We start from the raw sequence: 57,153 nt of genomic DNA, 5'->3' as shown, positions 1-57,153 counted from the left end.
ACATTCCCAACACGGTGGCAGCGGCGATGCAGTCGATCCACGTGCTGCAGCCGGCGATCGTTACCATCCACGCCTCGGGCGGGCGCGCGATGATGGAAGACGCCAAGGCGGCCGCCGGTGAAGGCTGCAAGGTGGTGGCGGTAACCGTGCTGACCAGCCTGGACGATGCCGATCTGGCGCGCGGCGGGGTCAGCGGTTCGTCGCACGACCAGGTCCTGCGCCTGGCAGATCTGGCGCAGGAAGCCGGCCTTGATGGCATCGTCTGTTCCGGGCACGAGGTGGGCGAAGTGCACCGCCGCTGGAAGAACGGCTATTTCGTGGTGCCGGGCCTGCGCCCTGCCGAAGGCCGGGGTTCGGCGCTCGGTGACCAGAAGCGTGCGGTGACCCCGCGCGCGGCGCGCGATGCCGGCGCTTCGTGCCTGGTCATCGGCCGCCCGATCAGCCGCGCCGAAGACCCCCTGGCCGCCGCCCGCGCCATCGAAGCCACGCTCTGATCCATCATGCCCGGCGTTGCACCCGCGCTCACGTTCAGGCTGGCCACGCCGACCGATCTGCCGGCGCTGCGCCGCCTGGTCGAACGCGCCTATCGCGGCGACACAGCACGCCAGGGCTGGACGCACGAGGCTGACCTGCTGGATGACGAGCGCACGTCTGACGCAGAACTCGCCGCTGCCATCACCGCGCCGGACCGCTGCGTAATCGTGGCGCAGTCCGCCGATGGCGCGCTGATCGGCACCGTTACCCTGACGGCGCTGCCGCAGGGCAAGGCCTACCTCGGCATGTTGTGCGTCGATCCCGATGTGCAGGCCGGTGGCCTGGGCCGCGCGCTGCTGGCGCAATGCGATGCGATGGCCCAAAGCGAGCTGGGCGCCCGCGCAATCGAAATGACGGTGATCGATCGCCGCCCCGAACTGATCGCCTGGTACGAGCGGCGCGGCTATGTTCGCACCGGCGAAACCCGGCCTTTCCCTGGCGCCACGCCGGTCGACTTCGCCATGGTCGTACTGGAACGGATGGTTTCCTGAACGGTTACCCCGGCAACGGTTCAGCGCGCTGCAAGCTCGCTTCGGCCATTCCCCAGCCGTCACATACGGAGACCGTCCCGATGAAGCGCCTTATCCTCGCCGCCAGTCTTTCCGCCCTGCCCTTGGCCGCGCTGGTCACCCCCGCCATGGCCCAGCAGGCCGTGCAGACCGCCCCGGTCGTCAGCCCGGGCGCCACGGTGCTGACCGTGCAGGCCGAAGGCCGCAGCACCCGCGTGCCCGATCTGGCAGTCTTCACCGCCGGCGTTACCACCCAGGGCCAGACGGCGAGCGAGGCGCTGGCCGCCAACGCCCGCGCGATGAACGCCACGATGGCGGCCCTCAAGTCCAGCGGCGTGGCTGCCCGCGACATGCAGACCAGCAACCTGTCGGTCAGCCCGGTCTATGGCGAGCAGAAGCGCCTGGCCGATGGTAGCACGCAAGGTGATCCGGTGATCGTGGGCTATCGCGCCACCAACCAGGTGCAGGTCAAGCAGCGTGACCTTGCGCGCTATGGCCAGGTGATCGATACGCTGGTCAAGGCCGGCGCCAACGAAGTCAACGGCCCCAGCTTCCAGATCGACAAACCCGAGGCGGCAATGGACGAGGCGCGCATCGATGCCGTGGCCAAGGCCCGCGCCCGCGCCGATCTCTATGCCCGCGCCGCCGGCCTCAAGGTGGTGCGCATGTTGACCATCAGCGAAACCGGTGGCTGGTCGCCGCAGCCGCCGATGCTCTATGCCCGCGCCGACAAGATGATGATGGCCGCGCCCAGCCCGGTTGCGGCCGGCGAACTGGACGTCAACGCCAACGTCACCATCACGTTCGAGCTTGCACCGCAGTAAGCAAGACGCCACATGGGCTGGCCATGCCAGCCCCAGCCATCAAGATCTGCGGAATCAACACGAGTGCCGCGCTCGACGCCACGCTTGCCGCGCGCGCCGATTATGCCGGCCTCGTGTTCTTTCCCCCTTCCCCCCGCCATGTCACCATCCGCGACGCCGCGCTGCTTGGCGCGCGCAACGCCGGGCGCAGCCGCCTGGTCGGCCTGTTCGTGGATGCCGATGATGCCACGATCGGCGAGGCGATTGCCGCGGCCCACCTCGATGTGCTGCAGCTTCACGGCCACGAAACCCCCGAACGCGCCGCGCAGTTGAAAGCCCAGTTTGGCCTGCCGGTGTGGAAGGCGCTGTCGGTGGCCGCACCTGCCGATGTCGCTGCCGCCACCCGCTATGCCGGGGCGGCCGATCTCTTGCTGTTCGACGCCAAGGCACCCAAGGGCGCGGCCATTCCCGGCGGCCTGGGGCTGGTGTTCGATTGGGCGCTGCTCAACGCCTATCGCGGCCCCACGCCATGGGGCCTGGCCGGCGGCCTGGGCCCCGACAATGTTGCCGATGCCGTGCGCCAGACCGGCGCCGAACTCGTCGACGTATCATCCGGCGTGGAAAGCGCGCCTGGCGTCAAGGACGAAAGCCGCATCCAGACGTTCTGCCGCGCGGCCCGATCGGCCCGATCGGCCTGAACGCCAACGCCGGCCACAGCCGCGCAACCCGCAGCCCCGCAAACGACAACGGGCGACGCTTTCGCGCCGCCCGCTGCTTTTCCTGGGTCGGAAATTGTCCTGTCGAAACAGGGTCCGATCAGAACTTCAGGCCAACGCCAGCGGTCACCGCATCGCGGTTGCCCAGGCCTTCGTCGGCGATGTAGTGGCGGTATTCCACCTTGCCGTAGAACTTCTGCATGAACGACTTCTGCACGCCGGCGCCAAAGTTCCACGCGCCGCCGCAATCGGTGCAGGGCGTGGTGGCATAGCCGCCCACGGCATAAAGCTTGGTGCCGGCCAGGTTCGCACCCAGGCGGCCGCTCACGCCAACCGACACGCGCTTGGCATAGCTGTTAAGTATCTTGTCAGCCGAGACTTCGACGCCGCCGAAGGCTGCCGGGCCAAGATCGTAGTCATAGCCTGCCGCAACGCCAGCCGTGGCATCGGTGGCATCGTGATTCCAGAGCACACCGCTGTGCGCTTCGACGCGGACCTCGTTGGCCATGGCCGGGGCGGCTGCAGCCAGGGTACCGGCGAGCGCGAGAAGAACGAGACGCATAATAAACCTCCTTGCATTCAATCCGCCGTTTGGTGCGGCGGTCGATCGGGCAAGTAGGCCGCACGCCAATCGTCAACAAGTCATAACTGTAAGATTTCTGACTCTAACATAGTATGCATGGCATTTTTGCCACAGTTTCTGTCAATTTTGAAAGGTTTATCCCTATCTGAACAAATAGACAGAAAGTATCGTTGCAGTAATGTAAAACACAAAAAGGCGGCCCCATTACGGGACCGCCTTCACGACGTTGCAAGACGCCATCTAGCGCCCAGACATTACGCCAGGATGAACGCGCAATCGTGCAAATTGCTGAAATGCGATTGCAAAAATGCAAACTACGGTAAAATGCCTTGACCATGCCCGGCGCCGGGCGGGCGCCACTGACCCGCCGCCCCTTTGGCCATGAATCTGGACAACCGCCCCGCCCTCTGCCAAGCGGCTGGACCATGACTGCCCAGAACCCGAACAGCTTCCGCAACCAGCCCGACGATCGTGGCCACTTCGGCCAGTTCGGCGGTCGCTATGTCGCCGAAACGCTGATGCCGCTGATCCTCGATCTCGAAACGGAATACCGCAAGGCCAAGGCCGATGCCGCGTTCCAGGCCGAATTCGACGACCTGCTCGAACACTATGTCGGCCGGCCCAGCCCGCTCTATTTCGCGCCGCGGCTGACCGAGGAGCTGGCCAAGAATGCGCCGGCAGGCAAGGGCGCGCAGGTCTGGTTCAAGCGCGACGAGCTCAACCATACTGGCGCACACAAGATCAACAACTGCATCGGCCAGATCCTGCTGGCGATGCGCATGGGCAAGACCCGGATCATCGCCGAAACCGGCGCGGGCCAGCATGGCGTGGCCACCGCCACTGTCTGTGCGCGCTTTGGCCTGCCCTGCGTGGTCTATATGGGCGCCACCGACGTCGCCCGCCAGGCGCCCAACGTGTTCCGCATGAAGCTGCTCGGCGCCGAAGTGGTGCCGGTGACCGCTGGCGCCGGCACGCTCAAGGACGCGATGAACGAAGCGCTGCGCGACTGGGTGGCGAACGTGCATGACACGTTCTACATCATCGGCACCGCCGCCGGCCCGCACCCCTATCCCGAGCTGGTGCGCGATTTCCAAAGCGTGATCGGCAAGGAAGCCCGCGCCCAGATGCTCGCCCGCACCGGGCGCCTGCCCGATGTGCTGGTCGCCGCGATCGGTGGCGGGTCCAACGCCATCGGCCTGTTTCACCCGTTCCTCGATGATCCCGACGTCAAGATGCTGGGTGTCGAGGCGGCTGGCCATGGCCTTGACAAGGAACACGCCGCTTCGCTCGCCGGTGGGCGCCCTGGCGTTCTCCACGGCAACAAGACCTACCTGTTGCAGGACGAGGACGGCCAGATCACCGAAGGCCACTCGATCAGTGCCGGCCTGGATTACCCCGGCATCGGGCCAGAGCATGCCTGGCTCAGGGATGTCGGCCGCGTCGACTATACCTCGGTCACCGATACCGAGGCACTCGAAGGCTTCCAGCTGCTCTGCCGCACCGAAGGGATCATCCCCGCGCTCGAGCCGGCCCATGCCATCGCTGCTGTCACCAAGCTGGCGCCGACCATGGACAAGGACCAGATCATCCTCGCTAACCTGTGTGGCCGGGGCGACAAGGACATCTTCTCGGTGGCCGAGCACCTGGGGGTGAAGCTGTAAAATCAATCGGCAAGCAGGCCTTTCCACTCCCCACGCGTCACCCCGGACGTGATCCGGGGTCCAGCTGAATGCGTGCAGCCAAGGGAGAGGCCGCAAGCTGGACCCCGGATCACGTCCGGGGTGACGATGAGGGCAAAAGGCAGGGCTCTTTGCATCTCGGCGCAAATCACGTAGTGCGCAGCCCGGAACCTGAAAGATCATGGAAGGTGTGTTGGAAATGATGTCCTTGCCGCTGGCGATCGCGAGCGTGACATGCAGTGGAGTTGTCGGCTGATGACCCGCCTTTCCAATGCCTTTGCCAAGGGCCATGCTGCCCTCGTGTGCTTCGTCACCGGCGGTGATCCCACGCCCGAGGCGACGCCCGCGATCCTTGACGCACTGGTGGCCGGTGGCGCCGACGTGATCGAGCTGGGCATGCCGTTCACCGATCCCATGGCCGATGGCCCGGCGATCCAGAACGCCAACCTGCGCGCGCTCGCCGCCGGCACCAAGACCGCGCATATCCTGGCCATCGCCAAGGGCTTCCGCGCGCGCCATCCCGATGTGCCGCTGGTGCTGATGGGCTATGCCAATCCGATGATCACCCGCGGCGCGGAATGGTTTGCCGATGCCTGCGCCGATGCCGGCATCGATGGCGTGATCTGCGTCGATATTCCCAGCGAGGAAGACCCCGAACTGGGCCCGGCGCTGCGCGCACACGGCATTTCGCCCATTCGCCTCGCCACCCCCACCACCGATGCCGCGCGCCTGCCCGCCGTGCTCGATGGTTCGGGCGGGTTCCTCTATTATGTTTCGGTTGCCGGCATCACCGGCAAGCAATCGGCCGCGCTCGCCTCGATCCAAGAGGCAGTGGCGCGGATCAAGCAGACCGCCACGATCCCCGTTGCCGTGGGCTTTGGCGTGCGCACGCCCGAACAGGCCGGTGGGATTGCCGCCGTGGCCGATGGCGTCGTCGTCGGCTCGGCTCTGGTGGATCTCGTGGCCCAACACGGCGCTGATGCCGCCGGCCCGGTACGCGATCTTGTCGCGTCGCTGAGCGCGGCCGTGCATGCGGCGCGAAAGGATATCGCATGAGCTGGATCAACCGCGTTCGCAACGCGCTGCCCTTCACCCCCAAGCGCGACACGCCCGACAACCTGTGGATCAAGTGCCCCGGGTGCAGCGAAATGCTGTTCACCAAGGAATATGAGGACAACCAGTCGGTCTGCCCGCGCTGCGATCATCATGGCCGCATCGGCGCCGATGCGCGCTTGGCGCAGCTGATGGACCCGGGCTTTACCCTGCTCCCTGCGCCCAAGGTCAAGGAAGACCCGCTCAAGTTCCGCGACACCAAGAAATATGGCGATCGCATCAAGGCCGCTCGTGCTGCCAACCCGCACCCCGATGCGCTGACCAACGCGGTGGGCCGCATCGAAGGCAAGAAGGCCGTCGTCGGCGTGCAGGAATTCGCTTTCATGGGCGGATCGATGGGCATGGCCGTGGGCAATGCCTTCATCGCCGGCACCGAACGCGCGATCCGTGAAAAGTGCCCCTATATCGCCGTCACCGCAGCCGGTGGCGCGCGCATGCAGGAAGGCATCCTCAGCCTCATGCAGATGCCGCGCTCGACCGTGGCGATCAGCCGCCTGCACGCCGCCGGCCTGCCCTATATCGTGGTCTTGACCGATCCCACCACCGGCGGCGTCACCGCCAGCTATGCCATGCTTGGCGATGTCCAGATTGCCGAGCCGGGCGCGCTCATCGGTTTTGCCGGCCAGCGCGTGATCCAGGACACCATCCGCGAAAAGCTGCCCGAGGGTTTCCAGCGGGCCGAATACCTGCACGCCCATGGCATGATCGACATGGTGGTGCACCGCCACAACCTGCGCGCCACGCTGGCCGAAACCATCGATTACCTGATGGCCGCCAAGGCCGCCTGACGCGAATGCGCCCTGCCCCCGCCTGCGCGCGGGGGCCAGATGGGGAGAGGGGTTTTCGTGAAGGACTTCGCGATTTCCGAGGATCCGGCCGTGCAGGCCCAGCTCGATCGGCTGGGCGCACTGTCGCTGCCGCAGGGGCGGCTGGGCCTCGACACCGTGCGCGAACTCTGCGCCCGGCTGGGCAACCCGCAGGACCGCCTGCCCCCGGTGTTCCACGTTGCGGGCACCAACGGCAAGGGCTCTACCTGCACCTATCTGCGCTATATGCTCGAAGCACAGGGCTTGCGCGTCCACACCGCCACCAAGCCGCACCTGGTGCGCTATAACGAGCGCATCCGCCTTGCCGGGCAGTTGATCGACGATGCCACGCTGGCCGCCCTGCTCAAGCAGGCGCTCGATGCGGCGCAGCCCGATCTCACGCCGAGCTTTTTCGAAGTGACCACCGCCGCGCTGTTCCTGGCCTTTGCCAGCGTGCCGGCGGACGCTTGCGTGATCGAGACCGGGCTGGGCGGCCGGCTTGACGCCACCAACATCCTGCCCACGGCCGCCGTTACCGGCCTGGCCACGCTGGGCTTGGATCACGAGGCGTTCCTGCTGTCACCCGATACCACCATCCCCGACGCCGCCGTGCACGATCCGCTGGTGCGCATCGCATTTGAAAAGGCCAGCATCGCCAAGGCGGGCGTGCCGCTGGTCACGCTGCGCTATCCCGCCCGCGCCGCGCAGATGGTGGCGGAAACGGCCACAGCGCACGGCGCCCCCGTGCTGGCGCGCGGCACCGCGTGGGACGCCACGATCGGCCAAGACATCGCCTATCGCGATGCCATGGGCACGCTCACCCTGCCGCTGCCCGCCCTTGCCGGGCTGCACCAGGCGGAAAACGCTGCACTCGCCGTGGCGATGCTGCGCCACCAGACCGTGGTGACGATTGATGAAGCGGCCATGGCTGCGGGCATCCGTGCCGCGCGTTGGCCCGCCCGTCTGCAGCGGCTGGGCCATGGCCCGCTGACCGCGCAAGTGCCGGGACGCACAGTGTGGCTCGATGGCGGGCACAATCCCGACGCCGGGCTGGCGATCGCCCGCCACCTGGCCGCGCAGCCGCCCGTGCACGTGATCATCGGCATGCTGGCCAACAAGGACCCTGGCGCCATCCTGGCCCCGCTGGGCGGCCATGCCCTGTCGATCTCGGTCGTGCCCGCACCGGGCCACGATGCCCACCGGCCCGAGGATTTCGCCGCGCACAGCGCCTTGCCCGTGCGCAGCTTCGCCGACGTGGCGCAGGCGCTGGCCGCGCTGCCACCGGGTGGCGACGTGCTGATCGTGGGCTCGCTCTATCTCGCTGGCGACGTGCTGCGGCGGAATGGGGAAGTGCCGGATTGAGCCGTTCGGGCAAGGCCTCTCACCACCCCCAACCCCCTCCTCTGAAGAGGAGGGGGCTTCATTTTTAGCGCTTTACCTCCCCCTCCTCTTCAGAGGAGGGGGTCGGGGGGTGGTGAGAGGCCAAACGCGACACGCGCACCCATTCCAGCAGCACGAACACCACCGCCAGTCCACCGGCGGCCGCCGCATAGCGGAATACCGTGGCATAGCCGTAAAGGTCGAACGCCTCGCCGGCGATGCCTCGCCCCAGCGAGCCGATCAGGAACGTGAGCGAAGAGAGCAGCGCATATTGCACGGCGGTGTAGCTGCGGCTGACGATCGTGGAAATATAGGCCACGAACGCTGCCCCGGCGATGCCGGTAGATATGTTTTCAAAGCCGATCGTCAGCAGCAGGCGCACCATGCGATCATCGAACCCGAAGGCGCCCAGCAGGGCCTGTAGGCCCACTCCATGGGCCACGCGATCGATCATCGCCCCGCCTTCGGCAAGATCAGCATAGACGAAGTTGCCCAGGATGGGCAGCGCCACACCGAGCAGGATCGTGGGCATGCGCCCCACCCGCACGAACAGGAAGCCACCCAGGCCAACCCCCGCCATGCTCATGAAAATGCCGAACAGCTTGGAGGCAAAAGCAACCTCGTCCTTGGAATAATGCAGGAAATCCAGATAGAACGGAAAGGCGAAGCTGGCCCACATATTATAGCACAACGGATAGGTCAGGATCATGCCGATCACGATCAGCACGCCCCAGCGCAGCCGCCCGACCAGTTCCGACAACGGAGAAACAAGCGCCACATAAAGATGGTTGAGCGCAGTGCGCCCCGGGCCATGTGCATCATCAGGCGCCACCAGAACCGCCTGCCCGCGCACCTTGAGCGCATTGACCACTGCCGATACCAGCAAGGGTACACCGACGGTGGCGAGCACGATCCAGGGGCCAGTCTCGCGCGTGAAAGCAGCCACCGACGGATGCTTTGCACCCGGCGCCAGGGGGCGAAGCATCTGGACCATGAAGACCACGATCGTGACGATCGCCCAGGTCCAGCTTAACCCCACGACCAGCAGAGCCAGTCCTCGTGCCTTAGGCACCAACTCGCCAGGCTGGCTGAGCGCGGCATGCAGCGCACCCTGCCCTACGCGCGGCGTATCCGGCGCGCGCAGCGTTACCACGATGATCAGCGCGATCAGCCCGGCCATCAGCAGATAGACCAGCGGCCAACTCATCCGCCCGGCCATGACCAGCGCCAGCGCGCCCCCCACGATCGAGGCGATGCGATAGGAAAACTGCCCGATCGAGGTGAGCAGTTCCACGCTGGTTTGCTCGTCGGCCACATCGATACGCCAGGCATCGATCGCCACGTCCTGCGTGGCAGAGGCCAGTGCGCCCAGGAAGGCGAACAGCGCGAACGTGCCGATGGCATGAGCCGGATCGGTAGCGGCGAGGCCCATGAAACTGGCGACCAGCACGCCCTGGCACAGCGCGATCCAGCTCTTGCGCCGCCCCAGCCGCTCAAGCCCGGGCAATGCCAACCGGTCCACTAGCGGTGACCACAGGAACTTGAACGAATAGGTCAGCCCGATCCACGACAGCACGCCGATCGTCGCCAGATCGATCTTCACCTCACCCAGCCAGGCGTTGAGCGTGCCGATCAGCAGCGCAAAAGGCAGGCCCGAGGAAAACCCGAAACCCAGCATCGTGGCCGACTTGCGCGTTTGCAATGCCAGCTTGAACAGCTGCCAGCCCTTTGGTTTTTGTGGCGCTGGGGCCGATGCCATTGTGGTCTCCTGGTTGCTCGATCGGCACCCTAGGCGCGGGGAATGCCCTTCGACAAGCTCAGGGCGTACGGAATTCCTTGCCCGCCCGTTCGGGCTGAGCCTGTCGAAGCCCCATGCCTGAACTTCAAAGCCCCCCGCTTTGACGCAAAGCCGGCGATGGTCTATGGGCCGGCGATGACACTTCCCCCAAAAGGCAGGAGCGGCCGCCCGGGACGGCCCGCCGCTTCCAACAAGGCCGCAAGTACACGCCGTCCCGATGGCAAGCCCGCGCCGCGCGCAGACCGCGCCGCGCCCCGTGACGGCGCCAAGCCGGCCGGCAAGCCAGCCGCCCGGCCGGGCACCAAGATCGAAGGCAAGCTGAGCCCCAAGCCGGCCTCCCCCAAGCCCGCCGCGCGCCGCGACGATCACCCCAGCGGCATGGCCCAGGCCCGCTCGCTCACCCAGCCCCGCGTCGGCGAGCGTCCCAAGGGGGACCGTCCGTTCAAGATCGCCAATCGCACCCCCACTGGCAAGCCGGCGGCGCGCCCCGCGCCCACTCCCGCCCAGCCGCGCGAAGATGGCCGCGAGGGCGAACGCATTGCCAAGCTGCTCGCGCGCGCCGGCGTTGCCTCGCGCCGCGAAGTGGAGCGCCTGATCACCGAAGGTCGCGTGCGCCTGAACGATGAACTGGTCACCACGCCCGCCACGATTCTCAAGAACCTCAAGGGCGTGAGTGTCGATGGCCGGCTGATCGCAGCCGCCGCCCCCACCCGCGTTTTCCGCTTTCACAAGCCGGCGGGCCTGATCACGGCCGAGCGCGATCCGTCCGGGCGGCCCACGATCTACAACGCGCTGCGCAACGCGCTGCCCCCCGAAACCCCGCGCGTGATGCCGGTGGGCCGGCTCGACCTCAACACCGAAGGCCTGCTGCTGCTGACCAACGATGGCGAATTGAAGCGCGCGCTGGAACTGCCTGCGACCGGCATCCCGCGCACCTACCGCGCCCGCACCTTTGGCGACATCTCGCAAGACCGCCTGGAAGAGCTGATCGAGGGCATCGAGATCGAAGGTGTGCGCTATGGCCAGATCGATGCCAACATGGAGCGGCGCACCGGCCGCAACCAGTGGATCGAAATGACCCTGACCGAAGGCAAGAACCGCGAAGTGCGCCGCGTGCTCGAGCACCTGGGCCTTCAGGTCTCGCGCCTGCTGCGCATCGCCTATGGCCCGTTCGAGCTGGCCGATCTGCCGCGCGGCGGGGCCGAGGAAGTGCCGCAGGTTCTGGTCGAGCGCTTCCGCAAGACGCTCAAGACCAGCCCTGCCCCGACCAACTTCGCCCAGCCCAAATCGGAAAATTGAACGAATGCGTATCATTGCTGGGCAATGGCGCGGGCGCAAGCTGAGCGCTCCGGCCGGAGACACCACCCGCCCCACGTCTGACCGCACGCGCGAAACGCTGTTTTCGATGCTGGCCAGCCGGCTGGGCGATTTCGAAGGCCTCAAAGTGGCCGATCTGTTTGCCGGATCGGGCGCCCTGGGGCTGGAAGCGCTGTCACGCGGAGCGGCGCACTGCCTGTTCGTGGAACAGGACGCCGCGGCGATCCGCGCGATCCGGGCCAACCTCGCCGCCTTTCGCGTGCAGGGCCAGGCCGACGTGCGCGCCTCGTCCGTGCTCTCGCTCGGCCCGGTCAAGGAGCCGCTCGACCTGATCCTGCTCGATCCGCCCTATGGCACCGGTGCAGGCGCGGTGGCGGTGGACAAGCTGGTGCGGCTGGGCTGGATCGGCGAAGGCACCTGGGTTTCCCTCGAAACCCACGCCGACGAAGTGCCGCAGATCAAGGCCTGCGAAGTGGAAAGCGAACGCAAGGTGGGCAAGGCCCGCCTGACGCTGCTGCGCCTGAAAACCAAGGACTGACGGGCCGCGCTTTGCGCCCTTCGACAGGCTTAGGGCGAACGGGTCACGTTGTTGAAATCCGTTAGGACTGAGCCTGTCGAAGCCCTCTATCGCGCCGGCTTGGGTGCGAACACCACGCCCGCCAACGTCACCGCCCCCGCGACCGTCAGGAACAGGCCGACGCTCGCGGTGCCGCCGCGCAGGGCCAAGGCCTGGGCGGCGAAGGGCGCCAGTGCCCCGCCGATGATCCCGCCAACGTTGAACGCGATCGAAATCCCGGTGTAGCGGACCGGCACGGCATAGAGCGTCGGCAGCCAGGCGCCGAGCGGGCCATAGACCAGCCCCATCACGAACAGCGCCAGGGCCAGCGTGGCAAAGACCAGCGGCAGATGGCCCGAGCCCAGCCCCACCCCGAAGACCAGGCCGACCAGCGCGGTCAACCCGGCGCCCGCGCGCAGCACGGCTGCCGGCCCGCGCTTGTCCGCCCACCAGCCGGCGAGCGCGATGCCCGCCGCCAGGAAGAAATTGGCTGCCAGCTGCACCGCCAGAAATTCCTGCTTGGCATAGCCCAGCTTGGTCGTGGCGAACGACAGGGCAAAGGTGGTGGCCAGGTAGAAGATGGCAAAGCAGGCGACCACGCCGGCAATCCCGGCCAGCACCGCACCAGGATGATCGGCCATCAGGCGCCCAACCGGCACTTTGGGCGGCGGCGCGGCTTCCTGCGCGGCGCGAAACGCGGCGGTTTCCCCGATCTTGAGCCGCACCCACAGGCCCAGCAGCACCAGCACCGCGCTGGCCAGGAACGGCACGCGCCAGCCCCAGCTGGCAAAGGCGGCTTCGGGCAAGGTCATGCCCAGGATCAGGAACAGCCCGTTGGCAAAGAGGAAGCCCAGCGGCGCCCCCAATTGCGGCGCGGCACCAAAGCGTGCCTCCCATCCCTTTGGCGCGTTTTCCACCGCCAGCAGCGAAGCGCCGCCCCATTCCCCGCCCAGGCCAAAGCCCTGGCCAAAGCGCAGCAGGCACAGCAGCGCCGGGGCCACTGGCCCGGCCATGGCATAGGTAGGCAGGAACGCGATGAGCATGGTCGAGCCGCCCATCAGCATGAGGCTGGCCACCAGCGTGGACTTGCGCCCGACCCGATCGCCGAAATGGCCGAACGCGATGGCCCCGACCGGCCGGGCAAAAAATGCCAGGCCAAAGGTCATGAACGAGAGCAGCACTTGCGCTTCGGGCGCCTGAGCCGGAAAGAACAAGGGCCCGATGACCAGGGCCGCCGCCGTCGCGTAGATATAGAAATCATAGAATTCCACCGCCGTGCCCACCAGGCTGGCGGCAAGGATGCGGGCGTTCTGGCGAAGCGGATGGGAAGGCGCGGTCATGATCTGCGCGACGTTCCCGCCGGCCCCTTCCTTGTCAAGCGCGCAATCGATTTGGCGGCCTGATACGCGGCGCTGACGCAAAAAGGGGCGCCGGTTTCCCGGCGCCCCCTCCCCGTTGCCAAGGCAACAGATGTGCGACCCTTCAGGGCTTGTTTGGATCAGACACCGCCACGGTTGCGGCAGCTATCCGTCACCGTGCGCGAGCACACGGGATACTTCTTGGGCGTGGCGTCAGCGTTGGACGCATACTGGCTGCTGCTGCTGGCCGTCGCTGCGCTGTCCATGCCGGTATCGCCGCTCGGGGCCGGGGCGGGCGCTGCGGCGGTGTTGGCCGCCATGCCGCCTGACATGCCACTGCTGTTCGAGTCAGCGGTGGGGGCCGGCGGGGTGCTGCCCGCTGCCGAAGCGGATGCCGAAGCCGAAGCCCGGCCCTGGACCTGGGCCACGATCGACGGCCAGATCTGGGCGCGCTGGTCAGGCGTCATGGCATAGACCTGGCCGCGCTGGGTGTCATTCATCGCCCACCAGCCCTTCTGCTGGTCCGCATTCAGCGACCAGAAGTATTCCTGCTGGGCCGACGGCCATGCATCATACTTGGCCTTGAGATCGGCCGGCCAGCCATCGTACTGGCCCTTCTGTTCCGTCGTCATCGAGAACGGACCGGCCGGAGTTGCGGCAGCCGGCGGGGTGGCTGCTGCCTGAGCATGGAGAGCAACGGGCAGCGAAGCGGTCGAGAGCGCCAGAGCGCTGATGAAAATCATCTTTCGCATGGAGATCTTCTCCTGTTCCAAAGATCCGAATTGCCCAAGTTACGCCCGATCCTGTCATTTCGTTTCCGCGCATTCGGCCAGACGTGATATTGTGTCGATCAGCCGCTCGACTTGCCCCGTGTGTGCGGCAAGCGGTGATTTTGTTGATGTATGACAGATGAATGGGCTGCTTTGGCCGGGGCATCGGGCGGTAGCGAATGGGCAAATCCGCCTTGCGCCTGCGCACCCGGTTCCCTACTTGTTCCACCGTGACGAGCTTTTCCCCCCCTTCTCCCCACTCTCCCTCCGGCCCCCTTGCAGGCAACGAGCCCGATTGGCTGTCGGGCCTGAACCCGCCGCAGCGCGAGGCGGTGTTGACCACCGATGGCCCTGTGCTGATGCTGGCGGGTGCCGGCACCGGCAAGACCGCCGCGCTGACCGCGCGCCTGGCCAATCTGCTGCGCCAACGCCTGGCTTATCCGTCGCAGATCCTGTGCGTGACATTCACCAACAAGGCCGCGCGCGAAATGCGCGAGCGCGTGGGGCACCTGATCGGCCCCGCCGTGGAAGGTATGCCCTGGCTCGGCACGTTCCATTCGATCGCGGCCAAGATGCTGCGCCGCCATGCCGAGCTGGTCGGGCTGACCAGCTCGTTCACGATCATCGATACCGATGACCAGTTGCGCCTGCTCAAGCAGCTGATCCAGGCCGAAGGCGTGGATGACAAGCGCTGGCCGGCCAAGCAGCTCGCCGGGCTGATCGATCGCTGGAAGAACCGTGGGCTTGGCCCGGCCGATCTCGATGCCGGGGAAAACGAAGCCTATGCCAATGGCCGTGGCGCGCATTTCTACCGGCTCTATCAAGACCGCCTGCGCACCATCAATGCCTGCGATTTCGGCGATCTGCTGCTGCATATCCTGGTGATCTTCCGCCAGCACCGCGATGTGCTGGAAAGCTGGCAGGATCGCTTCCGCTATATCATGGTGGACGAATACCAGGACACCAACGCGGTGCAGTACCTATGGCTGCGGCTCTTGGCACAAGTGCGCAAGAACATCTGCGTGGTGGGTGATGATGACCAGTCGATCTATTCCTGGCGCGGCGCGGAAGTGGCGAACATCCTGCGCTTTGAAAAGGATTTTCCCGGCGCCAAGGTGATCCGGCTGGAGCAGAACTATCGCTCCACCCCGCATATCCTGGGCGCGGCATCGGGCCTGATCGCCGAAAATGCGCAGCGACTAGGCAAGCAGCTGTGGACCGAGCGCGACGGCGGCGACAAGCTGCGCGTGATCGGCGTGTGGGACGCGCCCGAGGAAGCGCGCCGCGTGGGCGAGGAGATCGAGCGGCTGGAGCGCGAAGGCTGCCCGCTCGACCGCGTGGCGATCCTGGTGCGCGCGCAGTTCCAGACGCGCGAGTTCGAAGACCGCTTCATCCAGATCGGCCTCGCCTATCGCATTGTCGGCGGCTTCCGCTTTTACGAGCGCGCCGAAATCCGCGATGCGCTGGCCTACCTGCGCCTGGTGGGCCAACCGTCAGACGATCTGGCGTTCGAGCGGATCTACAATACGCCCAAGCGCGGCCTGGGCGACAAGACGCTGGAAAAGCTGTTCCGCTTTGCCCGTGCCAACCAGGTGCCGCTGCTGCGCGCCGGCTATGACATTACCGATACCGACGAATTGCCCGCCCGCGCGCGCAACACGCTGGCCGCGCTGGTGCGCGATTTTCTGCGCTGGCGCGAACAGGTCGCCACGCTCTCGCCGGCCGAACTGGCGCGCACGATCCTCGATGAAAGCGGCTATACCGCCGCACTTCAGGCCGAAAAGACCGCCGAGGCCAATGGCCGCCTGGAAAACCTCTCGGAACTCGTCCGCGCGATGGAAGAGTATGAGACGCTGGGCGATTTCCTGGAACACGTAAGCCTGGTGATGGACAACGAGGCCCAGGCCAACGAGGACAAGGTCACGATCATGACCATCCACGCCGCCAAGGGCCTAGAGTTTGACCAGGTGTTCCTGCCGGGCTGGGAAGAAGGGGTGTTCCCCTCGCAGCGCGCGCTCGACGAAGGCGGCCTTGCCAGCCTGGAGGAAGAGCGCCGCCTGGCCTATGTGGCGATCACCCGCGCGCGGCGGCGCTGCACCATCCTCAATGCCGCCAACCGCCGCATCTATGGCCAGTGGACCAGCGCCATCCCCTCGCGCTTTATCGAGGAACTGCCCGAGGACCACATCGAGCAGGAAACCACCCTGTCGGGCGGGGCATCGATGTGGCGCGCCAACTGGAGCGAGGCGAGCGATCCCTTTGCCGATGTGGCGCGCAATCACCCCGCCAAGGCCAGCACGCGCGGCCCCGGCTGGCAGCGCGCCGCGGCGCAGATGTTCGATCCCAAGCCGCGCAAGATTGCAGAAAACACACGCAGCGCAGCCAGCTTTGCCAGCAAGCCACGCGCCGATCTGGCGGTGGGCGCGCGGGTGTTTCACGACAAATTCGGGTATGGCACCATTTCCAGCCAGGAAGGCAACAAGCTGGAAATCCAGTTCGACAGCGCCGGTGAAAAGCGCGTGCTCGACAGCTTCGTGAAACCGGCCTGAGATCGGGCCACAGGGGGATAGAGATGCGGGCATGGCAGCGTGGCGCGGCATGGGTGGCGGCCTTGGCCGGGGCGAGCGGCCTTGCGGCAACGGTTGCCTGGGCCTGCGCGGATAGCTCGTGCTCGCCGGTCTGGCGGCTCGATTCGCCAGACTATGCCTGCGAAGGCCGCGCGATGCTCAATCCCGGCAACGATACGCGGATCAACCTGCTGCTGCTGATCCGCAGCCTGGCCCCGGCGAGCGAGGCGGGTCTGGCCTATGCCAAGCCGGAATGGGACGATCAGCAGCTTGGCCACGTGTTTTTCAGCTGGCGGGGCCTGCGCGAAACACTGTGGCCGCAAGCGCCCGAGCCGGAGCCGGCCACCAGCGACACCACCGCCGCCCAATGCGCCCCGCCCAAGGCGGCTCAGGACGCCTTTGCGGCGGCGATGGCGGCCGACGAGATACCGCAGGGCTATCGTGATACCTTGATGGCAATGCGCGCCAAGGTCGGCTGCCCCGACCCCTTGCCCGCAACGGCGTTTCCCGATGTTCTGGCCGGCAAGTACCTGGAGTATCTGGCTGCCGCCGACGATTTCTATCGCGGGAATTATCCAAGCGCGCGCAGCCGCTTTGCTGCCCTGGAAACCAGCGCCTCCCCTTGGCTGCGTGAAACCGCCAGCTACATGAAGATCCGTGTCGCGCTGCGCAGCGCGGTGGCCGGCGCGATCGACAAGTACGGCGATTTTGCCGGTCTGGATAAGATCGACAAGGCGCAGGCACAGGCGGCGGGCGTCGCGATCGACGCCTATCTCAAGGCCTATCCGCAAGGGCGCTATGCCGCCTCTGCGCAAGGGCTGCGGCGGCGGGTGCTGTGGCTGACCGGGCAGGACGCGGCACTGGCCCAGCGCTATGAAGCGATGCTGCGGGCAACGCCGGGTAGCAGCGAGGCGGCCGCCGATCTTGCCGAAGAAATCGACAACGCCCTGTTGCAGCGTGACGAGGGCGTCCAGGCGATCATGGCCGCGAACAAGACGCCGCTGCTTATGGCGATCGCCGATCTGAAAGCGATGCGCCCCAGCGATTCGGCTAAGCCGATGCCGCTTGCTGCCGCCACGCTGGCGGCACAGGCACCAGCCTTTGCCGGGGATGGCGATCTCTATGGCCTGCTCGATGCCACGCGCAGCTATTATGCCGGCGAGGCGCCGCGCACGATCCTGACGCGGCTGCCCGATGCGGCGCGCGCGCCATCCTACACCCCGCTGGCGTTCAGCCGCCAGGTCTTGCGCGGCATGGCCCTGGCCAAGGCGCACGACGCCAACGAGGCCGGCTTTTGGCAGGAGTTGCTGGGCGGCGCCAAGGGGCTGTGGCAGGGCCAGCTGGCGCAGCTCGGCCTGGCGCTACGCTGGCAGCGCGACGGGCGGATCGACCAGGCCCTGGCCAGCGCCTCTCCGGTATCGGACACCACGCTGCGCCAGTTGATGCTGCAAACCATGGCGGCGCCGGCCATGCTGCGCGCCACGGCCACCGATGCCACGCGGCCCGATGAAGAGCGCAACGTTGCCCGCTTCACCCTGCTCTACAAGGGCTTGACGCGCGGCGCCTATGGCGATGTGGGCCACGATCTGGCGCTGGTGCCATCGGCGCCCAAGGCAGACCTGACCTCGTGGTATGGCAGCGGCCTGGGCACGCCGCCGGCGCAGCGGTTCACGCTGGGGCAATGGAGCAATGGCTGGCCCTGCCCGCCGCTGGCGCAGACCGTCGCCACGCTGGCGCGCGCGCCGGCGAACGCAGCGGCGCGGGTGTGCCTGGGCGAATTCTACCGCCTCAATGGCTTTGACGGCTTTGCGCTCTATGCCCCATCCGATCAGGTGGACCAGCTTGGCCGTGGCCGCGATCTGTTCCCCGGCACGCCGCTGTGGCGCGATGCGATCTACAGCGCGATCATTGCCGACAAGGCCGCCGCGCCAGACCTGCGCGCCTATGCGCTCTATCGCGCGGTGATGTGCTATTCGCCATCGGGCTATAACGGCTGCGCCGGCCCGGCCACCAGTTATGACGCAATGCAGGCGCAAGAAGTGCCCAAGGCGCAGCGCAAGGCCTGGTACGATGAACTCAAGGCCCGCTATCCGCAAAGCCGCTGGGCCAAGTCCTTGCGCTATTACTGGTGAGGCACCGGGCCATCATCCTGGCCGCGCTGGCCCTGCTATCGGCTTGCAACCGGCAGCAGCCCGCCCCTGCGCCCACCAAACCGGCCAAAGCCGCCAAGGCACGGGGCCCCGCAGTCGATCCCCATGGCTTTGACGCGTTCTATGTCTGGCCAGGCGTGCGCCCGGCCGCAGACCTGACCGCGCATACGCTCTACCTGCTCGATGGCGAGGTGCGCCGCCGCCCCGGCCCGGCGCGGTTCACCCGGCTGCGCGCCGGGTTGCCACGCCTGCCCGATGCCCAGCTGTGGCTGGTGGTGCGGATCGATCGGCTCGACCTGTCGCCGCGCACTTGGGCGGTGATCGTGGCCGACATGGAGCGCTGGCAGGCCGCTGGCAATCATCTCGCCGGCCTTCAGATCGATTTCGATGCCGCCACGCAAGGGCTCGATCGCTATGGCGCGTTTCTGGCCGATGCGCGCAGCCACCTGCCCCGCCCGTGGCGCCTGTCGATCACCGGGCTGATGGATTGGAGTGCCAACGGCGACCCTGCCGCGCTGGCACGGCTCAAGCCGGTGATCGATGAAGTGGTGGTGCAAACCTATCAGGGACGCACCACGATCCCTGGCTATGATGCTTATTTCCGCAAGATGGCGCATTTCCCGCTGCCGTTCCGCGTGGCCCTGGCCGAGGGCGGCGCCTGGACGCCGCCCCCTGACCTGGCCCGAGAGCCGCAGTTCAAGGGCTATGTCGTGTTTCTGATGCCCAAGCAGATCAGGCGGTGATCACGCGTCCATCGCGTGGCGGCCCGGCCGCACGGTGGCGCGATGGCCCACCCGGCCGGCCGCGTTGCGCTGGTCGATCGTGTCCATCATCACCCATTCGTTGGTTACTGCCTGCGGCGTGACAGTCAGCGCCATGTAGCCGCGCTGCGCCGTATCGCACCACGCCAGTTCGGGATTGGCGGCCACCAGGCCCGCCGCCACGGTTTGCGGCGCCACGCCGACATCGTGTTCGAAGCCCGGCGAGGTTACCGAATGCCCGGCAAATTCCACTGCCGTCGCCTTGCCATCCTGGCGCAGGTTATAGGCCCAGGCGTTGTGGCTATCGCCCGAGATCACCACGGTATTGCCGCCCATCGCCTGCACGCTGCGCAGGAAGCGGGCGCGCGCCGCCGGATAGCCGCCCCAGTTGTCGTAATTGAACGGCAGGCCGAGCTTGGCCGCCATGATCCCGCTGCCGACATAGCGCGCGGCCTGTTCCGACTGGCCGCGCACCCAGTCCTGCGCCGTGGCCGGCATTACCGTTTCGCCCATGATCGTGCCAAAGCCCACGATCTGCCAGGGCCGCCCGCTCTTGACCGAGGCCTGCATCGCGCTGGCCAGCCAGGCTTCCTGCTCGCTGCCCATCATCGTGGCGGCCGGATCTTGCCAGGCGCCATCGCGGAATGCCTTGAGCGCGGCCATGGGATCGGCCGCCTGGAACAGGGGCGCCACATCGGGCTGCTGGGTGCGGCCAAGCAGGCGGGTTTCGGTGCGGAACAGCGTGGCCAGGCCGCCAATGTCATAGGCTTTCCACGGCGCCTCGCTCACCGGCATCCATTCGCGATAGACCTGCATCGCGGCGTCCTTGCGCACGCTCCAATCGCCTTCGGTGGCCGGATCGTGATGCTGCGCGCCGCCGGCCCAGCTGTCATTGGCGCTTTCGTGATCGTCCCACTGCGCGATCATCGGAAAGCGGGCGTGCAGCGCCTGAAGATCGGGATCGGCGCGATAGCTGGCATAGCGCAGGCGATAATCGGCCACGTGCACCGTGTTGGCATCGGGCAGCACGGTGCGGCCGGCAAGGCTGTCCTTGGGCAGCGGATAATGGCCGGGCGCATATTCATAGAAATAGTCGCCCAGGTGAATGGTGCAATCTAACGCATCGTTGCGCGCGGCATGGGCATAGGCGTTGAACCAGCCGAACGGCATGTTGGAACAGGAAAACACCGCCGCGCGCCACGGCTGCTGGCCATCGGCCGGCAGAGTACGGGTGCGGCCGACCGGCGATTTGCTGCCATCGGGCGCGATGAAGCGGTAGTAATAGGTCCGCGCCGGTGCGAGGCCAGTGGCCACGATCTTGACGGTGTGATCCCGCCACGGGCCGGTCTGCATCGTGCCGGCGGCCATCGCGCGGGCAAATTCGGGAGTCTCGGAAAGCTCTACCGCCACATCCGCCACGCCGCCGGCTGTGGGCACATAGCGTGTCCACAGCAGGATCTCGTGCGCGCCGGGCTCGCCACTGGCGACGCCATGGGTAAACCCGCGGGCGCCCAACAGGTCGGCGGCGCGCACCCAATCGGGCAGGAGCAAGGCGCCCGTGCCGAACATGGCGGTCTTGATGATCTGGCGGCGATGAAACTGCATGGCGTTGGTCCTGGCAGGAAGGGGTTGTGCCCCTTCATCCCGGATTACGTGACAGCTTGATGAAATGCCGCGATATTTCGCTTCTTTGCCCCAAAGGCCCAGGCCGCTGGGGCCAGTACGCGCCGGATCAGGCCGGCGCGACCTGGCTCAAAGCGCGGAAACGTGCAGGAAGTTGGGGATCGGACCGTTCCATTCGCCCGGCGGGCTGGGCGGCTCGCTGCGGTATTCGCGGCGACGATCGCCCTGGCGGCCGGAATCGCTACGGCCAGCGTCAGCTCGGTAATCGTCGCGGCGATAGTCGTCGCGGCGATTATCATCACGACGGGGGGCATCACGACGGGGCTCTTCCCGGGTGCTTTCGGTGTGCGCCGGCGTGTCCTCTGCCGTCGGGGCAGCATCCTTCTTGCGGCGGGCGGGCTTTTCGGAAGCGGCCTTTTCCGCCTTGGGCGCGCGCTGCGGCTTTTCGGCCTTGTCGCGGCTCTTGCGCGCCGGGCGCTCGTCCGGTTCTGCGGCGGCACCGATATCCAGCGTCATCACCGGAATCGCGCCACCGGTCAGCTTTTCGACATTGTCGATCGCTTCGGCGTCTTCCGGGCTGACCAGCGTGAACGCACGGCCGGTGGCGCCGCCGCGGCCGGTGCGGCCGATGCGGTGCACGTAATCGTCCGGGTGCCACGGCGTGTCGAAGTTGAACACATGGCTCACCCCCTTCACGTCAAGCCCGCGCGCGGCGACGTCGGACGCCACGAGGATGTTGATCACGCCGTCCTTGAACTTCTGCAGTTCGGCGTTGCGCGCCGACTGATCCATGTCCCCATGGATTTCGCCCGCAGAAAAGCCATGGCTCTTCAGGCTCTTGGCCAGTTCGCGCACGGTCGTCTTGCGGTTGCAGAACACGATCGCGGTGCTCACGTTGTCGGTGCGCAGCAGGTGGCGCAGCGCCTCGCGCTTAGCGCGGCTGGCCACCTTCACCTTGTGCTGCACGATATTGATGTTCGTGCTGGCCGGGCGCGCCACTTCGATCGACTTGGGATTCGACAGGAAGCGATCCGCCAGCTTCTTGATCGGCGGCGGCATCGTGGCCGAAAACAGCAGCGTCTGGCGCTGCGACGGCAGCTTGGAGCAGATCGATTCGATATCGGGGATGAAGCCCATGTCGAGCATGCGATCGGCTTCGTCGATCACCAGCAGTTCGCAGCCGGTGAGCAGGATCTTGCCGCGCTCGAACAGGTCCATCAGGCGGCCAGGCGTGGCGATCAGCACGTCCACACCGTCTTGCAGGGCCTTGACCTGATCACCCATCTGCACCCCGCCGATCAGCAGGGCCATCTTGAGATCGTGGTTCTTGCCATACTTTTCAAAGTTTTCGGCAACCTGCGCAGCCAGTTCGCGCGTCGGCTCGAGAATCAGCGAGCGCGGCATCAGCGCGCGCCGCCGGCCGTGGGCCAGGATGTCGATCATCGGCAGCACGAAGCCGGCCGTCTTGCCGGTGCCGGTCTGGGCGATGCCGATGATGTCGCGCATCATCAAGACCGAGGGGATGGCCTGGGCCTGGATCGGAGTCGGCTCGTCATAGCCGGCGTCGATGACCGACTTAAGCAATTCATCAGAGAGGCCGAGATCGGCGAACTTCATGCAGGTTATGTTCCGAAAGCAGGATGGCCCGCCAGCCTGGCAACGAGACACCGTGCGTGTGCCGCCACCCTGGATGCAAGGCCACCGGTACGGGCCACTTGCGACCCGACACTCAATGCGGGCCCGCTATGCCGAAACCTGCCGGAAAGTCAAGGAAAGCCGCATGTGCCTGCGCACTCAGCGGCCCACCTCGCGCAGGTGGGTGATCATGCAGCTGGCCCCGGCACGCGAATGGATCACGTCACGCCCGGTGCAGAGCATCCCATCACTGCTTCTTTCGGCATAGAAACCGACATAGAAATCACGGGCATTGCAGGTTTTTTCCAGGCTGGCGACAACCTGGCGACGGTCTCTGAGCAGCAGGATGATCTGGCTGTCCGACGAAGACGGCGCGATCGCCGCGATCCCGCCCAGCGCCACGCACCCCCCGCCATGGCGCCCGCGCAGCACCATCATGGGCTGGGGCATGGGCGGTGGCGGCGGCATGTCGCGGCCCATGATGCCGGGGGTGATACGGATGATCAGGCGCTGTTCGATGCGCACCTGGCGCCAGGTTTCATCGGCAAGGCCATCGGCCAGCGCGCCAGGATCATCCAGCAGGTCGGGCGCAGCCGGGCTCATCGGGCCCGATGCGGCATCGCGCAGCGGCTGGGGCAGGCTGGCGGCGGGCATGGCGTGGCTGACCGGCGCAGAAGCGACTGCACCAGCCGGCGCCGTGCTCACGGCGTCAGGCCCGATGGCAACGCTCGCAAGCGCCGCCATGGCCAACAAGGGATGGACCAGACCAGGCATCAGCAAATCGGCAAAAACCAACGATCCCTCATGTCCGTGACCTTAGCGCCCCCCTTGGCACCTGGCCCTAACCGACAAGCCTCCAAGAGGCAGGCACTGTGCCTTGCAGCCAGCGCTTGAACAACGCCTTAACCCGGCCACGATGAAAAAGGAATTGCTGCGCGGCGCGCAGCGGCGTAGCCGGAGGCCATGGTCGAAACGCTTGCACCCCGCGCGGAAACCGCGCCTTTCCTGGAAGCCGCCGCTGCCCTGTTGGGCGCGAAGGGCTTTACCACTGATCCCGATGCGATCTCTCCCTGGCTGACCGACTGGCGCCAGCGCTTCACCGGTCGTGCCCTGGGCATGGCCTCGCCCGCCACGACCGAGGAAGTAGCCGGCCTGGTGCGCCTGTGCGCGGCGCACAATGTGCCGATCGTGCCGCAGGGCGGCAACAGCGGCATGTCTGGCGGCGCCACGCCCGACGAGACTGGCCACGCCGTGGTGCTCTCGCTGCGCCGCATGAATGCGATCCGCAGCGTCGATACCGCCACGCGCAGCGCCACGTGCGAGGCCGGCGTCATCCTGCAAGTGCTGCACGAGGCGGCCGAAGCCAAGGGCCTGCGCTTCCCGCTGTCGCTGGGCGGCAAGGGTTCGGCCACGGTCGGCGGGTTGATCTCCACCAACGCCGGCGGCACGCAGGTGCTGCGCCATGGCTCGATGCGCGCGCTGGTGCTGGGGCTCGAGGCGGTGATGCCCGATGGCACCGTGTTCAACCAGCTGGTGCCGCTCAAGAAGGACAACCGCGGTTTCGATCTCAAGCAGTTGCTGATCGGATCGGAAGGCACGCTGGGCGTGGTCACCGCCGCCACGCTCAAGCTGGAGCCGGCCGTGGCCGCGCGCGAAGTGCTGTGGGCCGGCACGCAAAGCCTGCCCCAGGCGCGCGAGTTGCTGCTCTTGGCCGAGCGCTTGGCCGGCCAGGCGCTGGAAGGCTTCGAAGTGATGCCCCAGCACAGCCTTGACGCGGTGCGCGATTATCTGCCCGGCGCGCGCCAGCCGTTGGCCGAAGACCACGCCTGGCACGTGCTGATCGAAATGGTCGCCGATGCCGATGGCGCCGAACGCCTGCCCGACCTGGCCCAGCGCGTGCTGGAAGAAGCGTTCGAGGCCGGGCTGATCGACGATGCCACCATGGCTGCCAACGAAACCCAGGCCGAGGCATTCTGGAACCTGCGCGAATCCATTGCGCCGGCCGAACGCGCGCTGGGCCCGGCGGTCCAGCACGATATCAGCGTGCCGGTGGAAAAGATGCCCGCCTTCGTCGAGGAAGCGGTGCCCCAGTTCGAGGCGCAATGGCCCGGCACCCGCGCCGTCGGGTTTGGCCACCTGGGCGATGGCAATATCCATTTCCACGTGATCGCCCCGCAAGGGGTTGACCGCGCCAGCTGGGAAGCGGGCGACGGCAAGGCGATCAGCCGCCAGGTCCACGACATGGTCACGGCCTGGGGTGGCTCGATCTCGGCCGAGCACGGCATTGGCCAGTTGAAGCGCGATGAACTGGCGCGGCTGGGCGATCCGGTGGCGCTGTCCATCCTGCGCCATATAAAGCAGGCGCTCGATCCCCAGCGGCTGATGAACCCCGGCAAGCTGATCTGACACCCGCGCCGGGGGCGGCCGATTCCAGCCCGATACCGAATCGGGAACGTTTTGGCCGATAAACCCCCAGTCCGGCGCGGCCTTGCGCTTGTCACTGCCGGGTTGAGGCCTTATGCCCGGCGCGCGCCCGTGCTGGCCACGGGCCCGTTATTGTTTTCGGAGAGAGTTCATGGCCAGCGCGCCGCAAGCCAACCTGCCCCTGTTCTACCAGGACCTCATGCCCCTCAACACGCGCGACCACGCCACGTGGCGCGCGCGCGGCGCCCAGTCGGCCCCCTGGCTGATCGGCCAGCACGCCATCCCGTTGACCGTGGAAGAGTTCCCGCAGGCGGCCCGTCACTTCCCCATCATCTTCGCCTCGGGTGACAATCCCGTGCCGCTGGCGCTGATGGGCCTGAACGAAGGCGTCAACGTCTTCGTCAACGAAGAAGGCAAGATCGACCAGCCGGTCTATCTGCCGGCCTATGCCCGCCGCTATCCCTTCATGCTGGCCAAGCTGATGCCCGACAGCGACGACCTGTCGCTGTGCTTCGATCCGTCGAGCGGCCTGGTCGGCGAATTCGAAGATGGCGAACCGCTGTTCGACGGTGACCAGCCGAGCGAAGCCACCAAGCAGGCCCTGCAGTTCTGCGAGCAGTTCGAACAGGCCGGCCAGCGCACCCAGGCGTTCATCGATGAGCTCAAGAAGCACAACCTGCTGATGGAAGGCGAAGTCGCCATTCAGCAGACCGGTGTGGACCAGCCGTTCATCTATCGCGGCTTCCAGATGGTGAATCAGGAAAAGCTGCGCGAGATCCGTGGCGACGTGCTGCGCGGCTGGGCCCAGAGCGGCCTGCTGCCGCTGCTCTATGCGCACATCTTCTCGCTCGACCTGATGAGCACGATCTTCGGCATCCAGGCCGAGCAGGGCAAGGCCCCCGCTCCGGTGGCAGTGCCCGCACTCTGATCCAGCAGGGCGGTCGGTACGCCGGCCGCCCTGCTCCGGGTTAAAGCGCCGAATCAGACAAGCCCCTGCCGGCAACGGCGGGGGCTTTTTCGTGGATTGCCCGCAAGTCTGTCTTCATCCTGACGCGCGCCGGTGTCACAAATTGTGAGGAATCACCCGAGCTTGGCCGCATGCTTAACGCCAAGTGTATTTGCCGTTCAGGAAAGGGCTGCGCAGCAAACAAAGATTCACGGTAAATGCAATAAATTTCTGCATCACCCCCTTGCATGGCCGGAAAGTGTTGCCTATCTTCATCACATCAGGTCGGCGCTCCCCTCATGGCCCGATCTGATTGGTGCACTTGGTGCACCTCCTCCCTGAACCTTGGCCACCTGGAGCTTGTCTCCAGGTGGTTTTTTCTTGGGGAGTTTGGGCGGGTCGCTACTCCGCCGCGCGGGGCCAGCGTTGCGCCGCCTGGCCCATGGCCGCAACATCGGCCGCCAACGCCCGCACCATGCCGGTCATCGTTTCCACCACGTCGGCCAGCCCCTCGCCCGGCTCTGCCAATGCGGCATCGAGATAGGCGCTGCGATCGATTTCCACCTGCATGGCATGAATGCCCGCCTCGCGCCGGGCCTGGCGCTCCAGGCCATAGCCGCCGGCATAGGGCCGGTTGTGCGCGGCGCGCGCACCGCAGCTGGCCAGATGGGCAAAGGCGGTGCCCATCACCCCGCCTGCACAGGCCGCGCCAAAGCGATCGCCCAGCACATAGGTGGGTGGCGCCTCCGCCGAATCGCGACGCGGCAGCGGCGGCATCGAGTGCAGGTCGATCAACAGCGCCGCCCCCCAGCGCGCAGCCAGATCAGCCAGCGCGTCGGCCAGGGCCTGGTGATAGGGCAGATGGATTTGCGCGATGCGCGCCTGGATTTCGGCCGCCGGGGTGCGCTGACGCCAGATTTCGCCCAACCCGACCAGCCGGCGGGGGACCAGCCCCAGCCCGCTATGCGCCCGGCGCGCCGCCATCGGCCCGCGCGGCAGCGGCGGAAAATCCGCCATGGCCGGATCGGGCACGATCATCTCGCGATCAAGATCATCCGGTGCGCGGTTGAGATCGATCATCGCGCGCGGAGCCCGCGCCACCAGCAGCGCCGCCCCGGTGTGCCGCGCCACGGCCTGTGCCACCAGATCGACCAGGCGATCCTCCAGCCGCCGCGCCGCCTGCGCCGGCTGGCGCATCGCCGCCAATACCCCGGCGGGATAGGACCGCCCGGCATGGGGCACGGCCAGGATCACCGGAATCGGCGCAGGGTTGGCCCGTTGCAGCACGAAGGCCGGGCCATCCTCTCCCGGAATCGTGCCGCCTTCGCTGTGGATTACCGGGGAAACCGGGTCGGTGCCGCCTGGCCTTGCCCCAAGGTGGCACGAATCGGTTGCGGGACGATCGTTTGCATCCATCATCATTGGCTGCAATGCTTTGCCAGTTCTGTCAAAAGCGCATCTGGGCAAAACTGCTGCCACAGCCAGCATCGATCACGCCGATGATGCTGGCCGAAGATTGTTAACCCGCCGGGCGCTATAGCAGCCCCCCGGCCGGATGCCCGCGCCGGTCACGGCGTGGCACACGGGCCGGGTGCATCTGGAAAACGACATGGAAAATCAGAAGGGTAACATGATCCGCATTCTGCTGGCAGAAGACGAAGAGGCCATGCGCACCTACCTTGCCCGCGCCTTGGAAAACGCCGGCTACAGCGTGGTCGCCGTGGATCGCGGCACCGCCGCGGTTCCCCTGCTCGAAAGCCAGACATTCGACCTGCTGCTCTCGGACATCGTCATGCCCGAAATGGACGGGATCGAACTCGCCCAGCGCTGCAGTGAAATCAGCCCGGGCACCAAGGTGATGTTCATCACCGGCTTTGCCGCCGTTACCCTCAAGGCCAACCGCGAGGCACCGCAGGCGCGCGTGCTGTCCAAGCCTTTCCACCTGCGCGACCTGGTGATGGAAGTGGACCGCATCTTTGCCGACGCGGCATAAAAAATCCGGATTTGCCCCCTTGCCAAGCCCCGGCGGCGCGGTTAGTGGGGCGCTCCCGACGCCGAGAGGCTGACGGACATTCGATGGTGCGGGCGTATAGCTCAGTGGTAGAGCACTATGTTGACATCGTAGGGGTCGCAAGTTCAATCCTTGCTACGCCCACCATCGGAAACCCTTGAAAAGCCCCGCTTCGGCGGGGTTTTTTCATGCCTGCCGCCGCCATCTTTTGCGCGCCTCATCCAGAAAATCTCACCATCGGGAAACACGCTGCAAGCCGATGCACGCTAGCTCTTCCGCAAGGGGCCTGGCGCCCCATGTGAAATGGGAGAGCGAGAATGATCGATCGGCTCGGGATCATGGCACTGGCCGCCACCACGGCGCAGCCGCTGCCGGCAAGTACGCAGGTGGTCCATCGCGGCAACAGCTATGATGTGACCTATCACGCGCAGACCCAGGCGCGGCACAAGTCCGTAGGCATGAGCGCCCCCACCCGCCAAGGCAGCGAGCGATGCGAGCGGACGGTCACCGTGGTGGCAGAGCGGCGGATCGCCCTGCCTGGTGCCGACGCCGCTCTCACCCACCGCCTGCCCGGCGCGCGCACTTGGCGCGATTCGACCCCGGGCCATTGCCGCAAGGATGCAAACGCGCAGGCGGCGGTGGCGCAACGGTCCGCCCAGATTGCGCAGTTCCTGGCCGAAGCGATGGAGCGCGATCGCCCCGATGCCCTCGCCGCGATCGAGGCCGCCCACGCCCTTGCCGCGCGGTGAGGTGGGCCATCGCGGCCCTGGCCACCTGCCTTGGCAATGTACCCTTTGCCATGGCCCAGGATGGCGAGACGCCAATCGATGTTGAAGTGGAGGCCGCCAGCGACTGGATGGCGCGCGGCCTAAGCCAGAGTGGCGGCCGGGCCGCACTGCATCTGGCAGGCAACTGGGCTCCGGCCGAGCGGGTTGCCATCGCCGCGGCGGTCACCACCCTGCGCGGCAGCGCGCGCCATGGTGGCAGCACGCTGGGCTTTGTCGTCGCCCCGCGCCTTGCCGGTACGGTGGCGGGCTGGCAGTGGAGTGCGGGCCTGGCTGGCCATGGTTTCAATGGCCGGGGGCGGCTGGCCTATGGCGAAGTGCGCGGCGCCCTGGCCGGCACGCTGGGCCCGGTGCAACTCGCGATCGGCGCAGATTATGCCCCGCCGCAAACAGCGATCGGCGGCGACAATCTCTATCTCCACGCCATGCTCCAGGGCGCGGTGCCCGGCTCGGCCCTGACGCTGCATGCCGGCGGCGGCCATTCCCTTGGCCGGGCCCGGCCGGGGGAAAGCGCCTGGCGCCTGCGCCCGCAGGGCGACTATGCCGACCTGCAGGCCGGCATTGCCCATGTTTCGCGCCGGCTCACGCTGGGGCTGCGCGCCAGTGGCACGATCGGCCAGCGGGTCGCGCCGCTGCCCCAGATGGCAAGTGGACTGCCGGCAAGGCGCGAGGGAACACGCCTTGTTGCCTATCTGCGGCTCAACGCCCTGCCCTAGGCCTAGCGGGCTGGCTCAATCCGTGGCGATGAAGTGATCGGCCAGGGTCTTGGCCGTAAACCCATGGCTGTAGCTTTGCGGATCGAGCGGCAGCATCGTGGCGTTCCAGCGGTTCCAGTCCTGCGTCAGCGCGGCAAAGACATCGGGATGGCGCGCTTTCAGGTTGGCGCGTTCCATGGGATCGGCCTCGACATCGAACAGGAACGTGTTGTCGCCGATTTTCAGGTACTTCCATTGGCCACGCCGGGCCGCCTGCTGATCGTGCAGCTTGTACCGCCAATAGAGCGTGCGTGCCGGCAGGCTGCCACCGGCAATCGCGCTGCGGATGTCGATGCCATCGGGGGCAAAGGCAGGATCGGGCGCGCCGCCGGCGGCGGCCACGAACGTGGGCAGCCAGTCCATCGAGATGATCTGTGCCGTGCTGGTGCTGCCGGGCTGGCTCAGCCCCGGCCAGCGCACGATCGCGGGGATGCGCAAGCCCCCTTCGAGCAATTCGGTCTTGCGCCCGGTGAACGGCCAGGTATCGGCAAAGCGTTCGCCGCCATTGTCGCTGGTGAACACCACCACGGTGTTGTCGGCCTGGCCCGAATCCGCCAAGGCCTTGAGAATGCGCCCGACCTGAAGATCCAGGCGCTGCACCATCGCGGCATAGGTTTTCTGGCTGCCGCCATCGAAGTGCATCAGCGCCTCGGGGTCTTTGGACTGGGCCAGCCGCTTTGATTCGCTGTCGTCGTCCGGGGTTTCCCAAGGCCAGTGCGGCGCGGTGAAATGCAGGCTGAGCAGCCAGGGCTTGCCGATGCCGGCATTGCGCCGCACCGCCGCCACGGCATGATCACCCAAGAGATCGGTCAGGTATCCGGCCTGCTGCACCGGCGTTGCCCCGTCCCACAAATCCGGCCGCCCGCCCGAAGTGGCGTGGGTGTAATAGTCCACCGCGCCGCTGCGGATGCCCCAGAATTCGTCATAGCCGCTCAATCGCGGATCGTAGTCGGGCAGGCTGCCCAGATGCCACTTTCCGATCAGCCCGGTGGCATAGCCGGCCTTGCGCAGCAGCGAAGGCAGCGTGGGTTGGCTGGGTGGCAGGCCGATCGCGCGCTGTGCCAGCGGCTCTTCCAGACCTACCGGCAGGCGATATTGATAGCGCCCGGTAATCAGCGCCACGCGCGTGGCGGTGCACACCGCGCTGTTGGCATAGGCCTGGGTAAAGCGAACGCCCTGCTGCGCCAGTGCATCGATCGCGGGCGTGGCATAATCGCGCCGGCCATAGCACGAGACATCAGCATAGCCCATGTCGTCGGCCATGATATAAAGGAAATTCAGCTTCTTGCCTGTATCGGGCACGGCCAGCGCTGGCGATGCCAGTGCCGCGCCTCCGGCAGCAAGGCCGGCCAGGGCTGCGCGGCGGGAAAGGCGGGATGCGGGCATGACAGGCTCCTTGCAGCACGACGGAAATGACACGGCAGAGGTCAGCCGGACGCCAGCCATTGTCTACAAATTTAATTGAACACCCCCTATAGCCATGCTTGGCTCTGCAATTGCGCCACATGCGAGCCAACTGCGCTTGATCGCGGAGTGCCGCACAGGCCACGTGCCCTGCATGAATGATGTTTCCACCGATGCGACCCTGGCGTGCCGGCGTCTGTACTGGTCCGCACTGCAGGATCGGTGGGACCGCCGCACCCGGCAGGCCGCGGCGTGGCTGGCGGACGAGGCCGGCGTGGTGGATATCGGTTGCGGGCTGATGCCGCTGCGCGACCATCTGCCGGCCGGCACTCGCTATGTACCGGTGGACATTGTCGATCGCGGGCCCGGCACGGTCCTGACCGATCTCAACGCCGATCCGCTGCCCCGTTTTGCCGAACGCGCCGCCGCCATGCTGGGCGTGGTCGAATACGTCACCGATCTACCGCGCCTGTTTGCCCAGTTGCGCCAGTTCGACCGCGTCGTTCTGTCCTACAACCACGCGTCGGTGCAGGATGTGCTGTGGGCCATGCGCCTGCGCCGCAAGGAGGTGATCTGGCTGCATCGCCATGGGCCGGCGCGCTTTGCCCGCCTGCTGGAAGATGCCGGCTGGCACATCGCGCGCCGCCACCGCGTGCGCGTGGGCGAGGCGATGTACGATCTGCGCAGCTGCCCTTGAATGGCAGCCACGTTGCCGCACTGCGGCGCAAAACATAAGCTCGGTTCAAGAATCGCCGGAGCCGCGCTTGCGCCGCGTTCCGCACCTGCTAAGGGGGCGGTAAGTTCAACTCCCCAGGCAAGGCAACAGGACGGCTATGGCGAAGATCAAGGTGAAGAACCCGATCGTCGAGATCGACGGCGACGAGATGACCCGCATCATCTGGGAATGGATCCGCGAACGCCTGATCCTTCCCTACCTCGACCTGGACCTCAAGTATTTCGATCTTTCGGTCGAAAAGCGTGACGAAACCGGCGATCAGATCACGATCGATTCGGCCAACGCCATCAAGCAGTACGGCGTGGGCGTGAAGTGCGCCACGATCACCCCGGACGAAGCCCGCGTCGAAGAATTCGGCCTCAAGAAGATGTGGAAGTCGCCCAACGGCACGATCCGCAACATCCTGGGCGGCGTGGTGTTCCGCGAGCCCATCGTGATCCAGAACGTGCCCCGCCTCGTGCCGGGCTGGACCGACCCGATCGTGGTTGGCCGTCACGCCTTTGGTGACCAGTACAAGGCGACCGACACCCTGATCCCCGGCCCGGGCAAGCTGCGCCTGGTGTTCGACGGCGTGAACGGCGAATCGATCGATCTCGAAGTGTTCGATTTCCCGTCGGCCGGCGTCGCCATGGCGATGTACAACCTTGACGATTCGATCCGCGACTTTGCCCGCGCCAGCTTCAACTATGGTTTGAACCTGGGCTGGCCGGTCTATCTGTCGACCAAGAACACCATCCTCAAGGCCTATGACGGCCGCTTCAAGGACCTGTTCCAGGAAGTGTTCGACAGCGAAGGCTTCAAGGAAAAGTTCGCTGCCGCCGGCATCGAATACCAGCACCGCCTGATCGACGACATGGTCGCTTCCGCGCTCAAGTGGTCGGGCAAGTTCGTGTGGGCCTGCAAGAACTATGACGGTGACGTGCAGTCCGACACCGTCGCGCAGGGCTTCGGCTCGCTCGGCCTGATGACCTCGGTGCTGATGACGCCCGACGGCAAGACCGTGGAAGCCGAAGCGGCCCACGGCACCGTGACGCGCCACTATCGCCAGCACCAGCAGGGCAAGGCGACCAGCACCAACCCGATCGCCTCGATCTTCGCGTGGACGCGCGGCCTGATGTATCGTGGCAAGTTCGACGAAACCCCCGATGTGGTGCGTTTTGCCGAAACGCTGGAGCGCGTGTGCATCGAAACCGTGGAAAGCGGCAAGATGACCAAGGACCTCGCGATCCTCATCGGCCCCGACCAGCCCTGGATGACCACGGAAAAGTTCTTCGAAGCGATCGTGGAAAACCTGGAAAAGGAAATGGCTGCCTGGGCCTGAACCCGCGCCATTTCGCATGAAAAAGAAAGGCTCCGGCGTCTGCCGGGGCCTTTTCTTTTGGGGTGGGAACGTCCTAACAGGAATAAACGCGGTCTTGCGGGGCACAACAGGCGCAAGCAGCCGTGGGCAAGGGGGCCTTGGGCAAAGTGAGTAGCATGACGCAATTGGCACCCGTGGTGGGGATCGCGCTGGCCGTGGTGGCCGTGCTCGCCACGCTTGTGGTGCTGCTGATCGTGCGCCGCCGCCGCGCCGCCGCCCTGGCCGCGCAAGAGGCCGAACTTGTCGAAGAAGCACCGCCCCCACCGCAGCGCCGCCGCAACTTTGGCCCCGGCGCCGGCACCGCCGCCGATCAGGCCGATATGCCAGACGATGGCCCCAGCCTGCCCGCGTTCGTCACCGCTGCCCAGGCAGCCAGTGCCGACTCGCAACCGACCGCGCCATTCGTGGCCGAACCACCCGCCCCGCGCCAGTCGCGTGGGTTGCCCGCCGCCATCGCCGGCGCCTTGGCCCAGGCCGTGGTGTTTCGCCAATCCTTCCCGCCCGCGCCCACCGGGGCGCACAGCTTCTATGGCGGCGTGCCGTTCACCCCGGGGCCTCTGGAGTGGCCGCGCGCTGCCCACACCGACCTGCCGCTGCATTTCCTGTTGCAGGTGGATTGTGCGCAAGTGCCACCCCGCGCACGCCTGGGCGTATTGCCCGGCAGCGGCGCGCTGCTGTTCTTTGCCGATCTCTCTGCCGCGCCCGGCGGCGCCGCCACAACCGAAGGCCGCGTGATCTGGATCGATGATGCCGGCGCGGCCGAATGGACCGAGGCAGAGCCCCCCGCTGATCTGCCGCCGGCCTATGCCGATGCGGCCGCTCAGGCCTGGCCATGGGCCATCGATGCGGCCGACGCGCCACAGGTACTGCCGCGCTGGCCGTTCGCGCCCGCTGTGATCGAACTGACCACGGCGGCACACGATCCGGCCGCGCCGCCGCTGACCTGGCCCGAAAGCGCGGCTACCGCCGATGCCCTGCTTGCCGCGCAGGGCAGCCCGGTGGCGGTTTTTGCCCTCTCGCCCAACGATTTCAGCCTGCGCGACGATGGCCTGATGGATCGGCCCTGGCCCGGTTTCCCGCACGATTGGCTGTCGATCCAGACGCTGGTGGCGATGCTGCTGCGCGAAGCCGGGCGGACCAGCGTGGCTGCCGCCCGCGCGCTCTGGCCCGATCTGGCGGACGAGGATCGGCGCACGCTGCTCGCCCAGATCGAAAGCGAATGTGGCGAATGGCATGCTCTGGCGCGCAACAAGGCGGCCTTTGCCGACGTCACCGCGCCGGTGCGCGACGCGTTCTGGCAATGGTTTTCCAGCTATGCCCCCCTCGCCCGCCTGGTGGCGCCGCGTGGCTGCGTGGCCGCGGTGGAAACCACGCTGCACGCCCTGCCCGGCAGCGCGGCGGCGTTTCCCGATGAACTCGTGGCGCGGCTGGCCTATCGCCATGCGCTGGCGGTGCGCACCGCCGCGCGCGTGCACGCCCGCGTACCTGATCGCCTGCTCGCCGCGCCCTGCGAAACCGAGGCCGATCAATCCGACCGCATCCGCCGCCAGTTGCTGCTGCTGGAACTCTCGGCCGACGAAGCGCTGGGCCACCACCTGGGTGACCACGTCCTGCAGTTCTGGATCACGCCCGAAGACCTTGCCGCGCGACAGTTTGCTACGGTCGAGGTGACCGCGCCCGCCGTCTGAGCCGGTTCCCACCCGGAACGGTGGCGCTTTTGCTGGTCAGCCACACAAACTTACCGTCGCCAGGGGTGGCCAAGCCGGACTCCACCCCCTAGCCTGCGCGGCATGGCAGGCCAGCTTCTTCCCACGTCCGCACTTTCCGATGCCCTGGTGATCCTAGGGGCGGCGGGTATCGTCATTCCCGCCTTTGCGCGCTTTCGCATCACGCCGATCATTGGCTTTATCCTGGTTGGCCTGCTGGTCGGCCCCTATGGCCTGGGCTCGCTGGCGCAGCAGATGCCCTGGCTGCACTACATCACGATATCCAATCCCCACGCGATAGAGCCGTTTGCCGAGTTCGGCATTATCCTGCTGCTGTTCGAGATTGGCCTGGAACTGTCGTTCAATCGCCTGTGGTCGATGCGGCGGCTCGTGTTCGGGCTGGGCGCGATGGAACTGATCGGCTCGGCGCTGCTCGTGGGCCTGGGCCTCATGCTGCTGGGCCAGCCGGTCGCTGGGGCACTCGGCCTGGGCCTGGCGCTGGCGCTTTCCTCCACCGCTCTGGTGCTGCCGATCTCGGGCACGCAGGGGCCGGTTGGCCGGGCCGCGCTGTCGATGTTGCTGTTCGAAGATATCGCGCTGGTGCCGATCATCTTCCTGCTCGGCGCCATGGCCCCGGTGGCAGCGGCCAACGCGCCCAGCCTGGTCGAAACCTTGTGGAAGGGTGGCGCTGTGATCGTGGCGCTGCTGGTATTCGGGCGGTTTGGCCTGCCGCCGCTGTTTGCCCAGGCGGCCAAGACCAAGAGCCCCGAACTGTTCCTGGCCGCCAGCCTGCTGGTGGTGATCGTGGCAGCTCTCGCCACCGGCGCGGCCGGCCTTTCGCCGATCATGGGCGCATTGCTCGCTGGCCTGCTGATCGCCGAGACTGAATACCATGGCGAGGTCGAGGCAATCACCAAGCCGTTCAAGGGCCTGGCGCTGGGCGTGTTCCTGATCACCGTGGGCATGGGGATCGACCTGCGCGTGCTGGCCGCCAATTTCGGCCCGCTGGCGCTGGGCGTGCTGGGCGTGGTCGTGGCCAAGGCCGTGGTGACCGGTCTGCTGCTGTTGTTCTGGGGCAAGGAACGATCGACCGCGATCGAGACCGGCATTCTCATGTCCAGCCCATCGGAAACCACGCTGATCGTTTTGGGCACGGCGGCCCAGGCCCAGTTGATCCAGCCGGCCACCGCGCAGTTCTGGCAGATCGTTACCGCCATTGGCCTCACCATCACGCCGCTGCTGGCCAAAGTGGGCCAGCTGGGCGCCGGCCGCGTGCGCAATCGCGCCCGAGCGGACGAGGTCGCTGTGGAAGAACCCGAAGGCCGTCGCACCGTTATCCTGGGCTTTGGCCGCGTGGGCCGCCTGATTGGGGAGATGCTTGCCGAACATGGCCGCCCCTATCTCGCGCTCGATGCCGAACCGGCCGTGGTCCGCGCCGCGCGCGCCGCCGGGCTGCCGGTGCTGTTCGGCAATATCGACAGTGCCGCGGTGATCGACCGGCTCAATCTGGCTGACGCCAGCGCGGTGATCGTGACCATGGACGAACCGGTGCTGGCCCTGCGCATCGTGCGCAAGCTGCGCACCCTGGCGCCAGAGGTGCCGATCATCGTGCGCGCACGCGATCCCGGCCACGCCGCGCAGCTCTATCGTGCCGGGGCCAGCCACGCCGTGCCTGAAACGCTGGAAAGCTCGCTGCAACTGTCAGAAGCTGTGCTGGTCGACCTGGGCGTGCCAATGGGCCCGGTGATCGCCTCGATCCACGAAAAGCGCGATCAGTTTCGCCAGCAGATCATGGCCGAGGGCGAACTCGCCGCCCCGCCGCGCCTCAAGGCCAGCCGTTTGCGCGAGCGGTGACGGAAGGAAGGTAAGGGCCCCTCCACCACCGCTGCGCGGTGGTCCCCCTCCCCACGGTGTGGGGAGGATCTGGTACGGTCCTCCCCACAAGGTGGGGAGGTGGCAGCCCAAAGGGCTGACGGAGGGGCTGGCGAACAACCAACCCCTCCAGCATGAGAAAATTACCCGGCGAGCACGGCCTTGGCCGCAGCCAGCGCATCGGCCGCCTTGCTGCCATCGGGGCCGCCGCCCTGGGCCATGTCGGGACGGCCGCCGCCGCCCTTGCCGCCCAGCGCTTCCACGCCGGCGCGGACCAGATCGACGGCGCTGACCTTGCCAGCCAGATCCTCGGTTACCGCCGCCGCGATCGAGGCGCGGCCATCGTTGACCGCGACGATCACCGCCACGCCCGAACCGATGCGCTGCTTGGCCTGGTCGAGCAACCCGCGCAGCTCCTTGGGATCGAGCCCGTCGAGCACCTGGCCCGAGAACGTCACGCCGCCCACGCTTTCGTCGGCTGCCTCGGCCTTGGCGCCGCCACCACCCAGGGCCAGCGCCTTCTTGGCTTCGGCCAGTTCGCGCTCCAGCTTGCGCCGTTCCTCGATCAGCGCGGCCACGCGCGCTTCCACGTCATCAGGCGTGGTGCGCAGCAGGCTGGCAGTGTGCTTGAGCGCGTCTTCGCGGCCAATCAGCCACTGCCGCGCGCCTTCGCCGGTCAGCGCCTCGATCCGGCGCACGCCCGAAGACACCGCGCTTTCGCCCACGATGCGGAACACGCCGATATCGCCCAGCGCGCGCACATGCGTGCCGCCGCACAGTTCCACCGAATAGACCTTGTCCATGGTGCGGCCCATCGACAGCACGCGCACTTCGTCGCCGTACTTTTCGCCGAACAGCGCCATGGCACCGGCAGCGATGGCGTCGTCGGGCGTCATCAGACGGGTGCTGACCGTTTCGTTGGCGCGGATTTCGGCGTTCACCTCGGTTTCAATCGCGGCGATATCGTCCGCGCTCAGCGCCGTGGGATGCGAAAAGTCGAACCGCAGGCGGTCGGGCGCCACCAGCGAGCCCTTTTGCGTGACATGCGCGCCCAAACGGTTGCGCAGCGCCTGGTGCAGCAGGTGCGTGGCCGAATGGTTGGCGCGCGTAGCATCGCGGCGCACCACGTCGACCGCCAGTTGCACGGCATCGCCGACGTGGATCGTGCCGGCATCGACCACGGCCTGGTGGGCGTGCAGGCGGCCAAGCGGCTTGGCCGTATCGGTCACCGTCAGCTTGAGGCCATCGGCGCCGGCGATCGTGCCGGCATCGCCCATCTGGCCGCCGCTTTCGCCATAGAACGGCGTCTGGTTGGTCAGCACGGTCACCGTGTCGCCGGCCTGGGCTTCGGTAACTTCAACGCCGTCCTTGACCAGGGCCACGACAACGCCCTCACCGCTCGTGGCGGTGTAGCCGGTGAACTCGGTCGCGCCTTCGCGCTCGGCGATGTCGAACCACACTTCGCTCGATGCCGCCTCGCCCGAACCCTTCCACGCAGCGCGCGCGGCGGCCTTCTGCTGGGCCATGGCCGCGTCAAAGCCTTCGCGATCGACGCTCACGCCACGGGCGCGCAGCGCGTCTTCGGTGAGGTCATAGGGGAAGCCGAACGTGTCATAGAGGCGGAACGCGGTTTCGCCAGGCAGCTTGTCGCCTTCGCCCAGCCCAGCCGAGGCTTCATCGAGCAGGCGCAGGCCGTTCGACAGCGTCTGGCGGAAACGGGTTTCCTCGCGCTGCAGCACTTCCTCGATCAGCGGCTGGGCACGGCCCAGTTCGGGATAGGCCTGGCCCATTTCGGTCACCAGCGAACCCACCAGGCGGTGCATCAGCGGATCCTTGGCGCCCAGGAGATGGGCGTGGCGCATGGCGCGGCGCATGATCCGGCGCAGCACATAGCCGCGTCCTTCGTTCGACGGCAGCACGCCATCGGCCAGCAGGAAGCTGGACGAGCGCAGGTGATCGGCGATCACGCGGTGGCTGGCGGTATGTTCGCCGGTAGCCTTCACGCCGGTCAGGCTTTCCGAGGCGGCGATCAGCGCGCGGAACGTGTCGGTGTCATAGTTGTCGTGCTCGCCCTGGAGCACGGCGGCAATGCGTTCCAGCCCCATGCCGGTATCGATCGAGGGCTTGGGCAGCTCGCCGACGATCTCGCCGGCGGCCTGCTCGAACTGCATGAACACGAGGTTCCAGATTTCGATGAAACGATCGCCGTCCTCGTCCGGGCTGCCCGGAGGGCCACCGGCGATATGCGCGCCATGATCGTAGAAGATTTCCGAGCACGGGCCGCATGGGCCATCATCGCCCATCGCCCAGAAGTTGTCCTTGGTGGCGATGCGGATGATCTTGTCGTCGGGCAGTCCGGCAATCTTGCGCCACAGCGCGGCGGCGTCTTCATCGGTGTGATAGACGGTAACCAGCAGCTTTTCGGCAGGAATGCCCCAAACCTTGGTCAGCAGGGTCCAGGCGTTGGTGATCGCCTGTTCCTTGAAGTAATCGCCGAACGAGAAATTGCCCAGCATTTCGAAGAACGTGTGGTGCCGCGCGGTATAGCCCACGTTATCCAGGTCGTTGTGCTTGCCCCCGGCGCGCACGCACTTCTGCGAAGACGTGGCGCGCGGAATGCTGCGCGTTTCCAGACCCGTGAAGACGTTCTTGAACGGGACCATGCCCGCATTGGTGAACATCAGCGTCGGGTCGTTGTAAGGAACGAGCGGCGCGGATGGCACCACTTCGTGGCCTTGCGAGCCGAAGTATTCCAGGAAGGACCGGCGGATTTCGTTCGTCGAAGTCATGCCCCGCCGATTAGGCGAGGCGTGGCCAAGGAACAAGCGGGATTCATCGCTAACCGTGATCGCATTACGCTTTCGTGGCGGTAACGATCCAGGCGGCTGCGACGAAGGACACCTTTCCATCGCGGGTGTGCGCGGCGATCACCTCGCGCAGCCGCTGCTCGATCCCGGCGCGGTCAGCCTCCGCTGCCTGGCGCAAGGCCGAGGCGGCCGGCCCGATGCGGCGGAACAGGGCCAGGGCCTGCTCGGCGGCGTCGGGCCCCTCGCCTGCCAGATAGTCGAAATCGTGGGGCGTAAAGACCAGGTCTGTCCAGCCCGCCAGCATGGCCCGCACATGATCGGGATCGGCAAAGGCAAACGGGCCTGGAGAAAAGGGGTTGGGAGCATGCGGATCAGCAGGCTGCGCGGGCGGTGGTGCCAAGCCCGCCATGGCGGAGGCCCAGGCATTTTCGGCCGGAGCGCGAAAGCACGAGAACACCAGCCGCGCCCCCGGCGCCGCCACGGTCGCCAGATGGGCAAAGGCGGCGGGCGGATCGGCAAAGAACATCACCCCGTGGCGCGATACCAGCAGATCGGGCGTGAAAGCAGGATCCTGCCACCGGCTGGCATCGGCGATGGCAAAGCGCGCATTGGCGCGGCCGGCCCCACGCTGCTGCGCGGCAGCGATGAGATCAGCCGACAGGTCGATCCCGCATACCGCGCCCTTGGGTCTGGCAGCGGCCAGCGACAAGGCCAGTTCGCCCGCACCGCAACCGATGTCGAGCACCCGATGGCCGGGCATGGCAGCGATCGTTGCCAGCAAGGCCGGGGTCAGCTGCGCAAAGGTGCGATCGGTGCGCTGCCATTCTTCTGCCCAGGCGCGGCCGACGCCGCCCTGCCAATCCATCGCCTGTGTCATGCTGCCGGTATAAACGATCGCCGCGAGCTTGGCGACAGCGGCGCTTGCGTCACGCCCTGATCCTGGCGTTGTCGCCGGGATGAAAGACTTTGCCTGGCCAAAACGCCAGCGGCGCGCCATTCACCTGGAACGACGCGCCGGGAGCAAGGAACGGCAGGGCGTGGCGCGGCAGCCTGCCGCCATCGCGCCCTGCGGATCAGATCAACGCCTGATCAGATATCGTCATCGGCGTCAGGGCCGGCCATCAGGCCTTCGGCCACCTGCTCGGTCCGGCCACGGATCGCCGCTTCCAGGCGATCGCGCAGTTCGGTGTTTTCGCGCAGGAAGTTCTTGGCGTTTTCACGACCCTGGCCGATGCGCACCGAGTCATAGCTGAACCATGCGCCCGACTTTTCAACCAGGCCGGCCTTGACGCCCAGATCGAGGATTTCCCCGATCTTGGAGATGCCTTCGCCATACATGATGTCGAATTCGACCTGCTTGAACGGCGGGGCGACCTTGTTCTTGACGACCTTCACCCGAGTGGTGTTGCCGGTGATTTCGTCGCGATCCTTGATCTGGCCGGTGCGGCGGATATCGAGACGGCACGAAGCATAGAACTTGAGCGCGTTACCGCCGGTGGTGGTTTCCGGGTTGCCGTACATCACGCCGATCTTCATGCGCACCTGGTTGATGAAGATCACCATGCAGCGCGAACGGCTGATCGAACCAGTCAGCTTGCGCAGTGCCTGGCTCATCAGGCGGGCTTGCAGGCCGACGTGGCTGTCGCCCATTTCGCCTTCGATTTCGGCGCGGGGCACCAGCGCGGCGACCGAGTCCACCACGAGGATGTCGATCGCGTTGGAGCGGACCAGCGTATCGACGATTTCCAGCGCCTGCTCGCCCGTGTCGGGCTGCGAGACGATCAGTTCATCGATGTTGACGCCCAGCTTCTTGGCATAGACCGGATCGAGCGCGTGTTCGGCGTCAACGAAGGCGGCCGTGCCGCCGGTCTTCTGGGCCTCGGCAATGGCGTGCAGCGCCAGGGTGGTCTTGCCCGAGCTTTCCGGGCCATAGATTTCGATAATGCGGCCGCGTGGCAGGCCGCCAATGCCCAGCGCGATGTCCAGCCCGAGCGAGCCGGTGGAAATCGCTTCCACCTGCATCGTCTCCTTGGAACCCAGCTTCATCACCGAGCCCTTGCCGAATGCGCGGTCGATCTGGGCCAGTGCGGCGTCTAGCGCCTTCTGACGATCCATGTCCTTTTCTTTGCCTTCCTGAATGAGCTTGAGCTGCGCCGCCATGGCTGCTTCCCCTTGCCTAGAGATGGCTGACACGAACCGTCAACACGCAGAACAATGTACTTATTCTGTTCCAATGGAACAAGAGGGGAACGAAAAATTCTCTCCAGAGCGGAGACAATTCCCGCTGCGCACTGGAAACATGGGGATTTCAGGGACTTTTTCAAGCTCGCCGGCACCGCAAGCCACGCTCGGCATGGCATTTCTTCGGTGTGGGAAAATGCTGCCATCGTGGCGGAATTGGCGACTCAGCTGGCTTGTTCGGCCCGCCCCTCCGTCAGGCCTGCGGCCTGCCACCTCCCCACGATGTGGGGGGGATCTTGAAGGCCCTCCCCACATCGTGGGGAGGGGAAACGCCCGCGCAGCGGGTGGTGGAGGGGCCCTCACTCCCCGCGCAGCACCTGTTCCACCGCCGCCACGATCTGCGCCACCGAAAACGGCTTGGCCAGGAAATGCATGTTGGGGATGTCGATCTCGCGGCGAAGTTGCTCTTCGGCATAGCCTGACATGAACAGCACCGGCAGATCGGGCTTAACCCGGCGGATCTCGCGCGCCATGGCCGGCCCATCCATCGAGGGCATGACTACGTCGGACACCACCAGGTCGATATCCCCGCCAACCGCCATGATGCGCGACAGCGCCTCCAGGCCGTCCTCGCCGTCGGCCGCCGTGGTCACCTCATAGCCCTGGCGGACCAGCGCCCGTTCGGCCACGGCGCGCACGGTGTCCTCGTCCTCTACCAAGAGCACGCGCCCACCACCGGTCCATTGCGTGCGGCGCGTCTCGCCCTTGGGCTTGGCCGCCTCTGCCACCTCGGCCGGATCGGGCACGTGGACGGGCAGATAGATGGTAAAGCGCGTGCCCTTGCCCACCTCGCTATCGGCAAAGATGAAGCCGCCCGATTGCTTGACGATGCCATAGACAGTGGAAAGGCCAAGGCCGGTGCCCTTGCCCTTTTCCTTGGTGGTGAAGAACGGTTCGAAGATCTTGCCGATCTGCGAGGGCTTGATGCCGTGCCCGGTGTCTTCCACCACCAGCGCGGTATAGTCTGCCACCGGCAGGATTTCGCTTTTCATCGCCCGCACGTCATTGGCGCTCACCCGCCGCGTGGCGATGCGCAGGGTGCCGCCGGTCTTGGTATCGGCACCGTTGGCGGTCATCGCATCGCGGGCATTGACGGCAAGGTTGAGCAGTACCTGCTCCAGCTGCACCGGATCGGCGCGCACCAGGCCCAGATCGCGATCGTGCGTCACGTTGAGCTGGATCTTCTCACCCAAGAGGCGCTTGAGCAGGGTGGAAACCTCGGCCACGACATCGGGCAGTTGCAGCACCTCGGGGCGCAGCGTCTGCTGGCGCGAAAAGGCCAGCAATTGCCGGGTGAGCGAGGCCGCGCGGTTGGAATTGGCCTTGATCTGCTGGATATCGTCGTAATCGCTGTCGCCCGGCGTGTGGCGCATCAGGATCAGATCGCAATAGCCGATGATCGCGGTAAGCACATTGTTGAAATCGTGCGCCACGCCGCCGGCGAGCTGGCCCACCGCCTGCATCTTGGTGGCCTGGGCAATCTCGCGCTTGAGGCGGGCTTCCTCGGTCGAATCCTTGAGGCTGAGCAGCACCGCGCCCTCACCCATGCCGCGCACGCCGGCAAGGCTGAGCGAAACCGGCTCTTCGGGCGAGGCGCGCAGGCGCACTGCCACGTCGCCCGCCGTGGGCGCGCCCTGGGTATAGCGGCGCACGGCATCGGCCAGCGCGCCCTTGTCCTCGCGGATCACCAGGTCGGAGGGATAGGGCGGCGGCACGGTATCATCGTGGCCGGCCGCGCGCAGGAACGCGCGATTGGCAAAGAGGAAGCGGCCATCGCGATCGGTCATCGCCAGGCCGAGCGGCAGGCGCGAGAGCAGCGCCTCGATCTGCGGCAGCCCGGCGCGGGCATCACCCAGCGCGCCATCGTTGTCGATGATCAGGAACAGCGAAGGCACCCGCGCCGGATCGGTGCTCGCCACGCCATCGGGATCGGCGATCGGCACGTGGACAAAGCGCACCGGCGTGCCGCGCGCGCCTTCGCGGGCATAGAAGATGCGTTCGGCATCATCGGCCCGGAACCATGAGACGAAATCGCTGCCGCCCACCTGCGCGCCTTCCCCGCCAGCGCGGGTGGCAAAGGCGCGGTTGGCGGCGCGCACCAGGCCATCGGGCATGACCACGGCCGCCTGGATGCCTTCGCGGGCCAGAGCACGGCCGAGCTTTCCGGCAACATGCCCGGCCATGTCGGCAACCAGGTCTGCCTGTTCCAGGGGAATGAACCGACACACCAGGTGATCCTGCCCACGCCCGGCGCGCAAGAGTTCCACCCGCCAGCGCCCCTTGGCCGAGGTGATTTCACCAAGCTGGGCACGGCCATCGCGCCAGGCCGCGCGCACCGCGCCATCGAGCGCTTCGACAGCCGGCCCATCGAGCGGCAGGCGCGGCGGCGCGACATGGCCAAACCACTCCGCAAAGCGGCTGTTGGCGCAGGCAAGGCGGCCGGCCCGGTCCAAAATCGCCAGTGCTTCATCGGGCCGCTCGATCGCGGCAAAGGTCACCGACCAGTCGGGCGCGGCCGGTGCAGTCTCTCCGCGTGCCGGAACGAAGCGCAGCAGCAGGCGCGCCATCAAGACCAGCACGGCAATGCCCACCAGGTAGGCTGCGGCCAGCACGGCATCGCCCGCCAGCAGCCACAGCAGCGCAGCCCCGGCCAGTGCGGCGGCAGCCACCCAGGCCGCATCGCGCCGCCATGCCGGGCCCTTGCCAGCGGCGTGCGGCGCCCCGGACAGATTGTTGCCCCCGTCGATATCGCCCGCTGCGGCCGGCACGCTTGCTCCCTTCACCATGACAGGCAGCATGGGCCGCCCGCCCCCTTTATTGCTCCACCCGCATCGCCAGGCGCGTGCGCCGCTTGTGCACCGTCCACCAGCGCCAGGCAAATGCAGCGATGACATAGCCCAGCGCGGCGGCCACCACCGAGATCACGAACAACCCGAAAATCAACGCCGGGGCCGCATCCGACAGCAGCCAGCCGCTCCATTCCGACACACTGGCGCCGCGTTCGAACAGGGCCATGAACGTGGCGACATCGGCGTGAAAGCCGAACCAGTTGCCTAGCGCCAGCGAGGCAGCGATGAACAGTGGCGTTGTCGCCGGATTGGACAGGAACGTCATCCCCGCCGCGATCGGAACGTTGCCCCGGAATGGCAGGCACATCGCCGCAGCGCCGGCGATCTGCACCCCGGGGATCATCGCAAAGATGCCGACGAGCAGCCCGATCGCCACGCCGCGCGGCACCGAGCGCCGGGTAAAGCGCCACAGCTCCGCCCGCGCCGCCAGTCGCCCGGTCAGGCGGTTGCGCTCCATCTGCTCGCGCGTGGGCATGGAAGAGCGGACCATCGTGGCAATCTTCTGGCGCATTGAAACGGCGATTCCCAAGGGTTGGTGGCGCAAAGTCGGTGAAACCACGGCCCGCCGGCCGCAAGTGCCACCATGCACCCGTTCAGCTTGCCAAGCGATGAAGCCGAACGTGCATCTGGCCCGGCACCATCAGCCGTGTTCGCGCATGATGCGCGCCTTGTCGCGCTGCCAGTCGCGGTCCTTGATCGTGGCGCGCTTGTCGGCCGCGTTCTTGCCCTTGGCCAGGGCGAGTTCCACCTTGGCCCGGCCGCGTCCGTTGAAATAGATCGACAGGGGGACCAGCGTCATGCCCTTGCGCTCCACCGCGCCGTGGAACTTGGCGATCTCTCGTTCCTTGAGCAGCAGCTTGCGCGGGCGCTTGGGCTCGTGGTTGAAGCGGTTGCCGTGGCTGAATTCGGGCACGTTGGAATTGACCAGCCACACCTCGCCGTTCTTCACCTCGGCATAGGATTCGGCGATCGATCCCTCGCCAAAACGGAGCGATTTCACTTCGGTGCCGGTGAGCGCGATCCCCGCCTCGTACACGTCTTCGACGAAATACTCGAACCGCGCGCGGCGGTTTTCGGCGACGATCTTCTTCTTGTCGAAAGCGAGGGGTGTGGGTCTTGCCATGATGACTGCCCATGTAGGGTGCCTTTGCCCGCAAGGAAAGCGGCAGAACGTGCGGAATTTGCAAGTGCCGCAGCAACAATCGGCACGGGCGCTGCGGAACCGGCCTTGCCAGTTTCACGTTGCCGCCACACACTCGCTTCATAGTGCAATGCACAACCGGGATGATCTGCCGCCAGACGCGGGATCGCCGGGTGCAGGACGGGAACAATAATGGCTGATGCCACGCGTGAAAGATGTGTTCTGGTGCTTCAGGGCGGCGGGGCGCTGGGCGCCTACCAAGCCGGCGTGTTCGAGGCGTTGGCCAGCAATGGCTATAGCCCCGATTGGGTGGCCGGCATTTCGATCGGCGCGGTCAACGCCGCGCTGATTGCCGGCAATCCGCCCGAACGCCGGGTGCGCAACCTGCGCGCGTTCTGGGAACAGGCCAGCTCGCGCATTCCGTTCAAATCGCCGTTCGCCGATGGCTGGGGACGCCGCCTGTTCAACGAATGGGCCGCAGCATCCGTGGCGCTGACCGGCATTCCCGGCTTTTTCACCCCACGCACCACCCCATCGTGGCTGGCCCTGCCCGGATCGCCGGAATCGATCAGCCTTTATGATACCAGCCCCTTGCGCAAGACGCTGCTGGAACTGGTGGATTTCGATCTGATCAACAGTGGCAAGGTGCGTTTCAGCGTGGGCGCGGTCAACGTGCTCAACGGCAACTTCGCCTATTTCGACAACCGCGACCGCCTGATCGAGCCCGAGCACATCATGGCCAGCGGCGCGCTGCCCCCCGGCTTTCCGCCGGTGATGATCGATGGCGATCCCTATTGGGATGGCGGACTGGTTTCCAACACCCCGTTGCAATTCGTGCTGGACGAGCGCGCGCGCGAGGCTGACCGCCACGATCCGGCCCGCGCCCAGGCGGCGCGCGATCCCGTGCTGGTATTTCAGGTCGATCTGTTTTCCGCCCACGGCATGATGCCGCGCAGCCTGGCCGAGACAGCGCAGCGCGAGAAGGACATCCGCTTTTCCAGCCGCACCCGGCTCAACACCGACATGCAGAAGCGGATCGAAGCCCTTGAGGCAGCCGCCGCGCGCCTCGCTGAACGGCTGCCGCCCGAATTTGCCGACGATGCCGACCTCGCCACGTTGACCGCCCATGCCCAGGACGGGCCGGTGACGATCCTGCACCTGATCAACCGCAGCGAGGATTATGAAACGCAGAACAAGGACTATGAGTTTTCGCGCATGACCGCGATCGGCCACTGGGAAAACGGCCGGCGCGATGTCGAGCGCTCGTTTGCCAGCCCGCGCTGGAAAAACCGCAAGCGGCCACAGCGCGGCATCGTCACGCTCGATCTGGCCTGATCCACCCGATTTTTACGCTTCCTGCTTGGGGACCGACCACGGCCCATGGCCAAACACCCTGGAGAGTGAAACCATGAATCTCGACAACAAGATCGCCATCGTCACCGGTGCTGCCAGCGGGATCGGCCTGGCCATTGCCAAGCGCTATGCCGCTGCCGGTGGCCGCGTGGCGATTGCCGATCTCAAGCTCGACGCGGCGCAGGCTGCGGCCGATGGCATCAATGCCGATCACCCCGGCGCCGCCATGGCCGTGGAAATGGACGTGACCAGCGAAGACCAAGTCAACGCCGGCGTGGCCAAGGTGGTGGACGCGTGGGGTGGCGTGGACATTCTGGTGTCGAACGCGGGTATCCAGATCGTCAACCCGGTGGAAAACTTCGCCTTTGCCGACTGGAAAAAGATGCTGGCGATCCATCTCGATGGCGCCTTCCTGACGAGCAAGGCCGTGTTGCCGCACATGTATGCCAAGGGCAGCGGCGCAATCCTGTTCATGGGCTCGGTCCATTCCAAGGAAGCCTCGCCGCTCAAGAGCGCCTATGTCACGGCCAAGCACGGCCTCGAGGGCCTGGCGCGCACCATCGCCAAGGAAGGCGGCAAGAAGGGCGTGCGCAGCAACCTGATCTGCCCCGGATTCGTGCGCACGCCTTTGGTGGACAAGCAGATTCCAGAGCAGGCCAAGGAGCTGGGCATCAGCGAGGACGAGGTGATCAAGAACGTCATGCTCGGCCAGACGGTGGACGGCGAATTTACCACGGTGGACGATATCGCCGAAGTGGCGCTGTTCTTTGCCGCTTTCCCGACCAACGCGCTCACCGGCCAGTCGCTGGTAGCCAGCCACGGCTGGTTCATGAACTAGGGCACGCGGTATTTGGAACAGGGCGGGCTGCGAACGGCCGCTTTCTGTGCTTCCGGTCCTCACGTGCCAAAAGCACGCTGCGGGCCGGTTCTCGAAAGCACCCATTCTCGCTCCCCCCTGTTCCAAATCCCACGCACCCTAGGCAATCGCGCATGACCCGCCGCCCCGTTTGCCTTGCGATCTGCCCCCCTCCCTGTTAGGCGCGCCCCGTCTTTTTGGTTGTCGCGTCTTTCAGTTTGAGGAGTGCCCCGCCCATGTCCGAGATCAAGCGTGTCGTCCTGGCCTATTCGGGCGGGCTCGATACCTCCGTCATCCTCAAGTGGCTGCAGGTGGAATACGGCTGCGAGGTCGTGACCTTCACCGCCGATCTCGGCCAGGGCGAGGAACTCGAACCGGCCCGCGCCAAGGCCGAACTGATGGGCGTGAAGCCCGAGCACATCTATATCGACGACCTGCGCGAGGAATTCGTGCGCGATTTCGTCTTCCCGATGATGCGCGCCAATGCCCGCTATGAAGGCGATTACCTGCTCGGCACCTCGATCGCGCGGCCGCTGATTTCCAAGCGCCTGATCGAGATCGCCCGCGAAACCGGGGCAGATGCCGTGGCCCATGGCGCCACCGGCAAGGGCAACGACCAGGTGCGGTTCGAGCTTTCGGCCTATGCGCTGGAGCCGGGCATCAAGGTCATCGCTCCCTGGCGCGAGTGGGATCTGGCCAGCCGCACCGCGCTGATCGCCTGGGCTGAAAAGCACCAGATTCCAGTGCCCAAGGACAAGCGCGGCGAAAGCCCGTTCTCGACCGATGCCAACCTGCTGCACACCTCGTCCGAGGGCAAGGTGCTGGAAGATCCGTGGCAGGAAGTGCCCGACTATGTCTATTCGCGCACGGTCAACCCGGAAGACGCGCCCGACGTGCCGGAATACATCACCATCGATTTCACCAAGGGCGATGGCATTGCCTTGAACGGCAAGGCGATGAGCCCCGCCAGCCTGCTGACCGCGCTCAACGACCTGGGCCGCAAGCACGGCATCGGCCGCCTCGATCTGGTGGAAAACCGCTTCGTCGGCATGAAGAGCCGCGGCATGTATGAAACCCCGGGCGGCACGATCTATGCGGTGGCGCATCGCGGCATCGAATCGATCACGCTCGATCGCGGCGCGGCACACCTCAAGGACGAGTTGATGCCCAAGTATGCCGAGCTGATCTACAACGGCTTCTGGTTCTCGCCCGAGCGCGAGATGCTCCAGGCCGCGATCGACCACAGCCAGGCCAAGGTCAACGGCACCGTGCGGCTCAAGCTCTACAAGGGCATGGCCTCGGTCGTCGGCCGCCAGTCGCCCGACAGCCTCTATTCCGAACGCCACGTGACGTTCGAAGACGATGCTGGCGCCTATGACCAGAAGGATGCGGCCGGCTTCATCAAGCTCAACGCGCTGCGCCTGCGCCTGCTCGCGCAGCAGGGCCGCTAAAGCCAGAACCCAGGCAGGCGCCGGGGCCATCGTGCCCCGCGCCTGCCACGCGGCCTAGCCGATCAGGCCAGGCCAGCCAGCCATTCTCCGATCATCGCCCGTCCGGCCTGCACCGCGCCGGGGCCGTGGGCATCATGGGCGTGCCGCAACGTGGCCTGAGTATGGCCGGCGGCGGCGACATCATCGGGCGATTGCGCCAGCCAGGCGTCAAAGCGCGGATCCTCGCCCATCTCGGCATGAAATTGCAGCGCCAGCAGATTGCGCCCCCGACGAAACGCCTGATGCGGATAGACATGGCTTGAAGCCAGAAGCTCGGCATGCGGCGGCAGGGTGAACGTATCACCATGCCAGTGCAGCACCGGCACGCCGGCAACATGGCGCAGCGGGCTGTCGGCCACATGCACCTGCACGGGATGAAATCCCACCTCACGCGCATGGCCGCGATAGACATCGGCGCCCAGCGCCGCCGCAATCATCTGCGCGCCAAAGCACACGCCCAGCGTCGGCAGGTCCGCGGCCAGGCGCAGCGCCAAGCGGCGCATCTGGCAGCGGATCCAGGGATGCTCGATCTGGTCATAGATGCCCATCGGCCCGCCCATCATGATCAGCAGATCAGGCTCGCGCAGGTCGAGCGACGGGAACGCGGGATCGCACACGTCGATGCGATCCACTTGGTAACCGGCATCCTCGATCGACTGGCGATAGCCGGCCACCCCTTCGTAGGGCACGTGGCGAATGATGAGCGCGGACTTCATGGAGCCTTATCGTGATCAATCGGTTGCAGGCCGGCAAGCAGGCCCATGCGGTTTTCTACAGCCGCGTGGCTGAACAGAAGGCAGCATTCAAAGGCCCAGCCGGCGAAAGAATTCTTCCGCCGTGCTGGGCCGCTCGCCATCCGGCCGCGCCAGCCCCAGAGTGCCCCACGAAGGGTGGGGCAGCGGTGCATTGGCGCGGAGGGGGGCCGGACGGCGGGAAATCGGGCGGGCGTTCAAACGGGACATCGTCGCATTCTCCTTTTCACAGGGCCGAACACGAACCTGGCCACATGGCCTCGCTTTCGTGCGCTTTAGCTGTTGGTGACGCGGAGCAAGCTGGCAGGATCAAAAGCCGCGACCGGACAAGGCCGATGCAATTTCTCTACCGTTTAAGTTGATAAAGGTCATTCGAGAAAACCTGAAGGCCGCCAAAGATTTCCTTGAGCGCCCAAGAAGAAGGCCCGCCGTGCGCCGCTGTGGCGCCCGACGGGCCAGCCTTTCCTCCCCAGGAAAAGCGAAGTCGTGGTCTTCCTCGTGTCAGCGCGGGCTCAACGGCCCATGGCGCTGCCGAGGCGATGATAGAGATGCGAGAACTTCACCGATTCGGGCTTGTCCTCGATAGCCTTGAGGTAGTGCAGCACAGCCTCGCGGATCAGCTTGAAGTCCTCAGTCGAGAGGACTGCACGGGCACGGGCAGGTTCAGCCATTGTCCTTCTCCTTGGATTATATTCGCGGCTCGGCTCAAGCCGCGAACTGGTTCATGGTGTTGTGTGCGCCGCCGGCCTTGAGCGCGGCATCGCGGGCAAAGTATTCCTTGTGATCGTCGCCGATGTCCGACCCCGCCATGGCTTGGTGCTTGACGCAGGCAATGCCCTGGCGGATTTCTTGGCGCTGCACGCCCTTGACGTAGCCCAGCATGCCCGCCTCGCCGAAGTATTCCTTGGCCAGGTTGTCGGTGCTGAGCGCGGCCGTGTGATAGGTCGGCAGCGTGATCAGGTGGTGGAAGATGCCGGCTTCGCGGGCGGCATCGCGCTGGAATGTGCGGATGCGCTCGTCGGCCTCTGCCGCCAGTTCGGTTTCGTCATAGTCCACGCTCATCAGCCGCGCCCGGTCAAAGCCGCTCACGTCCTTGCCTTCCGCGGCCCAGGCATCGAACACCTGCTGGCGGAAATTGAGCGTCCAGTTGAAGCTGGGCGAGTTGTTATAGACCAGCTTGGCATTGGGGATCACCTCGCGGATGCGCGAGACCATCCCTCCGATCTGGCCGATGTGCGGCTTTTCGGTTTCGATCCACAGCAGGTCTGCGCCGTTCTGCAGGCTGGTGATGCAATCCAGCACGCAGCGATCCTCGCCGGTTCCGGGGCGGAACTGATAGAGGTTCGAGGGCAGGCGCTTGGGCTTCATCAACTGGCCATCGCGGGTGATCAGCACGTCGCCATGGCCGATCTTGGCCGCATCGACAGGCTCGCAATCGAGGAAGGCGTTGTACTGGTCACCGATATCGCCGGCTTCGCGGGTGAAGGCGATCTGCTTGGTCAGGCCAGCACCGAGCGAGTCGGTACGGGCGACGATCACGCCATCGTCCACGCCCAGTTCGAGAAAGGCATAGCGCACCGCACGGATCTTCGCGATGAAGTCTTCATGCGGCACGGTCACCTTGCCGTCCTGGTGGCCGCACTGCTTTTCATCGGAAACCTGGTTTTCGATCTGGATGCAGCAGGCGCCCGCCTCGATGAACTTCTTGGCCAGCAGATAGGTTGCCTCGGCATTGCCGAACCCGGCGTCGATATCGGCAACGATCGGCACGATGTGCGTTTCGTAGGTGTCGATATCGTGCTGGATCTTGGCGGCCTTGACCTGGTCACCGGCATTGCGTGCGGCATCCAGATCGCGGAACAGCTGGTTCAATTCGCGCGCATCGGCTTGGCGCAGGAAGGTGTAGAGTTCCTCGATCAGCGCGGCAACGCTGGTCTTTTCGTGCATCGACTGGTCGGGCAGCGGGCCGAACTCGCTGCGCAGCGCCGCAACCATCCAGCCCGACAGGTAGAGGTAACGGCCCTTGGTGGTGCCGAAATGCTTCTTGATGGAAATCATCTTCTGCTGGCCGATGAAGCCGTGCCAGCAGCCCAGCGACTGGGTGTAGTTCGCCGGATCGGCATCATAGGCGGCCATGTCGCGGCGCATGATCGCGGCAGTATAGCGCGCGATGTCGAGCCCGGTGCGGAAGCGGTTCTGCAGGCGCATGCGCGCCACGCTTTCGGCGGCAATGCCATCCCAGTGGGTGTTCGGCGTGATCGTGCGATCTGCCTCGATGATCGATTGCTGGTACGTCATGGCATGTGCCCCTTCCGCTATACGATGGTGTTTCGTTGCACCCGGAATAGGTCGGCATGATGCACTGCGGAATGCGCTGCGGGGTCATGTTGTCAAACTTTACATGTTTTGCTTGTAAAGTTGTACAGGCATGACAATAATGCGGGCATGGCCCGCCCTGCAGCTCCTTCCCGCCCGCTTTACCTTGGCCCCCGGATCAAGCGCCTGCGCCGCGAACTGGGGCTGACGCAACAGGCCATGGCCGAGGACATGGGCGTTTCGCCCAGCTACATCGCGCTGATCGAGCGCAACCAGCGCCCGCTGACCGCCGACCTGCTGCTTCGCCTGGCCGCGACCTATCGGCTCGACATGCCCGACCTTGCCGCGCAAGACCGCGACGATCACGCCCGCCGCCTGGCCGAGGCGCTGCGCGATCCGCTGTTTGCCGAGATCGACCTGCCCGCGCTGGAAGTGGCAGACCTGGCCACCAGCTTTCCCGGCATGACCGAGGCGATGCTGCGCCTGCACGGCGCCTATGCCCGCGCCGGCCAGGCCCTGGCCGAAGGACGCGAGGCAGCTGGCGCTGCCCCAGCTGCCGATCCGGTGGGTGAGGCGCGGCGCTTCCTGGCCGCGCGCGGCCACTGGTTTGCCGGCATCGAAACCCGGGCAGAAGCACTGAGCGCAGAGATCGAGACGGCCGGCGGCGGCGCCGAATGGCTGCGCCGCAATGGCCTGCGCGTGCGTGCCATGCCGGCCAGCGTGATGATGGGTGCCCTGGCGCGCTATGACCGGCACAACGAACAGCTGCTGCTCGACGAATGCCTGGGCCCCCAGCGCCGCGCCTGGCAGATCGCGCTGCACATCGCCTATACCAGCCTACGCCCCGATATTGCCGCGATCGTGCGCGGGGAAAGCTTCGCCAGCGCAACGGCGGCGCAACTGGTCCGCCGCGCCTTGGCCGAACTGGGCGCAGCGGCCGTGCTCATGCCCTATGACCGCTTTGCCCGCGCTGCCCAGGCGCAGGGCTATGACGTGCAGGGCCTGGCCGATCTGTTTGGCGTGGAATGGCAGCAGGCCGCGTTGCGCCTGGCCACGCTGACCAAGCCGGGCCAGGAAGGCGTGCCGTTCTTCCTGGTGGAACTGGACAGCGCCGGCAACGTGGTGCGGCGCATCGATGGCGCGGGCTTTTCCTTTGCCGCGCAGGGCGGCGGCTGCCCGCTGTGGAGCCTGCACCAAGCCTTTGCCCGTCCTGGCGAGGTGCTGACCCAATGGCTGGAAATGCCCCATGGCGACCGCTTCTTTTCGATGGCGCGCACGATCGATACGCCCGCCGGCCCCGGCCTGCCGCCAGTGCGCCGCGCCATGGCGCTGGTCTGCCCGGCCCAGGCCGCCCCGCGCCTGGCGGCGGCGCGCGGCGTCGATCCGCAAACCGCCGTTACAACACCGGTGGGCGTAACTTGCCGCTTGTGCCAGCGCGCGGAATGCCCGGCCCGCGCCCAGCCGCCGTTGGGTCGCGAAATCCTGCCCGACGATTATCGCCGCGCGGCCGTGCCCTTCGTTTTCAGCGAAAGCTGAGCAGCAAACGAACGATAGCCCCATCCTCTTCAGAGGAGGGGGTTGGGGGTGGTGGAATGCTGACCCGACACGCGCGGCATCCATTATCCCCAATCGTTTGACCCCCCGCCCCCCGGCCGCTATCGGCCCGGCACGTTTCACGATTCCCAAGGCGCCCGTTCTTGTCCACGATCATTCCCCTGGCCGATGTCGATCCGCAACTGGTTGAAGAGCTGCTCGATGCCGCGTTCGAGCCGGAGCGGCGCCAGCGCACTGCCTATCGCCTGCGCGAAGGGATCGATTGCCTGCCCGGCCTGTCGTTTGCCGCGCTGGACGATGAAGACATGCTGGCCGGCACGATCCAGTGCTGGCCCGTGGCGCTGACTACGCCCGAGGGGCGCCGCGTGCCGATGATCATGGTTGGCCCGGTGGCCGTCATGCCCGGCCAGCAAGGGCGCGGCTATGGCAAGGCGCTGGTCACGGCCAGCCTGACCGCGATCGATCCACGGGCGCCACTGCCCCAGGTGATGATCGGCGATCCGGAATACTACGAACGCTTTTTCGGCTTCAGCAACGCGCACACCGCTGGCTGGCAATTGTCCGGGCCATTTGATCCGCATCGCCTGCTGTGCCGCACGGCCAACCCTGCCGTCCTTCCGGGCGAAGGCATGCTGGGGCCTTGGCGGGGCTGATCAAGTCTGGCAGGGCTCATGCCGTGCCTTACGAACCTCCCCCCGAACTGGCCGGCCTTTCGCTCAGCGAGATCGCCGCGCTCGCGCAAAGCCGCCGCCTGCCCCCGCTGGAACAGTGGAACCCCGCGCACAGCGGGGAAAGCCACATGCGCATCACCGCCGATGGCAGCTGGCTGCATGAAGGCAGCCCGATCACCCGCCCGGCGATGGTCCGCGCCTTTGCCTCGCTGCTGCTGCGCGACGAGGACGGCCAGCACTGGCTGGTCACCCCGCACGAGCGGCTGGCCATCGCGGTAGATGATGCTGCGCTGGTCGCCATCGACATGGAAGTGCGCCACGATCCAGCCACCGGCGAGGCCGTGCTGGCGTTCCGCCTCAACACCGATGACGTGGTGCTGTGCGGTCCCGATCACCCCCTGCGCGTGGCCGGCACGGCAGAGTTGCCGGCGTTCTACCTCGCGGTGCGCCACGGGATCGAGGCGCGCCTCAACCGCAGCACCTATGGCCAGCTGATCGCCCACGCGCTGGAGGTTTCGCCCGCCGCCGACCAGCCGCACGGCCTGGCGGTGGAAAGCCGGGGCGCACGTTTTCCGCTGGTTCCGGCGCCATGAACGCGGCGCTGTTCGACCGTCTGTCCGCGCTGCACCGCACCGGGCATGATGGGCCGGCACCCGATCTGATCGCCGATTGGCGCGTGGTGCCCGAGGGCCTGCGCCCGGCCGCCGTGCTGATCGCCGTAACCGACCGTGTCGATCATCCCGATGGCCCGGGCGTGCTGTTGATCCATCGCCCCAGCCACATGCGCGCCCATCCCGGCCAGGCCGCCTTTCCCGGCGGCAAGATCGAACCGGGCGAAACCCCGGTAGAGGCGGCCCTGCGCGAAGCGAACGAGGAACTGGGCATCGATCCGGCCATGGTGCGCGTGATCGGCCCGACCGATCGCTATCGCACCGGCACGGGGTATGACATTACCCCGGTCCTTGCCGTGGTGCCGCCCGACCTGCCGCTGCAACCCAACCCGGCCGAGGTGGCCGGCTGGTTCGAACCGCCGCTGTCGCTGCTGCTGGATCGACGCGGCCACGACTGGATCGAGGCGGAATGGAACGGCCGGCGCGGCCGCACGATCGAAATCCTGTGGCAAGGGCACCGCATCTGGGGCGTGACCGCCGCGATCATCGCCAACCTTGCCAAGCGCATGCAATGGCCCGACGCATGAACACCACCATCCTGCCCCCTGCCCCGTGGACCACGCGCGAAGACCTGGCCGGCCTGGTTGCGGCGCTCGATCCCGACGGCGCGGGCCTGTGCCGCTATGTCGGCGGTGCCGTGCGCGACACGCTGCTGGGCCTCGGTGTCAAAGACATCGACATGGCCACCCCGCACCTGCCTGAGGAAACACAGGCGCTGCTGAAAGCCGCCGGCATCCGCCAGGTGCCCACTGGCCTCGCCCATGGCACGATTACTGCCGTGCTGCCCGGCGGCCCGGTGGAGATCACCACGCTGCGGCGCGACGTGTCGACCGATGGGCGCCATGCCACTGTCGCCTTTTCCCGCGAATGGCAGGAAGACGCCGCGCGGCGCGATTTCACCATCAACGCGCTCTACGCCGATCCGCGCACCCTGGAAGTGAGCGACTATTTCGGCGGGCTGGATGATCTGGCCAGCCGCACGCTGCGCTTCATCGGCGCGGCCGACCAGCGCATCCGCGAGGATTACCTGCGCATCCTGCGCTATTTCCGCTTCCAGGCGCGGTTCGGCTCGCTGCCGGCCGATCCTGCGGCCGAGGCGGCCTGCGCGGCGCTGGCGCCGGGGATGAAGGGCCTGTCGCGCGAACGCGTGGCCAGCGAATTGCTCGGCCTGCTCGCACTGCCCGATCCGGCTGCAACCGTGGCGCGCATGGCGCAACTGGGGGTGCTGGCGCAAGTCTTGCCCGAGGCCGACCCTGCCGCCCTGCCCGCCTTGATCGCCGCAGAGGCACGCGCCGGCCAGGCCCCCGATGCCCTGCGCCGTATGGCCGCGCTGCTGCCCGCCGATCCGCCGGTGGTGGAACAGGTCGCCGCGCGGCTGCGCCTCTCGATCGCGCAGCGCAAGCGCCTGGTCGCCGCCGCCGCGCGCAGCCCGCTCGATGCACTGCGCCCGCCCCGCGCCATGGCCTATGAACTGGGCCGGGACGAGGCGATCGACCGCCTGCTGCTGGCCGGACGCGATATTACCGACCTGTCTGGCTGGACCGTGCCACGCCTGCCACTCAAGGGCGGGCAGATCGTGGCACGCGGCGTCGGCGCCGGGCCAGACGTTGCCCGCACCCTGCGCGCGGTAGAGGCGCGCTGGGTGGCCGAAGGCTTTCCCGACGAAGCCCGCGTGATGCAACTGCTCGACGCGGAACTGGCCAAAAACTGACCACTTTCTCCCCCTCCTCTTCAGAGGAGGGGGTCGGGGGGTGGTGCGAGGCCTGGCGCAAGGTTTCCACCACCCCCCACCCCC

49 protein-coding genes and 1 tRNA gene (1 of these 50 only partly in view) are annotated in these 57,153 nt (G+C 66.5%); 31 read left to right on the top strand and 19 right to left on the bottom strand.

Features of this window, described 5'->3' with window-relative positions; genetic code table 11:
* The 4 genes from pyrF to SCA01S_RS00395 all read left to right on the top strand — a co-directional run.
* Window positions 1-494 carry the 3' portion of an orotidine-5'-phosphate decarboxylase gene (pyrF, locus tag SCA01S_RS00410; RefSeq protein WP_054131949.1) on the top strand. Its footprint begins 190 nt before the window's first position, so only the last 494 of its 684 coding nucleotides appear in the window; the start codon falls outside the window, past its left edge; the stop codon is at window positions 492-494.
* Window positions 495-500: 6 nt separating this feature from the next.
* On the top strand, window positions 501-1,025 hold the full coding sequence (locus SCA01S_RS00405) for a GNAT family N-acetyltransferase (RefSeq protein WP_054131948.1): 525 nt from the start codon (window positions 501-503) through the stop codon (window positions 1,023-1,025).
* A gap of 80 nt (window positions 1,026-1,105) precedes the next feature.
* Window positions 1,106-1,867: an SIMPL domain-containing protein gene (locus SCA01S_RS00400; protein ID WP_022675997.1), complete on the top strand. Its 762-nt coding sequence runs from the start codon at window positions 1,106-1,108 to the stop codon at window positions 1,865-1,867.
* A gap of 23 nt (window positions 1,868-1,890) precedes the next feature.
* Window positions 1,891-2,544, top strand: coding sequence for a phosphoribosylanthranilate isomerase (locus SCA01S_RS00395; protein ID WP_062781768.1), 654 nt, complete (start codon window positions 1,891-1,893; stop codon window positions 2,542-2,544).
* Between the two features lie 118 nt (window positions 2,545-2,662).
* Here the strand turns inward: SCA01S_RS00395 and SCA01S_RS00390 are convergent, their stop codons facing one another.
* Complete coding sequence (locus SCA01S_RS00390) at window positions 2,663-3,124, bottom strand: outer membrane beta-barrel protein (RefSeq protein WP_022675999.1); 462 nt, start codon at window positions 3,122-3,124, stop codon at window positions 2,663-2,665.
* A 446-nt stretch (window positions 3,125-3,570) separates the two neighbouring features.
* On the opposite strand from SCA01S_RS00390, the gene trpB reads away from it, so the two are divergent.
* The 4 genes from trpB to SCA01S_RS00370 all read left to right on the top strand — a co-directional run bounded on the left by trpB (window position 3,571) and on the right by SCA01S_RS00370 (window position 8,105).
* On the top strand, window positions 3,571-4,806 hold the full coding sequence (gene trpB / locus SCA01S_RS00385) for a tryptophan synthase subunit beta (RefSeq protein WP_062781984.1): 1,236 nt from the start codon (window positions 3,571-3,573) through the stop codon (window positions 4,804-4,806).
* Window positions 4,807-5,079: 273 nt separating this feature from the next.
* Window positions 5,080-5,880 carry a tryptophan synthase subunit alpha gene (trpA, locus tag SCA01S_RS00380; protein ID WP_062781765.1) on the top strand — a complete coding sequence of 267 codons (801 nt, stop codon included), beginning with the start codon at window positions 5,080-5,082 and terminating at the stop codon, window positions 5,878-5,880.
* On the top strand, window positions 5,877-6,725 hold the full coding sequence (gene accD / locus SCA01S_RS00375) for an acetyl-CoA carboxylase, carboxyltransferase subunit beta (RefSeq protein ID WP_062781762.1): 849 nt from the start codon (window positions 5,877-5,879) through the stop codon (window positions 6,723-6,725). Before trpA ends, accD begins: the two co-directional genes overlap by 4 nt.
* A gap of 57 nt (window positions 6,726-6,782) precedes the next feature.
* Window positions 6,783-8,105 carry a bifunctional folylpolyglutamate synthase/dihydrofolate synthase gene (locus tag SCA01S_RS00370; RefSeq protein WP_062781759.1) on the top strand — a complete coding sequence of 441 codons (1,323 nt, stop codon included), beginning with the start codon at window positions 6,783-6,785 and terminating at the stop codon, window positions 8,103-8,105.
* Between the two features lie 64 nt (window positions 8,106-8,169).
* Here SCA01S_RS00370 and SCA01S_RS00365 read toward each other — a convergent pair whose 3' ends face one another.
* Window positions 8,170-9,882, bottom strand: coding sequence for an AmpG family muropeptide MFS transporter (locus tag SCA01S_RS00365; RefSeq protein ID WP_062781757.1), 1,713 nt, complete (start codon window positions 9,880-9,882; stop codon window positions 8,170-8,172).
* Window positions 9,883-10,056: 174 nt separating this feature from the next.
* Here SCA01S_RS00365 and SCA01S_RS00360 point away from each other — a divergent pair, with 174 nt between their 5' ends.
* The gene (locus SCA01S_RS00360; protein ID WP_062781981.1) at window positions 10,057-11,220 is read left to right on the top strand and encodes a pseudouridine synthase; all 1,164 of its coding nucleotides are present in this window, start codon (window positions 10,057-10,059) and stop codon (window positions 11,218-11,220) included.
* 4 nt (window positions 11,221-11,224) lie between these two features.
* Window positions 11,225-11,776 (top strand): 16S rRNA (guanine(966)-N(2))-methyltransferase RsmD, encoded by a 552-nt coding sequence (gene rsmD, locus SCA01S_RS00355; RefSeq protein WP_062781754.1) that lies wholly within the window; start codon window positions 11,225-11,227, stop codon window positions 11,774-11,776.
* An 86-nt stretch (window positions 11,777-11,862) separates the two neighbouring features.
* On the opposite strand, the gene SCA01S_RS00350 is transcribed toward rsmD, so the two are convergent.
* Both SCA01S_RS00350 and SCA01S_RS00345 read right to left on the bottom strand, forming a co-directional pair.
* Window positions 11,863-13,134 carry an MFS transporter gene (locus SCA01S_RS00350; protein ID WP_174544775.1) on the bottom strand — a complete coding sequence of 424 codons (1,272 nt, stop codon included), beginning with the start codon at window positions 13,132-13,134 and terminating at the stop codon, window positions 11,863-11,865.
* 158 nt (window positions 13,135-13,292) lie between these two features.
* Entirely contained in the window at window positions 13,293-13,904 is a 612-nt protein-coding gene (locus SCA01S_RS00345) for a hypothetical protein (protein ID WP_062781750.1), read from the bottom strand.
* Window positions 13,905-14,221: 317 nt separating this feature from the next.
* Here SCA01S_RS00345 and SCA01S_RS00340 point away from each other — a divergent pair, with 317 nt between their 5' ends.
* Genes SCA01S_RS00340 through SCA01S_RS00330 form a run of 3 tightly spaced genes read left to right on the top strand, consistent with a single transcriptional unit; the run spans window position 14,222 to window position 19,382 of the window.
* On the top strand, window positions 14,222-16,471 hold the full coding sequence (locus SCA01S_RS00340; RefSeq protein WP_245652402.1) for an ATP-dependent helicase: 2,250 nt from the start codon (window positions 14,222-14,224) through the stop codon (window positions 16,469-16,471).
* A gap of 23 nt (window positions 16,472-16,494) precedes the next feature.
* Window positions 16,495-18,621 carry a PA5441 family protein gene (locus tag SCA01S_RS00335; protein ID WP_157088810.1) on the top strand — a complete coding sequence of 709 codons (2,127 nt, stop codon included), beginning with the start codon at window positions 16,495-16,497 and terminating at the stop codon, window positions 18,619-18,621.
* A complete protein-coding gene (locus tag SCA01S_RS00330; protein WP_245652392.1) occupies window positions 18,618-19,382 on the top strand; it encodes a DUF3142 domain-containing protein in 765 nt (254 codons plus the stop codon). Before SCA01S_RS00335 ends, SCA01S_RS00330 begins: the two co-directional genes overlap by 4 nt.
* On the opposite strand, the gene SCA01S_RS00325 is transcribed toward SCA01S_RS00330, so the two are convergent.
* The 3 genes from SCA01S_RS00325 to SCA01S_RS00315 all read right to left on the bottom strand — a co-directional run bounded on the left by SCA01S_RS00325 (window position 19,383) and on the right by SCA01S_RS00315 (window position 23,402).
* Window positions 19,383-21,005 carry an alkaline phosphatase D family protein gene (locus tag SCA01S_RS00325; RefSeq protein WP_062781738.1) on the bottom strand — a complete coding sequence of 541 codons (1,623 nt, stop codon included), beginning with the start codon at window positions 21,003-21,005 and terminating at the stop codon, window positions 19,383-19,385.
* A 147-nt stretch (window positions 21,006-21,152) separates the two neighbouring features.
* Window positions 21,153-22,640, bottom strand: a complete 1,488-nt coding sequence (locus SCA01S_RS00320; protein WP_062781735.1) for a DEAD/DEAH box helicase — start codon at window positions 22,638-22,640, stop codon at window positions 21,153-21,155.
* A gap of 177 nt (window positions 22,641-22,817) precedes the next feature.
* A complete protein-coding gene (locus SCA01S_RS00315; RefSeq protein WP_157088809.1) occupies window positions 22,818-23,402 on the bottom strand; it encodes a hypothetical protein in 585 nt (194 codons plus the stop codon).
* Between the two features lie 219 nt (window positions 23,403-23,621).
* Here SCA01S_RS00315 and SCA01S_RS00310 point away from each other — a divergent pair, with 219 nt between their 5' ends.
* Both SCA01S_RS00310 and SCA01S_RS00305 read left to right on the top strand, forming a co-directional pair.
* Window positions 23,622-25,064, top strand: coding sequence for an FAD-binding oxidoreductase (locus SCA01S_RS00310; RefSeq protein WP_062781729.1), 1,443 nt, complete (start codon window positions 23,622-23,624; stop codon window positions 25,062-25,064).
* Between the two features lie 169 nt (window positions 25,065-25,233).
* On the top strand, window positions 25,234-26,010 hold the full coding sequence (locus tag SCA01S_RS00305) for a SapC family protein (RefSeq protein WP_022674549.1): 777 nt from the start codon (window positions 25,234-25,236) through the stop codon (window positions 26,008-26,010).
* Window positions 26,011-26,430: 420 nt separating this feature from the next.
* Here the strand turns inward: SCA01S_RS00305 and SCA01S_RS00300 are convergent, their stop codons facing one another.
* Complete coding sequence (locus SCA01S_RS00300) at window positions 26,431-27,450, bottom strand: N-formylglutamate amidohydrolase (protein WP_245652391.1); 1,020 nt, start codon at window positions 27,448-27,450, stop codon at window positions 26,431-26,433.
* A 208-nt stretch (window positions 27,451-27,658) separates the two neighbouring features.
* Between SCA01S_RS00300 and cpdR the strand changes: the two genes are divergently transcribed.
* The 4 genes from cpdR (at window position 27,659) to SCA01S_RS00280 (ending at window position 29,540) form a co-directional block, all read left to right on the top strand.
* Entirely contained in the window at window positions 27,659-28,021 is a 363-nt protein-coding gene (cpdR, locus tag SCA01S_RS00295; RefSeq protein WP_028657389.1) for a cell cycle two-component system response regulator CpdR, read from the top strand.
* A gap of 90 nt (window positions 28,022-28,111) precedes the next feature.
* Window positions 28,112-28,186, top strand: a tRNA-Val gene (locus tag SCA01S_RS00290).
* A gap of 170 nt (window positions 28,187-28,356) precedes the next feature.
* Window positions 28,357-28,788, top strand: coding sequence for a hypothetical protein (locus SCA01S_RS00285; protein WP_062781726.1), 432 nt, complete (start codon window positions 28,357-28,359; stop codon window positions 28,786-28,788).
* Window positions 28,785-29,540, top strand: coding sequence for a TorF family putative porin (locus tag SCA01S_RS00280; protein ID WP_062781723.1), 756 nt, complete (start codon window positions 28,785-28,787; stop codon window positions 29,538-29,540). Before SCA01S_RS00285 ends, SCA01S_RS00280 begins: the two co-directional genes overlap by 4 nt.
* A gap of 15 nt (window positions 29,541-29,555) precedes the next feature.
* On the opposite strand, the gene SCA01S_RS00275 is transcribed toward SCA01S_RS00280, so the two are convergent.
* A complete protein-coding gene (locus SCA01S_RS00275) occupies window positions 29,556-30,965 on the bottom strand; it encodes a sulfatase family protein (RefSeq protein WP_062781720.1) in 1,410 nt (469 codons plus the stop codon).
* Window positions 30,966-31,137: 172 nt separating this feature from the next.
* On the opposite strand from SCA01S_RS00275, the gene SCA01S_RS00270 reads away from it, so the two are divergent.
* From SCA01S_RS00270 to SCA01S_RS00255, 4 genes are all read left to right on the top strand, one after another.
* Window positions 31,138-31,680 (top strand): class I SAM-dependent methyltransferase, encoded by a 543-nt coding sequence (locus SCA01S_RS00270; RefSeq protein WP_062781717.1) that lies wholly within the window; start codon window positions 31,138-31,140, stop codon window positions 31,678-31,680.
* 136 nt (window positions 31,681-31,816) lie between these two features.
* On the top strand, window positions 31,817-33,040 hold the full coding sequence (locus SCA01S_RS00265; RefSeq protein WP_022675940.1) for an NADP-dependent isocitrate dehydrogenase: 1,224 nt from the start codon (window positions 31,817-31,819) through the stop codon (window positions 33,038-33,040).
* A 155-nt stretch (window positions 33,041-33,195) separates the two neighbouring features.
* The gene (locus SCA01S_RS00260; RefSeq protein ID WP_062781714.1) at window positions 33,196-34,767 is read left to right on the top strand and encodes a DUF1963 domain-containing protein; all 1,572 of its coding nucleotides are present in this window, start codon (window positions 33,196-33,198) and stop codon (window positions 34,765-34,767) included.
* A gap of 102 nt (window positions 34,768-34,869) precedes the next feature.
* Complete coding sequence (locus tag SCA01S_RS00255; RefSeq protein WP_062781711.1) at window positions 34,870-36,639, top strand: cation:proton antiporter domain-containing protein; 1,770 nt, start codon at window positions 34,870-34,872, stop codon at window positions 36,637-36,639.
* Window positions 36,640-36,800: 161 nt separating this feature from the next.
* On the opposite strand, the gene alaS is transcribed toward SCA01S_RS00255, so the two are convergent.
* The 6 genes from alaS to smpB form a co-directional block, all read right to left on the bottom strand.
* Window positions 36,801-39,446, bottom strand: a complete 2,646-nt coding sequence (alaS, locus tag SCA01S_RS00250) for an alanine--tRNA ligase (RefSeq protein ID WP_062781708.1) — start codon at window positions 39,444-39,446, stop codon at window positions 36,801-36,803.
* Between the two features lie 64 nt (window positions 39,447-39,510).
* Window positions 39,511-40,461: a class I SAM-dependent methyltransferase gene (locus SCA01S_RS00245; RefSeq protein WP_245652390.1), complete on the bottom strand. Its 951-nt coding sequence runs from the start codon at window positions 40,459-40,461 to the stop codon at window positions 39,511-39,513.
* A gap of 92 nt (window positions 40,462-40,553) precedes the next feature.
* Entirely contained in the window at window positions 40,554-41,624 is a 1,071-nt protein-coding gene (gene recA, locus SCA01S_RS00240) for a recombinase RecA (protein WP_022678432.1), read from the bottom strand.
* Between the two features lie 380 nt (window positions 41,625-42,004).
* The gene (locus tag SCA01S_RS00235; RefSeq protein WP_245652389.1) at window positions 42,005-44,503 is read right to left on the bottom strand and encodes a hybrid sensor histidine kinase/response regulator; all 2,499 of its coding nucleotides are present in this window, start codon (window positions 44,501-44,503) and stop codon (window positions 42,005-42,007) included.
* A gap of 16 nt (window positions 44,504-44,519) precedes the next feature.
* Window positions 44,520-45,065 (bottom strand): DUF2062 domain-containing protein, encoded by a 546-nt coding sequence (locus SCA01S_RS00230; protein WP_062781705.1) that lies wholly within the window; start codon window positions 45,063-45,065, stop codon window positions 44,520-44,522.
* Window positions 45,066-45,194: 129 nt separating this feature from the next.
* Window positions 45,195-45,677 carry an SsrA-binding protein SmpB gene (gene smpB / locus SCA01S_RS00225; RefSeq protein ID WP_062781702.1) on the bottom strand — a complete coding sequence of 161 codons (483 nt, stop codon included), beginning with the start codon at window positions 45,675-45,677 and terminating at the stop codon, window positions 45,195-45,197.
* Window positions 45,678-45,887: 210 nt separating this feature from the next.
* Between smpB and SCA01S_RS00220 the strand changes: the two genes are divergently transcribed.
* From SCA01S_RS00220 to SCA01S_RS00210, 3 genes are all read left to right on the top strand, one after another.
* On the top strand, window positions 45,888-47,030 hold the full coding sequence (locus SCA01S_RS00220; RefSeq protein ID WP_062781699.1) for a patatin-like phospholipase family protein: 1,143 nt from the start codon (window positions 45,888-45,890) through the stop codon (window positions 47,028-47,030).
* A gap of 73 nt (window positions 47,031-47,103) precedes the next feature.
* A complete protein-coding gene (locus tag SCA01S_RS00215; RefSeq protein WP_062781696.1) occupies window positions 47,104-47,886 on the top strand; it encodes a 3-hydroxybutyrate dehydrogenase in 783 nt (260 codons plus the stop codon).
* A 254-nt stretch (window positions 47,887-48,140) separates the two neighbouring features.
* Entirely contained in the window at window positions 48,141-49,355 is a 1,215-nt protein-coding gene (locus SCA01S_RS00210) for an argininosuccinate synthase (protein WP_062781693.1), read from the top strand.
* A gap of 62 nt (window positions 49,356-49,417) precedes the next feature.
* Here the strand turns inward: SCA01S_RS00210 and SCA01S_RS00205 are convergent, their stop codons facing one another.
* The 4 genes from SCA01S_RS00205 to SCA01S_RS00200 form a co-directional block, all read right to left on the bottom strand.
* A complete protein-coding gene (locus tag SCA01S_RS00205) occupies window positions 49,418-50,110 on the bottom strand; it encodes a glutamine amidotransferase (RefSeq protein ID WP_062781690.1) in 693 nt (230 codons plus the stop codon).
* An 87-nt stretch (window positions 50,111-50,197) separates the two neighbouring features.
* Complete coding sequence (locus SCA01S_RS22025; RefSeq protein ID WP_156306574.1) at window positions 50,198-50,356, bottom strand: hypothetical protein; 159 nt, start codon at window positions 50,354-50,356, stop codon at window positions 50,198-50,200.
* Between the two features lie 302 nt (window positions 50,357-50,658).
* Complete coding sequence (locus SCA01S_RS22480; protein WP_022678438.1) at window positions 50,659-50,817, bottom strand: hypothetical protein; 159 nt, start codon at window positions 50,815-50,817, stop codon at window positions 50,659-50,661.
* Window positions 50,818-50,851: 34 nt separating this feature from the next.
* Complete coding sequence (locus SCA01S_RS00200) at window positions 50,852-52,444, bottom strand: isocitrate lyase (protein WP_062781687.1); 1,593 nt, start codon at window positions 52,442-52,444, stop codon at window positions 50,852-50,854.
* Window positions 52,445-52,591: 147 nt separating this feature from the next.
* Here SCA01S_RS00200 and SCA01S_RS00195 point away from each other — a divergent pair, with 147 nt between their 5' ends.
* From SCA01S_RS00195 to SCA01S_RS00175, 5 genes are all read left to right on the top strand, one after another.
* A complete protein-coding gene (locus tag SCA01S_RS00195) occupies window positions 52,592-53,998 on the top strand; it encodes a helix-turn-helix domain-containing protein (RefSeq protein WP_062781684.1) in 1,407 nt (468 codons plus the stop codon).
* Between the two features lie 161 nt (window positions 53,999-54,159).
* On the top strand, window positions 54,160-54,669 hold the full coding sequence (locus tag SCA01S_RS00190) for a GNAT family N-acetyltransferase (protein ID WP_062781681.1): 510 nt from the start codon (window positions 54,160-54,162) through the stop codon (window positions 54,667-54,669).
* 23 nt (window positions 54,670-54,692) lie between these two features.
* Window positions 54,693-55,280: a DUF1285 domain-containing protein gene (locus SCA01S_RS00185; protein ID WP_062781969.1), complete on the top strand. Its 588-nt coding sequence runs from the start codon at window positions 54,693-54,695 to the stop codon at window positions 55,278-55,280.
* Entirely contained in the window at window positions 55,277-55,885 is a 609-nt protein-coding gene (locus tag SCA01S_RS00180) for an NUDIX hydrolase (protein ID WP_062781678.1), read from the top strand. The genes SCA01S_RS00185 and SCA01S_RS00180 overlap by 4 nt, the downstream gene beginning before the upstream one ends.
* The gene (locus SCA01S_RS00175) at window positions 55,882-57,069 is read left to right on the top strand and encodes a CCA tRNA nucleotidyltransferase (RefSeq protein ID WP_062781675.1); all 1,188 of its coding nucleotides are present in this window, start codon (window positions 55,882-55,884) and stop codon (window positions 57,067-57,069) included. Before SCA01S_RS00180 ends, SCA01S_RS00175 begins: the two co-directional genes overlap by 4 nt.
* The last annotated feature ends 84 nt before the right edge of the window (window positions 57,070-57,153 follow it).

The sequence above is a fragment of the Novosphingobium capsulatum NBRC 12533 genome, from assembly GCF_001598375.1.
Classification (GTDB): domain Bacteria; phylum Pseudomonadota; class Alphaproteobacteria; order Sphingomonadales; family Sphingomonadaceae; genus Novosphingobium; species Novosphingobium capsulatum.
The sequence above is the reverse complement of the archived record's forward strand: the minus strand, read 5'-3'. Positions and strand labels throughout refer to the sequence as shown.

Coding starts and splice junctions, on each gene's coding strand:
- SCA01S_RS00405 (WP_054131948.1), top strand. CDS start 501: ATGCCCGGCGTTGCACCCGCGCTCACGTTCAGGCTGGCCACGCCGACC.
- SCA01S_RS00400 (WP_022675997.1), top strand. CDS start 1,106: ATGAAGCGCCTTATCCTCGCCGCCAGTCTTTCCGCCCTGCCCTTGGCC.
- SCA01S_RS00395 (WP_062781768.1), top strand. CDS start 1,891: ATGCCAGCCCCAGCCATCAAGATCTGCGGAATCAACACGAGTGCCGCG.
- SCA01S_RS00390 (WP_022675999.1), bottom strand. CDS start 3,124: ATGCGTCTCGTTCTTCTCGCGCTCGCCGGTACCCTGGCTGCAGCCGCC.
- trpB (WP_062781984.1), top strand. CDS start 3,571: ATGACTGCCCAGAACCCGAACAGCTTCCGCAACCAGCCCGACGATCGT.
- trpA (WP_062781765.1), top strand. CDS start 5,080: ATGACCCGCCTTTCCAATGCCTTTGCCAAGGGCCATGCTGCCCTCGTG.
- accD (WP_062781762.1), top strand. CDS start 5,877: ATGAGCTGGATCAACCGCGTTCGCAACGCGCTGCCCTTCACCCCCAAG.
- SCA01S_RS00365 (WP_062781757.1), bottom strand. CDS start 9,882: ATGGCATCGGCCCCAGCGCCACAAAAACCAAAGGGCTGGCAGCTGTTC.
- SCA01S_RS00360 (WP_062781981.1), top strand. CDS start 10,057: ATGACACTTCCCCCAAAAGGCAGGAGCGGCCGCCCGGGACGGCCCGCC.
- rsmD (WP_062781754.1), top strand. CDS start 11,225: ATGCGTATCATTGCTGGGCAATGGCGCGGGCGCAAGCTGAGCGCTCCG.
- SCA01S_RS00350 (WP_174544775.1), bottom strand. CDS start 13,134: ATGACCGCGCCTTCCCATCCGCTTCGCCAGAACGCCCGCATCCTTGCC.
- SCA01S_RS00345 (WP_062781750.1), bottom strand. CDS start 13,904: ATGCGAAAGATGATTTTCATCAGCGCTCTGGCGCTCTCGACCGCTTCG.
- SCA01S_RS00335 (WP_157088810.1), top strand. CDS start 16,495: ATGCGGGCATGGCAGCGTGGCGCGGCATGGGTGGCGGCCTTGGCCGGG.
- SCA01S_RS00325 (WP_062781738.1), bottom strand. CDS start 21,005: ATGCAGTTTCATCGCCGCCAGATCATCAAGACCGCCATGTTCGGCACG.
- SCA01S_RS00320 (WP_062781735.1), bottom strand. CDS start 22,640: ATGAAGTTCGCCGATCTCGGCCTCTCTGATGAATTGCTTAAGTCGGTC.
- SCA01S_RS00315 (WP_157088809.1), bottom strand. CDS start 23,402: ATGGCGGCGCTTGCGAGCGTTGCCATCGGGCCTGACGCCGTGAGCACG.
- SCA01S_RS00310 (WP_062781729.1), top strand. CDS start 23,622: ATGGTCGAAACGCTTGCACCCCGCGCGGAAACCGCGCCTTTCCTGGAA.
- SCA01S_RS00305 (WP_022674549.1), top strand. CDS start 25,234: ATGGCCAGCGCGCCGCAAGCCAACCTGCCCCTGTTCTACCAGGACCTC.
- SCA01S_RS00300 (WP_245652391.1), bottom strand. CDS start 27,450: ATGATGATGGATGCAAACGATCGTCCCGCAACCGATTCGTGCCACCTT.
- cpdR (WP_028657389.1), top strand. CDS start 27,659: ATGATCCGCATTCTGCTGGCAGAAGACGAAGAGGCCATGCGCACCTAC.
- SCA01S_RS00285 (WP_062781726.1), top strand. CDS start 28,357: ATGATCGATCGGCTCGGGATCATGGCACTGGCCGCCACCACGGCGCAG.
- SCA01S_RS00275 (WP_062781720.1), bottom strand. CDS start 30,965: ATGCCCGCATCCCGCCTTTCCCGCCGCGCAGCCCTGGCCGGCCTTGCT.
- SCA01S_RS00270 (WP_062781717.1), top strand. CDS start 31,138: ATGAATGATGTTTCCACCGATGCGACCCTGGCGTGCCGGCGTCTGTAC.
- SCA01S_RS00265 (WP_022675940.1), top strand. CDS start 31,817: ATGGCGAAGATCAAGGTGAAGAACCCGATCGTCGAGATCGACGGCGAC.
- SCA01S_RS00260 (WP_062781714.1), top strand. CDS start 33,196: ATGACGCAATTGGCACCCGTGGTGGGGATCGCGCTGGCCGTGGTGGCC.
- SCA01S_RS00255 (WP_062781711.1), top strand. CDS start 34,870: ATGGCAGGCCAGCTTCTTCCCACGTCCGCACTTTCCGATGCCCTGGTG.
- alaS (WP_062781708.1), bottom strand. CDS start 39,446: ATGACTTCGACGAACGAAATCCGCCGGTCCTTCCTGGAATACTTCGGC.
- SCA01S_RS00245 (WP_245652390.1), bottom strand. CDS start 40,461: ATGGCGCGCCGCTGGCGTTTTGGCCAGGCAAAGTCTTTCATCCCGGCG.
- recA (WP_022678432.1), bottom strand. CDS start 41,624: ATGGCGGCGCAGCTCAAGCTCATTCAGGAAGGCAAAGAAAAGGACATG.
- SCA01S_RS00235 (WP_245652389.1), bottom strand. CDS start 44,503: ATGCTGCCTGTCATGGTGAAGGGAGCAAGCGTGCCGGCCGCAGCGGGC.
- SCA01S_RS00230 (WP_062781705.1), bottom strand. CDS start 45,065: ATGCGCCAGAAGATTGCCACGATGGTCCGCTCTTCCATGCCCACGCGC.
- smpB (WP_062781702.1), bottom strand. CDS start 45,677: ATGGCAAGACCCACACCCCTCGCTTTCGACAAGAAGAAGATCGTCGCC.
- SCA01S_RS00220 (WP_062781699.1), top strand. CDS start 45,888: ATGGCTGATGCCACGCGTGAAAGATGTGTTCTGGTGCTTCAGGGCGGC.
- SCA01S_RS00215 (WP_062781696.1), top strand. CDS start 47,104: ATGAATCTCGACAACAAGATCGCCATCGTCACCGGTGCTGCCAGCGGG.
- SCA01S_RS00210 (WP_062781693.1), top strand. CDS start 48,141: ATGTCCGAGATCAAGCGTGTCGTCCTGGCCTATTCGGGCGGGCTCGAT.
- SCA01S_RS00205 (WP_062781690.1), bottom strand. CDS start 50,110: ATGAAGTCCGCGCTCATCATTCGCCACGTGCCCTACGAAGGGGTGGCC.
- SCA01S_RS22025 (WP_156306574.1), bottom strand. CDS start 50,356: ATGTCCCGTTTGAACGCCCGCCCGATTTCCCGCCGTCCGGCCCCCCTC.
- SCA01S_RS22480 (WP_022678438.1), bottom strand. CDS start 50,817: ATGGCTGAACCTGCCCGTGCCCGTGCAGTCCTCTCGACTGAGGACTTC.
- SCA01S_RS00200 (WP_062781687.1), bottom strand. CDS start 52,444: ATGACGTACCAGCAATCGATCATCGAGGCAGATCGCACGATCACGCCG.
- SCA01S_RS00195 (WP_062781684.1), top strand. CDS start 52,592: ATGGCCCGCCCTGCAGCTCCTTCCCGCCCGCTTTACCTTGGCCCCCGG.
- SCA01S_RS00180 (WP_062781678.1), top strand. CDS start 55,277: ATGAACGCGGCGCTGTTCGACCGTCTGTCCGCGCTGCACCGCACCGGG.
- SCA01S_RS00175 (WP_062781675.1), top strand. CDS start 55,882: ATGAACACCACCATCCTGCCCCCTGCCCCGTGGACCACGCGCGAAGAC.